The organism is Sphingomonas sp. BK235 (genome assembly GCF_004345855.1).
Classification (GTDB): domain Bacteria; phylum Pseudomonadota; class Alphaproteobacteria; order Sphingomonadales; family Sphingomonadaceae; genus Sphingomonas.
Genome location: NZ_SLXN01000001.1, coordinates 505,690 through 562,828 on the forward strand (window position 1 = coordinate 505,690; position 57,139 = coordinate 562,828).

The following is a 57,139-nucleotide window of genomic DNA, read 5'->3' on the forward strand; positions in this document are numbered from 1 at the left end:
CGTCAGCGTCGCCACGCCCGACGCCGCCATGACCACGATCATCGTCTCGCCGATCGCGCGACTCACCGCCAGCAGTACGCCGCCGACCACGCCGGGCAGCGCGGCGGGGACGAGCACCTTGCGGATCGTCTCCGAGCTGGTCGCGCCCATCGCCAGGCTGCCGTCGCGCATCGCCGCGGGCACCGCGGAGAGCGAGTCGTCCGCCATGGAGGAGACGAAGGGGATGATCATCACGCCCATCACCGTTCCCGCGGCGAGCGCGCTCTCCGACGAGGCCCAGCTCACCCCCAGCGCCACGCCGAGGTCGCGCACCGCCGGCGCGACGGTCAGCGCGGCGAAATAGCCGTAGACCACGGTCGGCACGCCGGCGAGGATCTCGAGCAGCGGCTTCATCCAGCGCCGCGTCACCGGCCGCGCATATTGGGTGAGGTAGATCGCGCTCATCAGCCCGAACGGGATCGCCACCGCCATCGCGATCACCGCCCCGATGAAGAAGGTGCCCCAGAACAGCGGCACGGCGCCGAGGCTCGCGCCCGGATCGCGCGGGTCGACCACCTGCGGGCTCCAGTGCGTGCCGAGCAGGAAGTCGCCGATCGGCACGAGGCGGAAGAAGCGCGCGCTCTCGACCAGCAGCGAGACGACGATCCCGACGGTCGTCACGATCGCGATCAGCGAGGCGGCGAGCAGCAGCGCCATGATCACGCGCTCGACATGGCCGCGCGCACCGAAGCCCGGACGCACGCGCAGGAAGGCGAGCGCGCCGCCGACGAACGCCAGCAACAGCGCCACCGCGGTGGCGATCCAGTCGTAGCGCGCCTGCGCCGCCGCATAAGCGGGGGCGAGCTGCTCGGACAGCGGGTGGAAGGCGCCGTAGGCGCGCCCGGCGGCGAGGTTGCGCGCCTCCGCCAGCACCGCGGCGCGATCGAGCCCCGGCGCGGGGAGCTGCGCCGCGGTGGGCGTGGCGAGCACCGCGTCGGTCACCAGCGCGGGTGAGCTGACGTGCCAGACGGCGAGGAAGAGCAGCGCGGGCAGCAGCGTGCCCATCGCGACGAACCAGCCGTGGTGTTGCGGCAGCGAGCTGAACCGCCGCGTCGTGCCGCGGCGGAAGCGCGCCGCGCGCGCGCGCGCCGTGATCCAGCCGATCAGCGCCAGCGCGGCGATCAGGAAGGCGAGCGCGAGCGGCGACATCAGCGCAACCCCGCCGGATCGAGCGGGGTCTCGTCGGCGATCACCGCGGCGGCGCGACGCTGCACCGCCTCGGGCGAAGCGATCAGCCCGCGGCGCACGAGCGGGCCGCTTCGACCCCAGAGCGCGGCGTAGCGGCGGAGAAACGGACGCAGCCCCGGGATCGCGCGCAGATGCGCTTTCTTGACGTAGAGATAGAGCGGGCGCGCGCCGGGGTAGCTGCCGTCCGCGATCGTGGCGTAGCTGGGCGCTACGCCGCCCAGCGGAACACCCCGCAGCGCGCCCGCATTCTCCTCGAGATAGGCATAGCCGAAGATGCCGATCGCCAGCGGGTTGGTGCCGAGCTTCTGGACGATCAGATTGTCGTTCTCGCCGGCGTCGACATAGGCGCCGTCCTCGCGCAGCCGCTGGCAGCGCGCGGCGAAGACCTCGGGCGCGCGCTCGCGCAGCCCTCGCGTGCCGGGCTCCACCGCCTCGCAGCCCGGCGCCATGATCAGCTCGGCGAACGAGTCGCGCGTCCCGCTCGTCGCGGGCGGGCCATAGACCTGGATCGGGGTGGCGGGCAGCGCGGGATTGACGTCGCGCCACAGTCGCGCGCGATTGGGGCGGCCACCCGGCGCGGCGGCGAGGGCGCGATAGAGATCGCTGCTGCTCAGTCGCAGCCCCGGACCGCGCAGCGACTCGGCGAGGGCGATGCCGTCGATCCCGATCGGCACCTCCAGCACCGCGTCGACGCCGTGGCGCACGCACGCCTCATATTCGGCGCGATGCATCCGCCGCGAGGCATCGGCGACGTCGGGTTGCGCCGCGCCGATCCCGCCGCAGAACAGCTTCATCCCCGCGCCCGTCCCCGTCGCCTCGATCACGGGGGGCTTGGCGCCGGAATCGTTGGCGAGGAACTGCTCGGCCACCAGCGTGGTGAAGGGATAGACGGTGGAGGAACCGACGATGCGGATCTGATCGCGCGATCCCGCACCGCCGCCCGCCGCCTCGTCGACGCAGCCGCCGAGCGCGACCAGCGCCGTCGCCGCCAGCATGGCGTGCGGCAGCGTGGCCGGCATCCTGGCCGCGAGCGCGTTGACGAAGCGCGACATCATACCCCCGAGCGGGCGGCCCGTGCGGCGGCCCCGGTGGCGCCGCCAATGTGACACAAGCGTTACGCCTTGATGACAGCAGCGTCCGGCCCGGCGGCGGGGAGGGTTACCGCCACGCGGGTGCCGACCCCGACCTGGCTGGTGATGTCGAGCCGCCCGCGATGGCGCTCGACGATATGCTTGACGATCGCGAGTCCCAGGCCGGTACCGCCGAGCGAGCGGCTGCGGCCGGGGTCGACGCGGTAGAAGCGCTCGGTGAGGCGCGGCAGATGCTCGGGCGCGATGCCCTCGCCCTGATCCGCGACGACGAGGCAGACGGTGCGGTCGACGCCGCTGAGCGACACCTCGACCGGCGTGCCCGCGCGGCCGTATTTCATCGCATTGCCGACGAGATTGTGGATCAGCTGCGACAATTGCGCCTGATCCCCCACCACGCGCGGCAGGTCCTCGGCCAGCGCCAGCCGGATGTCGTCGCCGCGGTTGCCGTGCGTGGTGGAGAGCGAGTCGCACGCGTCCTGCACCAGCCCGGCGAGATCGACCTCGGCGCGCGGCAGGCGGAACTTCTCCGCCTCGATCCGCGACAGGCTCATCAGGTCCTCGACCAGCCGCTCCATCCGCCGCGCCTCGTCGAAGACGATGCCGAGGAAGCGCTGGCGCAGCCCCGGATCCTCCCCAGCGGCATCGGCGAGCGTCTCGACATAGCCGAGGATCGAGGCGAGCGGGGTGCGCAGCTCGTGGCTGGCGTTGGCGACGAAATCGACGCGCATCCGCTCGGCGGCATATTGGTTGGTCTGGTCGACGAGATGGACCAGCCGCAGCGCGGGGCCGAGCGCGGCGGTGCGCATCTGCCAGCGCTGGTCGAGCGTGCCGATCCCGACCAGATCGACCGGGTGCTCCGCGCCATCGGCGAGATGGTCGGCCGCACCGGGGTGACGGATCGCGACGCGCGCGTCCTCGCCCAGGATATGCTGGCCCAGCAGGGCGCGCGCGGCGGCATTGGCGACCACGACGCGGCCGGCGCGCAGCACCAGCACCGGCTCGGCGATCGCCTCGAGCGCGGCCTCATAGGGTATTTCGGCGCGGGTCGGCTCGGGCGCGGCGTCGGCGGGAAGTTCCTCCGGGATGGTGGCGATGATGACGACCAGCGCGGCGCATCCCGCCAGCGCGGCGAGCGCGGTCTGGCCGTCGCCGCCGGAGAGCACGAGCACGACCGCGGCGGTCGCGACCGCGATCGCGACCGCGAGCCAGGTGCGGAGCGGGATCTCGTCGATCACGCGCGCGGGTGTAGCGCAGTTCGCCGCTCTTGGGCAGCCGCGCCGCCCGCGCCGGCGCGGCGCGCGACGGCGACCACCACCAGCACCGCGACGATGATGGTCGTGTCGGCGACCCAGTCCATGATGTCGCAGTCGCGGTGGAGCGAGGGGATCGACTGCAACACCTCGATCATCGCGCCCAGGAACGACAGCCGCTCGCCGATGCGCAGCAGCGAGCTGGCAGGGAAGGCGAGCACGGACAGCATCGTCAGCGTGCCGAAGGCGAACATATGCTGCCACTTGTCGCCGACGTTCGCGACCTGCGGCGGGTGCGGCAGCAGCGCGAGCGTCACCGCGCCGAGCGTGGCGGCGACCAGCGCGAGCAGGAAGAGCGGGCGGACCTGCGCCAGCGAGGTGGTACCGGTCATAGCCGCTCCAGCGTGAGGATGAGTTCGTCGAAGCCGTCGATGATCGCCTCCGCGCCGAGCTCCTCGACCGGCTGCATCAGGAAACCGAAACGACATGCCACCGCGGGGAGCCCGGCGGCGTGCGCGGCCTGTATGTCGTAGATCGAGTCGCCGACGAACGCCGCGCGCCCGCCGCCGCAGCGTTCCACCATGGCGTCGATCGGCAGCCGCGACGGCTTGCCGTTGCCCGGCCCCATCGTGTCCCCGCCGATGATCGTGACGAAGCGCCCGGTCAGATCGAGCTGGCCGAGCACCTGACGCGCGAGATGCTCGAGCTTGTTGGTCACCACCGCGAGCCGGACACCGCGCGCGGCGAGCGCGTCGAGCGCGTCGATGGCGTGCGGATAGGGCTGGGTGTGGACGGTGAGATGCGCCTCATAATAGTCGAGCAGCCGCCGGTGCAGCACTGCCAGCTCCTCCTCCGAGCAGCCGCCGGTCGCCGCCATGCCCTGCGCCAGCATGTGGCGCGCGCCGCCGCCGATCATCGGCTTGACCTGCTCGACGGTCAGCGTGGGACGCCCGGCCGAGGCGAATGCGTGGTTCACCGCGGCGGTGAGGTCACCCGAGGTGTCGAGCAGCGTGCCGTCGAGGTCGAACCCGACGATCGGAAAGGGGAAGTCGGTCATGCGCGCGCCGCGTTGCCGCCTCATACTGGAATTGGCAAGCAAAGGGTGGCAGGGCACGCCCATGTCGAGCCAGCCGCCCGTCGCCATCGTCGTCCTTGCCGCGGGCAAGGGCACGCGGATGAAGTCCGATCTGCACAAGGTGCTGCATCCCGTCGCGGGACGCCCGATGCTGCTCCACCTGCTCGCCAGCGCGGCCACGCTCGCGCCCGAGCGCACCGTCGTCGTCGTCGGCGCCGGGCGCGAGCAGGTCGAGGCGGCGGTCGCCCCGCTCGGCGCCGCGACCGCGCACCAGGCCGAGCAGCTCGGCACCGGTCACGCGGTGAGGCAGGCCGAGGCGGCGCTGGCGGGCTTCGCGGGCGACGTGCTGATCCTCTACGGTGATGTCCCGCTGGTCAGCGCGGCGACGATGCGCGCGATGCTCGACCGGCTCCACGCCGCCGACGCGCCCGAAGTGGTGGTGCTCGGCTTCCGCCCCGCCGACCCCGGCGCTTACGGCCGGCTGATCGTCGCGCCCGGCGGCGACCGGCTCGAGAAGATCGTCGAATATAAGGACGCCAGCGCCGCCGAGCGCGCGGTCGACCTGTGCAATACCGGGCTGATGGCGGTGCGCGGCGAGCGGCTGTTCGCGCTGCTGGCGCGGCTCGGCAACGCCAATGCGGCGGGCGAATATTATCTCACCGACGTGGTCGAGCTGTCGGGGCAGGCCGCGGTGATCGAGGCGGCGGCGGACGAGGTCGCGGGAGTCAACAGCCGCGCCGAGCTGGCCGCGGTGGAGGCGACGTGGCAGCAGGCGCGCCGCGCGCGTGCGATGGCGGAGGGCGCGACGCTGCTCGCGCCCGAGACGGTGTGGTTCGCGCACGACACGGTGATCGGCCGCGACGTGACGATCGCGCAGAACGTCGTCTTCGGACCCGGCGTCGAGGTGGCGGACGGCGCGACGATCCACGCCTTCAGCCATGTCGAGGGCGCCAACGTGGCGAGCGGCGTCGAGGTCGGCCCCTATGCGCGGCTGCGGCCGGGCGCGGTGCTGGAGCAAGGCGCCAAGGTCGGCAATTTCGTCGAGGTGAAGAACGCGGTGCTGCACGCCGGCGCCAAGGCCAACCACCTCAGCTACATCGGCGATGCCGAGGTCGGCGCCAAGGCGAACATCGGCGCCGGCACGATCACCTGCAACTATAACGGCTATCTCAAGAGCCGCACGGTGATCGGCGCGGGGGCCTTCGTCGGCTCCAACTCGGCGCTGGTCGCCCCGGTGACGATCGGGGACGGCGCCATCGTCGCGGCAGGTTCCGTGATCGTCCGGGACGTTACCGAGGATTCACTTGCCTTGGCGCGAGGCCGGCAGGAAGAGCGCGCGGGTTGGGCGGCGCGCTTTCGCGCGTCGATGAAGGCGAAGAAGGGCGGCCAATAAGATGTGCGGTATCGTCGGTATCCTCGGCCATGACGACGTGGCGGATCGCCTGCTCGACGGGCTCAAGCGGCTCGAATATCGCGGCTATGACTCGGCCGGCATCGCCACCGTGGTGGACGGCCAGATCGCGCGGCGTCGCGCCTCGGGCAAATTGATCAACCTCCAGCGCGAACTCGCCGCCGATCCGCTGCCGGGCCAGACCGGCATCGCGCACACGCGCTGGGCCACCCACGGCGGCCCCACCACCAACAACGCGCACCCGCACGCCACCGACGAGGTGGCGGTGGTGCACAACGGCATCATCGAGAATTTCAAGGCGCTGCGCGAGGAGCTGATCGCGCGCGGCCGCGTCTTCACCAGCGAGACCGACACCGAGGTGGTCGCGCACCTGATCAGCGAGAAGGTCGAGGCCGGCGCCGCGCCCGAGCAGGCGGTACGCGAGGTGCTGCCGCGGCTCCACGGCGCCTTCGCGCTGGCGATCCTGTTCCGCAGCCATCCCGGGCTGCTGATCGGCGCGCGGCTCGGCTCGCCGCTGGTGGTCGGTCACGGCGACGGCGAGACCTATCTCGGCTCGGACGCACTCGCGCTCGCCCCGCTGACCCAGCGGATCGCCTATCTCGAGGAAGGTGACTGGGTCGTCTGCACGCGCGACGGCACGCAGGTCTATGACCGCGACAACGCCCCGGTGGAGCGGCCAGTGACGATCTCGGGCGTGACCGGCGCGCTGATCGACAAGGGCAACCACCGCCATTTCATGCAGAAGGAGATCTACGAGCAGCCGATCGTGGTCGCCCAGACGCTGCGCAGCTATCTGCAGCGCTTCGAGGGGCGGATCGTGCTGCCAATCCCCGACTTCGATCTCTCGGGCATCCGCCGCGTCACGATCGTGGCGTGCGGCACCAGCTTCTACGCGGGAATGGTCGCCAAATATTGGTTCGAGCAGTTCGCGCGCGTGCCGGTCGACCTCGATGTCGCGAGCGAGTTCCGCTACCGCGCGCCGGTGATGGAGGAGGGCGGTCTCGCGCTCTTCATCAGCCAGTCGGGTGAGACCGCGGACACGCTCGCCGCGCTGCGCCACGCGCGCGCCGAGAAGCAGGTGATCGCGGTGGTGGTCAACGTGCCGACCAGCACGATGGCGCGCGAGGCCGACCTGCTGCTGCCGACCCATGCCGGGCCGGAGATCGGCGTCGCCTCGACCAAGGCGTTCACCTGCCAGCTCGCGGTGCTCGCCGCGCTCGCCGCCAACCTCGCCAAGGCCAAGGGCCGGCTGACCGAGGCCGAGGAGCGCAACATCGTCCGCCAGCTCGCCGAGGCGCCCGCCGCGATCAACGGCGCACTCGCCTATGACGAATCGATCGAGGCGATCGCGGGCACCGTCGCCGGCGCGCGTGACGTGCTCTATCTGGGGCGCGGCACCGACTATCCGCTGGCGCTGGAGGGTGCGCTCAAGCTCAAGGAGATCAGCTACATCCACGCCGAGGGCTATGCCGCGGGCGAGATGAAGCACGGGCCGATCGCGTTGATCGACGAGCATGTCCCGGTGGTGGTGATCGCGCCGACGGGGCCGCTGTTCGACAAGACCGTCAGCAACATGCAGGAGGTCCAGGCGCGCGGGGGCAAGGTGCTGCTGATCAGCGACTATGACGGAGTCGAGGCGGCGGGCGAGGGCTGCGTGGCGACCATCACCATGCCCAAGGTCCACCCGCTGATCGCGCCTTTGGTCTATGCGGTGCCGGTGCAGCTGCTCGCCTATCACGTCGCGGTGGCAAAGGGGACCGACGTCGACCAGCCGCGCAACCTGGCGAAGAGCGTCACGGTGGAGTGAGGGTTTCGGCGTGCGTAGGAGCGCGGGGCATCGGCACCTCGTCCTGTCCTCGCCTTCACCCCTGGCGTCATCCTGAGCTCGTCTCAGGATCCACCGTCCCGCGCACGCAGGTGCCGCGGCGCCTGCGGAACCGTGGATCCTGAGACGAGCTCAGGATGACGGCAGGGCGGGGGGCTGACCACCCCACCGCCTCACCGGTCGCCCACCACCTCACCCAGCACCACGCGCTCCAGCCCGAGCCACGCCGCCATCCGCTCCAGTTCCGCCAACAGCCGCGGCATCGCGTCGGCGGGCGCGTCCGGCTCGAGCGTCACGCGCCGCGCCGCCAGCACGCCCGCGGCACGGTCGGCCTTGAGGTCGACCCGCGCCACCAGCGCCTCGTCGAGCAGGAAGGGGAGAACGTAATAGCCGTGCTGCCGGCGCTCCTGCGGCACGTAGATCTCGATCCGGTAGCGGAAGCCGAACAGCCGCTCGGTCCGTCCGCGCTCCCACACCAAAGGGTCGAACGGCGCCAGCAACGCCGCGCCCCGCACCCGCCGTGGCGGCGCGGCGTCACGATGCAGCCACGCGCGCTGCGGCCAGCCCTCGACGCGCACCGGCAGCAGCACCCCCGCCTCGGCCAGCGTCGCGATCGCATGGTCGCCCTCGGCCGGACGCAGCCGATAATAATCGCGCAGGTCTGCCGCGGTCGCGACCCCGAGCGCGCGGGCGGCCCGCTCCACCAGCCCCGCCTGCGCCAGCTCGGGCGAGGGCGTCGGCAGCGCCAGCAATGCCGCGGGCAGCACGCGCTCGGGCAAATCGTACACGCGCGCGAAGCTGCCGCGCCGCGTCGCGGTGGTGATCCGGCCCGACCAGAACAGCCATTCGAGTGCGTGCTTGGTGTCGCTCCACTCCCACCAGCCGCTGCGGCTCGCGCCGTTCTCGAAATCGGCCGCGGTGAGCGGTCCCTCGGCGGCGATCCGCTCCAGCACCGCCATCGCGCGGGGGCGGTCCTCGCCGGCGAAGCGACGCAGCCGCAGATAGCCGGTCTCGCCGCGCTCGGCCCGCGCCATCCGCCAGCGCAGCAGCGGGTGGAGCTCGAGCGGCAGCAGCGACGCCTCGTGCGCCCAATATTCGAACAGCCGGCGGTGGCGGAGCGGCCCCCAGGCGTCGCGCTCCAGCAAGCCGCGGTCATAGCCGCCCAGCCGCGCGAAGGCGGGGAGATAATGCGCGCGCGTCAGCACGTTGACGCTGTCGATCTGGAACAGGCCGAGCCGCTCGGCGGTGGCGCGCACCATCGCCGCGCCGGGGCGGCTCGGCAAGCGGCGCCCGAAGCCTTGCGCCGCGAGCGCGATCCGGCGCGCCTCGGAGAGCGACAGCGTCTGCGTCATCCTCGTGACTTGGCGGTCGGCCCCTGCCGACGTCAACCGTCAGGCGGCGCGCGCCACCCGCGGCGTCGCGCCGGCGCGCACATGCTCGTCGATCGCGGCGACGATCGGGTCGATCAGTTCGGGCGGGAGCGTGTGCCCCATGCCCTCGATCTCGAGCAGCCGCGCGCCCGGGATCGCGCGCGCGGTCTCGCGCCCGCCCGCGGGGGGCACCAGCGGGTCGTCGCTGCCGTGGATCACGAGCGTCGGCGCCGCGATCGCGCGCAGCCGCTCGGTGCGGTCGCCGTCGGCCACGATCGCGGCCATCTGGCGCAGGAAGCCGGTGGGGCAGCGGTTGCGCAGCGTCTCGGCGCGGATCCGCTCCGCCATCATCGCGTCCTCCATCGGGAAACGCCCGCTCACCGCGCGCCCCGCCATCGTGCCGTGCGCCACGATCGCCTCGATGTCGTCGCTGCGCGGATGGCGCAGCAGCAGCGCGGTGGCGCGCATCGACGGGCGCGAGCAGCCGGGATGGCCCGTGGTCGACATGATCGAGGTGAGCGAGGCGGCGCGCTCGGGCCAGCGCGCCGCCATCAGCTGCGCGATCATCCCGCCCATCGAGGCGCCGACCAGATGCGCGCGCTCGACCCCGAGCGCGTCGAGCACGCCGACTGCGTCGGCCGCCATGTCGTCCAGCGTGTAGGGAACCGGCGGCACCCGCCCGAACTGCTTCTGCATCACCGTCCAGACGATGCTGGGCACGCCGGCATGGTCGAACTTGGTGGACAGGCCGACGTCGCGGTTGTCGAAGCGGATCACGCGATAGCCGAGCGAAGCGAGCGCCTCCACCATCGCGGTCGGCCAGCGCACCAGCTGCGCGCCCAGGCCCATGATCAGCAGGATCGCCGGCCCGTCGCGCGGGCCGCTCTCTTCCACGTCGATCTCAATCCCGTTCGCTCGTACCAGCGTCATCCTTCACTCCGTCCCGGGCGCGCCTCCCGCCGCACCCTCTGCCTGTATAATAGGCGTCATATCACCGTCACGTGAATGCAACATTTCCATCCTGGTTCCGCTGCGGGCGATCCCGTGTTAGCGCAGCAACTTCATGGCCGATCGCCTTCATCTCGACCGCTTCCTGCCCTATCTGCTGTCGGTCACCTCCAACCGGGTGAGCGACCGGATCGCGCGCGCCTATGACGCGCTGTTCGGGCTATCGATCCCGGAGTGGCGGCTCATCACGCTGATCGCGGAGCATGCGCCGATCACCCAGGTCGAGCTCGGCGAGCGCAGCCGGATGGACAAGGTGACGGTGAGCCGCGCCGCGATCGCGCTGACCGGGCGCGGCCTGCTCGAGCGCAGCCCCAACGACACCGACCGGCGCTCGCACCACCTGCGGCTGAGCACGGCGGGCGAGGCGCTGTACGCCCAGGTCGCGCCCGAGGCCAAGGCGTTGGAGCGGCGCATCTTCGGGCGCTTCACCGCGGCCGAGATCGCGCAGTTCACGGACATGCTGCGGCGGATCGACGCCGCGGTCGAGGAGGAAAGTTGAATGGCGCAATTGCCGCTGATCGCGGGCGTTGAACTCGGCGGGACGAAGTGCATCGCGGTGCTGTCGCGCGGTCCCGACGCGATCCTGGAGGAAGTGCGCGTTCCCACCACGCGGCCGGAGGAGACGCTGCCCGCGCTCGAGGCGGCGCTCGACCAGTGGCGCGGTGTCGAGGGGATCGGCGTGGCGAGTTTCGGCCCGGTGTCGATCGATCCGCACTCGGGCGATTACGGCAGGATCACCTCCACCCCCAAGCCGCACTGGGCGAACACCGACATCGCGCGGCGCCTCGGCGCGCGCTATGGCGTGCCGGTCGGCTTCCACAGCGACGTCGTCGGCGCGGCGCTGGCGGAGGCGCGCTGGGGCGCGGGGCAGGGGCTGCCCGACCTCGCTTATGTCACGGTCGGCACGGGCGTGGGCGCGGGCATGATCGCGCACGGCCGCCCGGTGGACGGACTGACCCATTCCGAGTTCGGCCATATCCGCCCACCGCGCCTCGCCGGGGACGACTGGACCGGCGCCTGCCCCTATCATGGCGCCTGTGTCGAGGGGCTCGCGTCGGGACCGGCGATCGCGGCGCGGACGGGGATCAAGGGCGAGGACCTCGCCGCCGATCACCCGGCATGGGAGACGGTGGTCGGCGCGCTGTCGACGCTGTTCGCGACGCTGACGCTCACCGGCGTGCCGCGCCGGATCGTGCTGGGCGGCGGGGTGATGGTGGGCAACCCCTGGCTGCTGCCGCGGCTGCGCGCGGCGACCGCGGCGAACCTCAACGGCTATGTCGCGCTGCCCGAGGTGACGGACATGGACACGTTCATCGTCCCCGCGGCGCTGGGCGGTAACGCCGGGCCGCTCGGCGCGGTGCTGCTGGGTGCGCTGGCGGTGGAGGACCGGCTTGGCGCTGCGGTAGCGGGGTGAAGCCGGCGCTCGCCTGATCCGTCCGCCGCCCCGGCGCGACGCCGGAACGGCGGCATCGCCCGCGGCCTCTGCTTAGGGGTGCGCAGGGCCGCGTGCCCCGTCACGCCGACAGCGCATAGGCCTCCGCCGCGGCCACCTGCGCGTCGCTCGGCCGTTGCCCGGTGTAGAGCACGAACTGCTCGAGCGCCTGGAGCGTGGCGATCTCCGCGCCCGTGACCACGCGCTTGCCGAGCGCGCGCGCGAGCCGCAGCAGCGGCGTCTCGACCGGCTTGGCGACGACGTCGATCACCACCTCGGCGGCTTCGACCTGCGCGCGGGTGAAGGCGAGCGCCTCCGCGTCCGCCCCTGTCATGCCCAGCGGGGTGACGTTGACCAGCACCGGCGCGCGGAGCGACGCGCCCTCGGCATGCCAGTCGCAGCCTAGTGCGGCGGCCAGCGCGCGTCCCTTGGCCTCGTTGCGCGCGACGATCACGCCCCCCGCGAAACCCGCGTCGACCAGGGCGGTCGCGGTCGCCTTGGCCATGCCGCCGCTGCCGCGCAGCACGAAGCGCGCGCGGGCGAGCGGCTCGACCAGCGCGCGGACCGCGCTGTAATCGGTGTTGTAGCCCAGCAACGTGCCGTGGTCGTTGACGATCGTGTTGACGCTGTCGATCGCCGCGGCCGAGTCGCGCAGCCCGTCGAGCAGCGGGATGACGTCCTCCTTGAACGGCATCGACACCGCGCAGCCGCGGATATCGAGCGCGCGGATGCCGCGCACCGCGCCCTCCAGGTCGGTGGTGGTGAAGGCCTTGTAGACATAATCGAGTCCGAGCGCGTCATAGAGGTGGTTCTGGAAACGCGAGCCGAAGGTGCCGGGCCGCGCGGCGAGCGACATGCACAGGCGGGTGGCGGGGCCGATCGGTGGCTTCATGGGTGATTCTCCTGGTCTGCGCGTGCCGATAGCCGATGCCTGGGGTGCTGGCCGAATCCTCGATCTGCGCGGGCGACCGCGGCGACGCAGACGATCCTGCGTTTTCTCCCGCGGCAGAGGGCGGCGAGCCGCACCGGTGCGATGACTCACGCGGCGCGATCGGCTAAGCGAGGCGGTATGACGACCGACCTGCAACGACCGATCCTCACGCCCCCGAACGGTGCCAAAAAGGTATTGCTCCATTCCTGCTGCGCGCCCTGTTCGGGCGAGGTGATGGAGGCGATGACCGCGAGCGGGATCGATTATACGATCTTCTTCTACAATCCCAACATCCACCCCAAGGAGGAATATGTCCTCCGCAAGGAAGAGAATATCCGCTTCGCCGAGGCGCATGGCGTGCCCTTCGTCGACGCCGATTACGACACCGCGCATTGGTTCAAGCGCGCGCGCGGGATGGAGTGGGAGCCCGAGCGCGGCATCCGCTGCACGATGTGCTTCGACATGCGTTTCGAGCGGACCGCTTTGTACGCGCACGAGAACGGCTTCCCAGTGATCACCTCGTCGCTGGGGATCTCGCGCTGGAAGAACATGGCGCAGATCAACGATTGCGGCGAGCGCGCGGCGGCGCATTATCCCGGGATCGATTACTGGACCTTCAACTGGCGCAAGGGCGGCGGCGGGGCGCGGATGATCGAGATCTCCAAGCGCGAGCATTTCTACCAGCAGGAATATTGCGGCTGCGTCTACTCGCTGCGCGACACCAACGCGCACCGCGTGTCGCAGGGGCGCGAGGAGATCCGCATCGGCGAACTCTATTACGGCGACGCGCCGAAGGAGTGATGGACCATTCTCCCCGCTCGCGGGGAGGGTCCAGGGCGCCGCCTCCGACTGGTTCGCGGTCATCATTAACGCTTCGTCCACCTCGCGCTGGCATGCCCTGCGTCGAAACAATGGGGGACGAAGCGGCGACATGCGCGTACTCGCGATGGCATCGCAGAAGGGCGGATCGGGCAAGACCACGCTCTCGGGGCATCTGGCGGTGCAGGCGCAGCGCGCCGGCGCCGGACCGGTGGTGCTGATCGACATCGATCCGCAGGGCTCGCTGGCGGATTGGTGGAACGAGCGGCAGGACGAATTTCCCGCCTTCGCCCAGACCATCGTGTCGCGCCTCGCCGCCGACCTGGAGGCGCTGCGCGCGCAGGGCTTCAAGCTGGCGGTGATCGACACGCCGCCCGCGATCACCATGGCGATTCAAAGCGTCGTCCAGGTCGCCGAGCTGATCGTGATCCCGACGCGTCCGAGCCCGCACGACCTGCGCGCGGTCGGCGCCACCGTCGATCTCTGCGAGCGCTCGGGCAAGCCGCTGCTGTTCGTCGTCAACGCCGCCACGCCCAAAGCGCGGATCACCTCGGACGCGGCGATCGCGCTGTCGCAGCACGGCACGGTCGCGCCGATCACGATCCATCAGCGCACCGACTTCGCCGCGTCGATGATCGACGGACGCACCGTGATGGAGGTCGACCCGAAGGGCCGCTCCGCCGCCGAGATCGCCGAATTGTGGAGCTATGTCTCCGATCGGTTGGAGAAGAACTTCCGCCGCACCGTCTTCGCCGCGCCCAAGCCGGGCGCGACGCCGGCGCGGCCGCAGGGGGCGGGCTTCGGCCGCCGCGTGGTGGCCTGATGTTCGGGACCAAGCCGATGGCCGCGCTCAGCGCCGGGCTGCTCGCGCGCAAGGGCCAGGCGCGTCCGGCGATGCGCCGCGCCGACACCTTCACCGCGCTGGCGACGGCGGGCGATGATCTCGGCTGGAACGACATGGGCGAGACGACGCCCGCCACGCTGCCCCCGGTGCTCGCCGCGCGCGAGCGGCTCGCCGCCGCGGTGGTGACGCCGGCCGCTCACGCGGTGACGCTCGCGCCGGGCAAGCGCGTCGCCTTCACGCTGCGGCTCGACAGCGAGCGCCACCTCCGCCTCAGGCTCGCCGCCGCCGCGCGCGGGATGTCGGCGCAGGCGCTGCTGACCGAGGCACTCGACCGGATCGCTCCCGTACCGGCCGACGCGGCGTGAGACGCGTCGCGCTGATCGCCGCGCTGGCGGTGACGTTGCTCGGTGCGGGACTGGCCGAGCTGGTCGTCCCCGCTGCGGCGTCGAACGACTCGGCCGCGCGTGACGCCGACGCGGCGCGTCACGCCGACCGCGCGCGGCGTGCCATCGCCAAGCGGCGCTGGGTCCAGGCGGTGCGCGAGGCCGAGGTCGCGGTCGCCGACGCGCCGACCGACGCGGCGCATCGCCGCCTGCTCGGAATCGCCTATCTGCGTGCGGGCCGGTTCGGCTCGGCGGCACAGGCGTTCGACGACGCGCTGTCGCTGCGCCCCGACGATCCCGCCGCGGCGCTCCACCTCGCGCTCGCGCAGATTGCGACGGGGGCGTGGGAACGCGCGCGCGCGACGCTCGCCGCCCATGCGGAGGGGATCGCCGCGTCCGATCGCGGGCTCGCGCTCGCGCTCGCCGGCGATCTGCCCGGCGCGCTCCAGCTCCTGATGCCCGCGGTGCGCGCGCCCGAGGCCGACGCCAAGACGCGGCAGAACCTCGCTTTCACCCTCGCGCTCGCGGGACAATGGCCGCAGGCGCGGGCGCTCGCGGGCTATGACCTCGCCCCCGACGTCGCCGAGAAGCGGCTCGCCAGCTGGGCCGCGCTCGCCCAGCCGCGTGCCGCCTCGGATCAGGTCGCCGCTTTGCTGGGGATCACGCCGGCGGACGATCCCGGCCAGCCGCTGACGCTCGCGCTGGTCGCGCCGGTGTCGGTCACGCCCGCCTTGGGCCTCATGACGGCGGTGACCCAGATCGTCCCGCCGGTCGCGCCGATCATCTCCCAGATCGTCCCGCCGCCCGCGCCCACGCTCGTGCCGCCCGAGGCGGCGGCGGCGCCCATCTCGCCGGTGGCGGTGCCGCGCCGCGCCGCGCCGGCCGGACCGCGCCCGCTGACGCCGGGTATCTATTACGTCCAGCTCGGCGCCTATGAGAATGCGGCGGTCGCGCACGACGGGTGGCGCGGCGCGCTGCGCCGCTGGCCGGTGCTGGGGCGGTGGCGGCCGACCGGTATTCCGGCCGGGGGCGGCGTCTCGCTCTACCGGCTCTCGGTCGGCGCGATCGCGCGCGCCGACGCGATCCTGCTGTGCCGGGGTTATCGCGCACGCGGCGGGCGCTGCTTCGTCCGCACCGCGGCGGGTGACCGGCCGGCACCGTGGCGCGGGGTGCGACTGGCCGCGCGCTAAACAGCTATGTAGATGGAACACCGACACTTTTTGTTCGTTGGCGTAACGAACCGAGGGTGAAGGGGAACGGATGCCATCTGCCGGGGAGGGGCTGCGCGAGCGGGTCGACGCGCTCGCGCCATGGTTTCACAACATCGATCTCGGCGGCGGGCTGACCACCGCGCCCGATCACTTCCTCGGCGACTATCCGCGCGAGAAGTTCGCCGCCTTCGCCAGCTGCGTGCCCGACGATCTCACCGGCAAGTCGGTGCTCGACATCGGCTGCAACGCGGGTTTCTACTCGGTCGAGATGAAGCGGCGCGGTGCGGCGCGCGTCGTCGGGATCGACTGGGACGAGCGCTATCTCGCCCAGGCGCGGCTCGCCACCGAGACGCTCGGCTACGGTGACAGCGTCGAGTTCCGCCAGCTCTCCGTCTATGACGTGGCGACGCTGGGCGAGCGCTTCGACCTCGTGATCTTCATGGGGGTGCTCTACCACCTGCGCCACCCGTTGCTCGCGCTCGACCTGATCCGCGAGCATGTCGCGCGCGACCTGATGCTGTTCCAGACGATGCAACAGGGCTCGACCGGGCTCAGCGACGTGCCGGAGGATCATCCCTTCTTCCTGCCCGGCACCTATACGCCGCCAGCCTATTTCGATGATCCGGCCTATCCGAAGATGCACTTCATCGAGCGCCGTTTCGCGGGTGACTGGACCAATTGGTGGGCGCCCAACCGCGCCTGCTCGGAGGCGATGCTGCGCGCCGCGGGCTTCACCGTGGTGGCGCACCCGCAGGACGACGTCTATCTCTGCCGCGTCGCCGACGTGCCCTATGCGCAGCATGGGCCCGCCGCCGTCTATCCGGCCCAGCCGCGTGCATAAAGCAGCCACGAGCGTGAGGGGAATGAGCGCGTGATCGAAGCCGCGATGATCTGGAACGAGCCTAACAACAAGTCGCACTGGGACCCGGAGGTCGATCCCGACTGGAGCCTCTTCGCCGACACCGTCTCGCGCGCCGGCGCGGCGATCGCGTCGGTCAACCCCGATGTCACCCGCGTGCTCGGCGGCATGTCGCCGATCGATCCCCTGTGGGTGAAGCGGCTCGAGGCGCATGGCTGCCTCGACGCGGTCGACGTGCTCGCCGTCCACGGTTTCCCGCTCGACTGGAACCTGTGGTCGATCCACGACTGGCCCGCCAAGGTGGCCGAGATCGAGGCGGTCACCGACAAGCCGGTGTGGGTCACCGAGGTGGGCGTCGGCTCCTTCGGCGCGGAAGAGGTGCAGGTGTTCGGCGTCGAGAAGACCGCCGAGCTGCTGATCGGGCGCGTGCCGCGGATCTATTGGTACTCGCTGTTCGACCTGCCGCAGGAATGGGGCGCCACCACGCGCCACCGCGAGGCCGAGGGGTCGAGCTACTACCGCCACTTCTACATGGGGCTGATCCGCGCCGACGGCACGCCCAAGCCCTCGCTCGACAGCTACGCCAAGGTGGCGGGCGAGATGGGGCTGATGCAATGGTTCCATTTCGAGGACCCGCGGCTGGATGATGCCGTCGAGTGGATGAAGCGGCTGGGGACGAAGAAGCTGCGCACCGGGCTGAGCTGGGCCGACAGTTTCCGCCCCAACGCGGTCGACTGGTTCGACCGCCAGATGGAGGCGCTCGCCGACTTCGACACGACGGTCACCTTCTGCTTCACGCCCGAGCATCTCGGCATCCAGCCGCATCACACCAGCGCGGCGCGCGACCCGCAGGCGTTCGCGGACTTCTGCGCGTGGATGATCGACCGCTACGCGCCCGCCGACGTCACGCGCCAGGCGGCGCTGGCGTAACCCGGTCGAGCGTGTCGAGCACGTCCTCGGCGCGCACGTCGCGCTCGATCTCGGCGGTATCCTCCGGCGGCTCGACCCCGACCCGCTCGGCGATCCGCCGGACCAGCGCGGTGAGCCGCGACAGTTCGTGCTCGGCGAGCAGGTTGATGTGGAGGTCGAGGTCGGCGCGCGCCTGCGCCTGCGCGGCCATGCGGTTCTGGCTGATGAGGACGAAGGTGGACAGGAAGATCGCCTCTACCGACGCGATCATCGCCAGCACGACGAAGGTCGGGTCGAATTTGGGCGACAGCCACAGGTTCCACACGATCCAGCCGCCGAAGAAGGTCAGGTGCAGCGCGACGAAGGTCATCGATCCGGTGAAGGCGGTGATCCGCCCCGCCAGCCGGTCCGACCATGGCGCCGCGGCCTCCACCCGGCGCTGGCGCTCGGCGAGGCGGTGGATGTTGTCGGCGAGCGCGCCGTTGAGATCACGCGGTTCATTCATGGAAAGTCCAACGATTGTCGTATGATAATGGAAGCATGATGCCCGCCGCGGTGCTGGTGGCGCCGCGGCGGTTCGAGCTGCGCGATGCACCGCTGCCGCAGCCGGGCGCGGGCGAGGTGCGCGTGCGGCTCGAAGGCTGCGGCGTGTGCGCGTCGAACGTCGAGCCGTGGGAGGGGCAGCCGTGGTCGACCTATCCCAGCGAGCCCGGTGGCATGGGACATGAGGGCTGGGGCGTCGTCGACGCGCTGGGCGAGGGCGTCGGCGATGTCGCGCTCGGCGAGCGGGTGACGATGCTGTCCGCGCACAGCTTCGCGCGGTATGACGTGGCGGCGGTCGACCAACTGGTGCGGCTCCCGGCCGCGCTCGACGGGCGCGCCTTCCCGGGCGAGCCGCTGGCCTGCGCGATGAACATCTTTCGTCGCAGCGCGATCGAGCCCGGCCAGACGGTGGCGATCGTCGGGATCGGCTTCCTCGGCGCGGTGCTGACGAAGCTGGCGAGCGACGCGGGCGCGCGGGTGATCGCGATCTCGCGCCGGCCTGAGTCGCTCGCGCTGGCGACCCGCTACGGCGCCGCCGAGACGATCGCCATGGACGATCACTGGGCGATCATCGAGCAGGTGAAGCAGCTCACCGGCGAGGCGCTGTGCGCGCGCGTGATCGAGGCGGTGGGCAAGCAATGGCCGCTCGACCTTGCCTCGGCGATCACCGGCTTCGGCGGGCGGCTGATCGTGGCCGGCTATCACCAGGACGGGCCGCGCCAGGTCAACATGCAGGACTGGAACTGGAAAGGGATCGACGTGATCAACGCGCACGAGCGCGACCCGCGCGTCAACCGGCGCGGGCTGGAGGAGGCGGTCGAGGCGGTCGCGAGCGGGCGGATCGATCTCGCGCCGCTGCTGACGCACCATTACCCGCTCGGCGACCTCGATGCCGCGATCGCGGCGACGCGCGACAAGCCGCATGGCTTCGTCAAGGCGGTGATCGACCTTGGGTAGGGCGGCCAAGCCCCGCGTCGGCTTCCTCGGGACCGGCTGGATCGGGCGCCACCGCATGGCGGCGATGATCGCGAGCGGCTGCATCGAGCCGGTCGCCGTGTGCGAGCCCGGCGCGGACAATCTGCGCGAGGCGCTGGCGCTCGCGCCGGGTATGCGCGCGGTGGCGTCGCTGGACGAGCTGCTCGCGCTCGATCTCGACGGTGTGGTGATCGCGACGCCGAGCGCGCTCCACGCCGCCCAGTCGATCGCGGCGCTCGGGGCGGGCGCGGCGGTGTTCTGCCAGAAGCCGCTCGGGCGCGACGCGGGCGAGGCGGCGGCGGTGGTCGCGGCGGCGCGCGCGGCCGACCGGCTGCTCGGGCTCGATTTGTCGTACCGCTACACCGAGGGCGTGCGCCAGATCGGCGAGCTGCTGTCGCGCGACGCGCTCGGCCGGCTGTTCGCGATCGATCTCGTCTTCCACAACGCGTACGGCCCGGACAAGCCGTGGTTCTATGACAAGGCCCAGGCGGGCGGCGGCTGCGTGATGGACCTCGGCATCCATCTCGCCGATTTGGCAATGTGGCTCACCGGCTTCCCGGAGGCCGAGGTGACCGATGCCGCGCTCTACGCCGGCGGCGCGCCATTGGGCGACGGCGCGGTGGAAGACTATGCGGTCGCGACGGTGCGGCTCGGCGACGGCGTGACGCTGCGGCTGGCCTGTTCGTGGCGGCTCCACGCCGGGCAGGACGCCGTGATCGAGGCGGCCTTCTACGGGGCGGAGGGCGGCGCGGCGCTGCGCAACGTCGGCGGTTCCTTCTATGACTTCACCGCCGAGCATTTCCGCGGCACCGCGCGCGAGACGCTCGCGCTGCCGCCCGACGACTGGGGCGGGCGCGCCGCGGTCGACTGGGCCGAGCGGCTCGCGGCGGGCGCACGCTTCGACGAGGCTGCGGAGCGTTTCGTGCGCACCGCCGCGCTGCTCGACTCGATCTACGCGCGGGCGCGGGGCGCGTAGAGGCTGATCCACCCCGGTCGGACCGTGCTCCTGCGGAAGCAGGAGCCCAGTGCCGCAGACGTGACGCTCGTGGCTCTGGGCTCCTGCGTCCGCAGGAGCACGCCGCTAGTTCACATAAGCGGGATCGGCGGACCACACCGCCCCAACCCTCTCAGCTCTCCGCGCTGCCCTCGACGTCGAATAGCGAGCGATACTGGCGCGGCTGCGAGCGCAGATATTGGTCGGGCGCCTTCACGCGCCCGCCGAGATGCGCCGCGGCATGCCACGGCCAGCGCGGGTCGTAGAGGATCGTCCGCGCCAGCGCGATCAGGTCGGCGTCGCCGGTGCCGACGATCGCCTCGGCCTGCTCATAGTCGGTGATCAGCCCGACCGCGACGACCGGGATCGACACCGCCTGCTTCACCGCGCGCGCCAGCGGCACCTGATAGCTCGGGCCGACCGGGATCGTCTGGCGCGGGTCGAGCCCGCCGCTCGAGACGTGGATCGCCGCGCAGCCACGTGCCTCCAGCGCCTGGGCGAAGGCGATCGTCTGCTCGGCGTCCCAGCCGCCCTCGACCCAGTCGCTACCCGAGACGCGCATCGTCACCGGGCGATCGGCGGGGAAGGCGGCGCGCACCGCGTCGAACACTTCGAGCGGGAAGCGCAGCCGGTTCTCGAGGCTGCCGCCATAGTCGTCGTCGCGCCGGTTCGACAGCGGCGAGAGGAACTGGTGGAGCAGATAGCCGTGCGCGCCGTGCAGCTGCACCGCGTCGATCCCGAGCCGCGCCGCGCGCACCGCCGCCGCGGCGAAGGCGTCGCGCACGCGTGCCAGCCCGTCGCGATCGAGCGCGCGCGGCGGGGCGTCGTCGCGCCCGAAGGCGAGCGGGGAGGGGGCCATGGTCTGCCAGCCGTTCGCCCGATCGGGTGCGATCTGCGCGCCGCCCTTCCAGGGCAGATCGGTCGACGCCTTGCGCCCGGCATGCGCGAGCTGGATCGCGACCGGCATGTCGGAGTGGCGCCGCACCGAGTCGAGCACGCGGGCCAGCGCGGCCTCGGTGCGGTCATCCCACAGCCCGACATCGGCGTAGCTGATCCGCCCCTCGGGCACGACCGCGGTCGCCTCGATCGTCAGCAGCGCCGCGCCCGACATTGCGAGCTGGCCGAGATGGATCACATGCCAGTCGGTCATGCACCCGTCCTCGGCCGAATATTGGCACATGGGCGCGATGACGATGCGATTGGCCAGCGACAGGCCGCCGACGTTGAGGCTCTGGAATAATCTGGGCTCGCTCACGCGACACTCCTCGGTGATGAGCCGGGAATACGCATCAGCGCGATGTTGGTGCCGGGCCGGTGCGAGAGAGAATATTTACCCTGACGTGCGATTAACTACGCCTCACACGCTGGAGGACGAACCATGATCATCGCGGCAGGCTATGCGATCGGTGCCGGCTTCACGCTCGCGGCGGTGGCGCGCACCTGCTTGCGGCTGCGCCGCCAGCCCGTCCGCGCGATCGCCTGAGGCATGAGAACCGCGTCGTAACGTGACGCGGTCCGGGATTTGATATGGTGACGTCGCCGCTCAGGCGCGCGCGCTGGCAGCGCGATCGAACATCGCCGCCTCGACCGGGGTCAGGCCGGCACGCGGATCGTCGTTGACCCGCTTGGGCTGGGGAGCGGCAGTCTTGCTGCGGAACAGGCTCAAGGTCGTGCTCTTCATGGCTTCCTCGACAAGGGACGGGACATCCGTCGCTCGTTGTGCGGTGCAAAACCGGGCCGCTCGCGCTTGGTTCCCGTCCTCGCCACAGGAACATGGCCGACGTCGATCCGACTAGCTCGGATGCGCCTCGGATTCGGCGACCGCCCGCGACGATTCGGTCGGGATCGAGATGGAGGATTCGTCGCGCGCGGGCGCCGTCTCGGCGGGAAGCGGATCGTTCTCGGGCTGATCGGCCATCGTCATTCTCCTGCGGGACGGGGAGAACGCGCGAGCCGCGCTGACGGCCCCCGGAAGCAAGCGACGGCCTTGCCGGATCAGGGCGCGAGGTCCGGGATGAACCTGCGCCGCCTGTCTGATTGTCGCTTCGAAGAGGATCTCCGCGAGGGAGATGATTGGTCGGGGAAAGAGGATTCGAACCTCCGGCCCCTGCGTCCCGAACACAGTGCTCTACCAGGCTGAGCTATTCCCCGACCAGGGTGCCGTCCAGCCAGAGGCCGGCGACAGGGCGCGGCTTATATCAGCGGTTCGTCGGCGCGCAAGCGGCTATTCGCAGGGCGGCGACGATTGCCGGACGCGCCCGGTCAGCAAGCCTCTTGGCGACACCCGCCGGGGGTGAGTAGACCGTCGCCATGTCGCTGATCGAATGGGTCGCCACGCTGCTGGGAATCGCCTGCGTCGCGCTCGCGGCACGGCGCAGCCTATGGACCTTCCCCACCGCGATCGGCTCGGTGACATTGCTCGGCGCGGTGGTGTTCGAGCAGCGCCTCTACTCGGACGCGCTGCTCCAGCTCTTCTTCGTCGGCGCCAACCTCTATGGCTGGGCGACGTGGCGGCGCGCGCGGCGGCACGACGGGGACGTGGCGGTGGAGCGGCTCGCCGCGCCGGCGCGGCTCGGCTGGCTCGGCGCGATCGCGGGCGCCGCGATCCTGTGGGGCGCGGCGATGCATCGTCTCACCGACGCCGCTTACCCGTGGTGGGACGCGGGGATCGCCGCCGCCAGCGTGGCGGCGCAGCTGCTGATGGCGCGGCGCAAGCTGGAGAATTGGTGGCTGTGGATCGCGGTCGATCTCGCCTCGGTGCCGCTCTATCTCGCCAAGCAGCTCTATCTCTTCGCCGCTCTGTATCTCGTCTATCTCGCGCTCGCCACGATCGGGCTGATCGAGTGGCGGCGCGCGTTGTGCGGCACCGGCGCGCGCGTGGTGGCGGCATGACGCTGCGCACCATCTGCCTGCACGGGCCGGAGAGCACCGGCAAGTCGACGATGGCGCCGCGACTGGCGCGCCACTTCGATACGGTGTCCGTCGCCGAGTTCGGTCGCACCTATTGCGAGCGCTATGGCACCGATCTGACCATGGCGGACCTGGTCGTGATCGCGCACACCCAGGACATCAAGGCGCGCAAGGCGGTCGATGCGGGGGCGCATCCGGTGATCCTCGACACCGATCCGCTGATGAGCGCGGTGTGGGCGGACATGATGTTCGGCCGCCGCGATCCGTGGTTCGCGCGCTGGAACAATCTGGCCGATCTGTACCTGCTGTTCGACATCGACCTGCCGTGGCAGCCGGACGGCACCCGGCTGTTCGGCAATCGCACGGCGCGGCAGCGCTTCTTCGACCTGTCGCGGCGCGAGCTGGAGCGCCGCGGGGTGCGCTGGGCGCTGGTGAGCGGGCAGGGCAGCCGCCGCTACCTCAACGCGCTCGACGCGATCCACCGCGCGGGCTGACCCGCGCGGGGGCCGACCGGGGCGTCAGCGCGACGGCGCCAGCTTGGTGTTGAGCACCCAGCCGACATTGTCGTTCTCGTCCGCCACTTCCCACCACAGGTCGTTCTTCTTGCCGGTGGGATAGACGATCGCGCCGGCGGGAAGCGTGCGGATCACCTTGCCGCTCGCCTCGGCGGCGGCGCGCAGCGCCACCGGCGCCTGCGCGGTGAAGCTCTTCGCCGGGGCGGCCTCCGCGGTGCCCGTCGCGCCGGGGGTGACGAGCCCGAGCCCGGTCACCAGCTTGGAATAGGCCTGGATGAACGACAAAGTGATGACCCGGCCGATGTCGGTGCTGTCATAGCCGCCGCCGATCCCGCCGACCAACCCGGCCGCCCCGCCGCCGCCGAACGAGACGTCCTTCTTGGCGGCATAGCCTTCCTCGGTGGCCATCGTCTCGGTGGTGCGGACGTTGGTGAGCGAGAGCACGGTATTCGCCTCCAGCTTCTTGCTCTTGATGCCGCCGAGCAGCCCGCCGAGCGCCCCGCCCAGCGCCGCGCCGACCCCGCCCGCCACCGCATTGCCGCTGACATTCTCGTTGGCGCCCTGCACCTCGGCGACGAGCACGTAATCCGCCGCCTTGATCTGGCCCTGGCCGGTGTTCGACCCGCGCTGCAACCCCAGGTTGGCGCCGATCGCCCGCTCGCGCTCGGCCGCGCTCAGCCCGCTGCCGCGATCGACCAGGCTGAAGCAGCCCGAGCGCTGCACCAGCACCTTCAGCAGCTTGGAGGGCGGGGCCAGGCTCCACTTGGTCCAATAGGGATCGTCACCGTCGACGATCGACAGGCTGCCGAGCTTGCGCGTGCAATGCGGTACGTCCGCGGCGGTCTGTTCCTGCAGCCGTTGCCCGCTCGACGCCTTGGCCAGCTTGTCGGCTCCCGCCGCCGACGCCCCCAAAGGCGCGCCGGTGAGCATGAGAGCTGCCGCCGTACCGGCCAGAGCCGCCGACAGGTTGCGCGATATCATCGTCCCCGATCCTCCGTTGCTCCCCTCATTGTAGGACGACGGCGGCAGCGGCGACGCGACGGAACGGGCGCGAACTCCGGCGAATGGCTGGCGCGCCGCGCCGCGCTGCGCTAGGCACCCGCGGATCATGGCCACCCCGCTCGACACGATCCGCAATTTCTCGATCATCGCCCATATCGACCACGGCAAGTCGACGCTCGCCGACCGGCTGATCCAGGCCACCGGCGGGCTCACCGATCGCGAGATGAGCGAGCAGGTGCTCGACAATATGGAGATCGAGAAGGAGCGCGGGATCACGATCAAGGCGCAGACCGTGCGCCTGTCGTACAAGGCGCAGGACGGCCAGACCTACACGCTCAACCTGATGGACACGCCGGGCCACGTCGACTTCGCCTATGAGGTCAGCCGCAGCCTCGCCGCCTGCGAGGGCGCGCTGCTGGTGGTCGACGCGGCGCAGGGGGTCGAGGCGCAGACGCTCGCCAACGTCTATCAGTCGATCGAGCACGACCATGAGATCGTGCCCGTGATCAACAAGATCGATCTGCCCGCCGCCGAGCCCGAGAAGGTGCGCGCCGAGATCGAGGACGTGATCGGCCTCGACGCTTCCGAGGCAGTGCTCGCCAGCGCCAAGTCGGGGATCGGCATCGCCGACATCCTCGAGGCGATCGTGCGCAAGATCCCGCCGCCCAAGGGTGACGCCGACGCGCCGCTCAAGGCGATGCTGGTCGACAGCTGGTATGATCCGTATCTCGGCGTCGTCATCCTGGTGCGCGTGATCGACGGCACGCTGCGCAAGGGCCAGCAGGTCACCTTCATGCAGGCGGGGACGCAGCATCTGGTCGACCGCGTCGGCTGCTTCCGCCCGAAGATCGAGCAGCTTACCGATCTCGGTCCGGGCGAGATCGGCTTCATCACCGCGCAGATCAAGGACGTGGCGATGGCGCGCGTCGGTGACACGCTGACCGACGCCAAGCGGCCCGCGGCGGAGGCGCTGCCGGGCTTCAAGGAGGTCCAGCCGGTCGTGTTCTGCGGGCTGTTCCCGGTCGACGCCAACGACTTCGAGAAACTGCGCGAGAGCATCTCCAAGCTGCGGCTCAACGACGCCTCGTTCAGCTTCGAGATGGAGACCAGCGCCGCGCTCGGCTTCGGCTTCCGCTGCGGCTTCCTCGGGCTGCTCCATCTCGAGATCATCCAGGAGCGGCTGACCCGCGAGTACGACCTCGACCTGATCACCACCGCGCCCTCGGTGGTCTATCAGATCGAGCTGACCCATGGCGGCGGGCATGTCGAGCTGCACAATCCGGCGGACATGCCCGATCCCAACAAGATCGAGAGCATCAGCGAGCCGTGGATCGAGGCGGTGATCTACGTGCCCGACGAATATCTCGGCTCAATCCTGAAATTGTGCCAGGACCGCCGCGGTATCCAGAAGAACCTCACCTATGTCGGCGGGCGCGCGCAGGCGACCTACGAGCTGCCGCTCAACGAGGTGGTGTTCGACTTCTACGATCGGCTCAAGTCGCTGTCGAAGGGCTATGCCAGCTTCGACTATCACCAGATCGGGTACCGCGAGGGCGACCTCGTCAAGATGTCGATCCTGGTCAACGAGGAGCCGGTCGACGCGCTCAGCATGATCGTCCACCGCGGCACCGCCGAGGTGCGCGGGCGCGGCATGTGCGAGCGGCTCAAGGAGCTGATCCCACGCCATCTGTTCAAGATCCCGATCCAGGCGGCGATCGGCGGCAAGGTGATCGCGCGCGAGACGATCAGCGCGATGCGCAAGGACGTCACCGCCAAATGCTACGGCGGCGACGCGACACGTAAGCGCAAGCTGCTGGAGAAGCAGAAGAAGGGTAAGCTGAAGATGCGCGAATACGGCAGCGTCAGCATCCCGCAGGAAGCCTTTATCGCGGCGCTCCGCATGGGCGACGAGGGCTGAGGCGAGGGCGTCGCCGACCGATGAGGTAGCGACGCCGCCGTCATCGCCGGGGTAGCGGGAGCATCACCTCGTCCGATTTACCTCATTCTCCCGTCATCCCGGACTTGGTCCGGGATCCACTGTGCCGCTTACTCCACACGCGTTGCTCTCGCGTGAGGGTGGATCCCGGACCAAGTCCGGGATGACGGCGGTGGGTGAGCGTGCGCGCGGACCAACCCAGCGCGCGGCTCTTCCATAGCGCTCGGCAACGACAGCCTACCACGCCGCGTCGCCCGCAGATCTCCGCGCCCCATCCGCCGTCACCGATCGAGCCCGCTTATTGTATCCGCACGGATACGGTGCGATGGCATCCTCATGCGTGTCCTCCTCTCGCTGTTCCTGCTGCTGTTGGCCGGCCCCGCGCTGGCGCAGGAGCGCGCCGCGCCGCTGGTGCTCGCCGCCGCCAGCCTGCAGGAGGCGCTGAGCGACGCCGCCGACGCCTGGTCCGCCCAGGGACACCCGCGCCCGGTGCTCTCCTTCGCCGCCTCCTCGGCACTGGCGCGGCAGATCACCGCGGGCGGCCACGCCGACCTGTTCGCCTCGGCCGACACCGACTGGATGGACGAGGTCGAGCGCCGCGGCCGGGTCGTCGCCGGCACGCGCGCGGTGCTCGCGCGCAACCGGCTCGTGGTGGTGGCGCGCCCCGGCACGCCCGACGTGAGCGCGACCCGCGGCGCCGCGCTGGCGCGTCGGCTCGGTGCCGCGCCGCTGGCGATGGCCGACCCGGCGGCAGTGCCCGCGGGCAAGTACGGCGAGGCCGCGCTGCGGACGCTCGGCGCCTGGGACGCGGTGAGCGGCCGCATCGTTCGTGCCGAGAACGTCCGCGCCGCGCTGGCGCTGGTAGAGCGCAGCGCTGCGCCTTACGGCATCGTCTACGCCACCGACGCGCGCGCCTCGACCGCGGTGCGCATCGCGGGCGTCTTCCCCGCGGCGAGCCACGCGGCGATCGTCTACCCCGTGGCGCGGCTCGCCGACGGCCCGGCGCCGCGCGAGGCCGAGGCGTTCCGCCGATTCCTGCTGTCGCGCGCCGGGCAGGCGATCCTCGCGCGTCGCGGCTTCGCGCCGCGGTGAGCGACCTCGCCGCGATCGTGCGGCTGACCGTGTTGGTCGGGGGCACCGCGACGCTGGCGACGCTGCCGCTCGCCTTCGCGCTCGCCTGGGTGCTGGCACGCTGGCATTTCCCGGGCAAGGTGCTGCTCGACGGGCTGATCCACCTGCCGCTGGTGGTGCCGCCGGTGGTGACCGGCTGGCTCCTGCTGCTCGCCTTCGCGCCCAGCGGACCGATCGGCGGCGCGCTCGAACGCTGGTTCGGTGTCTCGGTGCTGTTTCGCTGGAGCGGCGCCGCGATCGCCGCGGGGGTGATGGCGTTGCCGCTGATGGTGCGCGCGATACGTCTGTCGCTCGAGGCGGTCGACCGGCGGCTCGAGCAGGCCGCGCGCACGCTCGGCGCGGGGCGGTGGCGCAGCTATGCGACGGTGACGCTGCCGCTCGCCGCGCCGGGGATCGCGGCAGGGGCGGTGCTCGGCTTCGCGCGCTCGATCGGCGAGTTCGGCGCGACCATCACCTTCGTCTCCAACGTGCCGGGTGAGACGCAGACACTGCCGCTCGCGATCTACGCGGCGCTGCAGACGCCGGGCGGTGAGGCGGCGGTGTGGCGGCTCGCCGCCGCGTCGGTCGCGCTGTCGCTCGCGGCGCTGGTGACGGCGGAATGGCTGGTGCGGCGCACGGGGCGGGGCGTTCGTGTCCTTTGACGTCGATGTCACCGCGGCGCGGGGTGGCGCCGTCGTCGGCGCGCGCTTCGCGGTGGAGGAGGGGCTCACGGTGCTCGTCGGCCCGTCGGGCGTGGGCAAGACCAGCGTGCTGGACATGATCGCCGGGCTGCTGCGGCCGCTGCGCGGGCATGTTCGCGTCGGCGGGCGGACGCTGTATGACTCCGCCGCCGGGATCGATCTGCCGCCGGAGCGGCGTCGCGTCGGCTATGTCTTTCAGGACATGCGGCTGTTCCCGCACCGTCGGGTGCGCGCCAACCTGCTGTACGGCGCGCGCGACGCGGCTCGGCTGGCCGAGGTGGCGGCGATGCTCGACGTGGGTCACCTGCTCGACCGCTGGCCGCGCACGTTATCGGGCGGGGAGGCACGCCGGGTGGCGATCGGACGCGCGCTGCTGAGCGACGCGTCATTCCTGCTGCTCGACGAGCCGCTGTCCTCGCTCGACCCGGCGCGGCGCGAGGAGGCTGCGCGCGCGATCGAGCGGGTGCGCGACGCGCGCGCGGTGCCGATCCTGATGGTCACGCACGACCGCGGCGAGGCCGAGCGGCTCGGCGACCGCGTGATCGCGATCGGCTAGGATCCGACCCTCGCCGCGCCCGTCAGGCCGCGGCCGATGGCTGCTCGAGCGTGGCCAGGGTCGCGCGGAGACGGTCGACCATGTCCTGCAACGTCACCACGCCGAGGTCGGTGTCCGACGCACCGTCGACGCGCAGCAGCGTGGCGACCGCGAGCTGGATCTGCGTGACATAATCGATCCGCTGGATGCTCGCCATGTGGCGGCGCAACGTCTCGCCGTTGCTGCCGAGATCGTAGGCGAGCTCGTTGAGTTCGTTCGAGGCGAACACCAGCTCCTCGGCCAGCGCCAGCGCGAGCGGTCGCGCGATCGCCCCCCCGCTCATTTCGAGCACATCTTGAGCACGCCCGTGACCAGCGCGTCGCTCGCGACCGGCTGCGACACCATCCCGCGCGCCAGCGTGTAGCCGCCCTCGTCCGACGGCGAGAAGGCGTAGCCGCCCGCCGCGTTGAGCGCCTTGAGCCCGCCGGCGCCGTCCTCGTTGGAGTCGAGCAGCAGCACGCCCACCGCGTTGCTCGCCGCCGCCTTGGCGGCCGAGGCGAACAGCAGCGAGATCGAGGGGCGCTCGCCCGCGACCGGGTCACGCGGCAGCAGCCGCAGCGTGCCGTTGGGCCAGCTGTCGATCACCAGATGCGCGTCGCCGTGCGGGGCGAGATAGATCGTGCCCTGCTCGGGCTTCATCCCGTCCGCCGCGACCACGACCTTGGGCGCGACCTGCTCGGCGAGCTTCTCCGCCATGCTCTCCACCAGCCCCGGGCCGAGATGCTGCACCACCACCGTGGGCGGGCAATTGGCGGGGAAGGTCGAGAAGAGGTCGAAGATCGACTTGGTGCTCGACGCGTCGCCGCCGACCAGCAGCAGGCGGCCGTTCCAGTCGATCGGGGGCGCCTTGGCGGTCTTGGGCGGTGCCTTGGGCTTGATGTCGGCCTTCTTCGCGGCCTTGAGCCGCTTGGCGAGCTTGGCGATGATCGCGTCCAGCTCGGCGGGGGCGGCGACGCGCGGCTTGGGGAAACAGTCGATCGCGCCGAGGCGCAGCGCCTCGATCGACTCCGCGGCGCCGTCCTGGGTGCGCGTTGAGAACATGATCACCGGCATCGGCTTGGTGTCCATGATCTCGGCGAGATATTCGAGGCCGCTCATGCCCGGCATCTCGACGTCGAGCGTCATCACGTCGGGCCAGGTCGAGGCGACCAGCTCGCGCGCCTCGGCCGCGCCGTCGGCCATGCCGACCACCTCCACGCCCGGGATCCGCTCCAGCGCGCCCGAGATCAGCGCGCGCATGGTCAACGAGTCGTCGACCACCAATACTTTCGTTCCAGCCATGACCCCGTCCTAGGCGCTAATCGTAAACGTAACTTTTATCACACCGATCAGGCGGCATCCGCCATCACGCTGCGCTCGACCAGCCGCTCGAGCGCGAGCACCAGGATCAGCCGCTGATCGATCGTCGCCAGGCCGTCGAGGAACTGCGCCGCGGCCGCGTCGCCCATGTCGGGCAGCGGCTGCATGTCCTCGGTCTGCACCGTGACGATGTCGTTCACCGCGTCGACGATGATGCCCTGGAGCTGCTCGCCGATGCGCACGACGATGATGACGTGGCGCGCGGTCGGGTCGGTCACGCCCCAGCCGAGGCGGTGGCGCAGGTCGAGCACCGGCAGCACCACGCCGCGCAGGTTGACGACGCCGCGCACGTGGCTGGGTACGTTGGGCAGCGGCGTCGCGGGCGACCAGGCGCGGATCTCGCGGATTGCCATGATGTCGACGCCCAGATGCTGGTCGCCGAGCTGGAAGGTGATGAGCTGACGGGACATGGGTGGCTCCTCGGTTACGCTGGAGATCAGTGCAGCACGCGCCGGATCGCGGCGGCGAGCTTCTCGGGGTGGAACGGCTTGACGATCCAGCCGGTGGCACCGGCGTCGCGCGCGCGCTGCTTCTTCTCCTCCGAGCTCTCGGTGGTGAGCACCAGGATCGGCAGCGAGCGGCGACCGTCGGCGCGGACCTGCTCGATCAGCCCGAAACCGTCCATGCGCGGCATGTTGATGTCGGTGATGAGCAGGTCGGGCTCCTCGTCGGGGTCGAAATTCTGCAGCGTTTCCAGCGCATGCACCCCGTCCTCGGCCTCGACGACATTGTAGCCGAGATCGGTCAGCGCCGCGCGCAGCAGCATCCGCATGCTGGGCGAATCGTCCACGGTCATGATCGTCTTGGTCACTGGAAGCGGCTCCTGGGAGAATCGGGGGTCATCAGAAGAATTCGACATTGCCGACGTCGCCGGCGAGGGCGGGGACCTGGGTCGGCATCGGGCGGGTCACCGCGGGCGGCGCGCCCTCGGTCACGACACGGCACCGCGCCAGTCCGAGCGCGGCACGAAATTCGACGCGGCGCGCGCCATTGCCGCCGACGTCCTCACCCACCAGCGGGATCTTCTCGTCGCGCAGGAAGCGGCGCGCGAAGGCGATATTGTCGCCGCCGATGTCGCGAAAGCCCGAGCGCATCGTCGCGCCGCCGAAGATGCGCGCCTTCATCCGCGACCGCACCGCGCCCATCGAGAGCATGGCGTTGATCAGCACTTCCATGGCGTAGACACCGTAGCGCTGCATCGAGGCGGGATCGGACACATTGCCCTCGGCTAGCAGGTAATGGTTAATACCTCCCACCCGTGCGAGCGGATCGTAGAAGCAGGCGGCGACGCAGCTACCCAGAACGGTGGTCAGCACCACGTCCTCCTGGTCGCTGACGCGCGTCTCGCCCTGCGCCACCGTCACGCGGCGGAACCCGTCGCGAAAGGTCAGGCTGTTCATGCGCGACATTCCTGTAACAGGCGGGCGGCGATGCGACGCAGCGGCAGTTGCTGGACCACCGCGCCGATGCGCTGCGCGACCGCGGGCATGCCGTAGACCACGCTGGTCGCCTCGTCCTGGCCGATCGTCACCGCGCCGGTGTCGCGCAGCGCCAGCATGCCCTCGGCGCCGTCCGCGCCCATGCCGGTCAGCAGCGCCGCGACCGCGTCGGCCCCGGCGCAGCGCGCCACCGATCGGAACAATGTGTCGACCGAGGGCTGGTGCCCGCTGACCTTGGGCCCCTGGATCAGCCGGCAATGACGCTTGCCGTTGCTCCCGGCGATCTCCAGGTGGCGGTCGCCGCCGGGGGCGAGATAGACCTTCCCCGGCACCAGCGGCGCGCCCGCGCGCGCTTCCTCGACGCTCGGCTTGCACAATCGGTCGAGCCGCGCGGCGAAGCTGGCGGTGAAGCTCGCCGGCATGTGCTGCACGATCACGGTCGGCGGGCAATGCGCCGGGAAACCGGAGAGCAATTCGATCAGCGCCTCGACGCCGCCGGTCGACGCGCCCACCGCGATCATCGCCTGGTCGCGCGGGCGATAGTCCGCCTCGACATGCTCGCTCCGCACGGGCGCGGGGACCGCCGGCGCCAGGCGGCGGCGCGTGCCCGATGCCGCGCGCACCAGAGCGGGGAGGCGGATCGCCTCGCCCTCGCGGCGCAGCGCGAGCTTGTCGAAACATTCGAACGCGCCCAGCTCGAGCGCGGCGATGCTCGCCTCCGCCCCCTCGGACGTCAGCGTCGACAGCATCACCACCGGGGTGGGGCGCAGCCGCATCAGCCGCTCGAGGAAATCGAGCCCGTTCATCCCCGGCATCTCGATGTCGAGCGTGACGACGTCGGGATCGAGCTCCTTGATCTTGGTGCGCGCCTCCTCGGCGCTCGCGGCGGTGCCGACCACCTCGATCGCTGGGTCGGCCGACAGCGTGCGCCGGATCAGCGCCTGCATGGTCAGCGAGTCGTCGACCACCAAGGTGCGGACGGTCATGCCGCCACCTTCAGATAAGCGGTGCGCCCAACGCTCTCGAACCGGTGCGCGACATCGTCGGCGAGCCGCTCCGAATGACCGATATAGAGCATTCCGCCCGTCTCCAGATGGTCGGCGAGCCGCGACTGCAGCCGTGCCTTGGTGGGTTCGTCGAAATAGATCATCACGTTGCGACAGCAGATCGCGTCGAAGCGACCGCGCATCGGCCAGGCACCGAGCAGGTTGAGCGGGCGAAAGGCGATCGCGTCGCGCAGCAGCGGATCGACCGTCTGGCGCTCGCTCGGCCCGCTCAGCCAGGCGTTGCGCAGCGCCGGGGGCACCGTGCGCAGCGTCGCCGCGGGGTAGATCCCCGCGCGCGCGGTCGCCAGCACGCTCGGCGAGACATCGGTCGCGAGCAATTTGAGGTCCGCGCGGAGCAGCCGCTGCGCCGCCGTGCGGTCGGGACCCAGCGCCGCCATCAGCCAGCTATAGGGTTCCTCGCCGCTGGAGCAGGCGGCCGACCACAGCCGGACGCGCCCGCCGCTCTGCAACCGCTGCGACAGCCGCGGCCACATGCGCTCGACGAAATCGTCGAAATGGTGGCTCTCGCGGAAGAAGGCGGTGTGATTGGTGGTGATCGCGTCGAACATGCGGAGGCGCTCGTCCTCGTCCTGTTCGATCAGCCGGACATAGGCGCCGACGCTGTCCAGCCCGCAGGCGCGCACCCGCGGGGCGACGCGGCCATAGACCAGCTGCGCCTTGCCCTCGGGCAGCAGGATGCCGAGCTCGTCATAGACGAGGCGCGCGATCGCCTGATGGTCGGCGGGCACGAAGTGGAACTCGCGCTTCAGTGCCGACTCGGGCGGGAGGACCGCTGCCGCGGTCATGCCGCATGCGCCAGCGCGGGCGGTCGCGCCGCGCGCACGCGATGCGCGGTGAGCGCGTCGACGTCGATGATGAGCGCGACGCGCCCGTCGCCCAGGATCGTCGCCCCGGCGAGGCCGTCGATCGCCTGATAATTGGCCTCCAGGCTCTTCACCACGACCTGGCGCTGGTCCTGGATCGAGTCGACCAGCAGCGCGGCCTGGCCGTGATCGGCCTCGACCACGATCAGCACCGCATTGGCGGGGTCACGCTCGCCGCCGCCCAGACCGAGCTGCTCGGCCACCGGATAGATCGGCACATAGGCACCGCGTACATCGAGCACCGCGCCGTCGACGCCGATCGCGGTGACCGCGCCGTCGGTCGGGCGCAGGCTCTCGACGATATGGCTGAGCGGGATCACGAAGGTCTGGTCGCCGACGGTGACGATCATGCCGTCCACCACCGCGAGCGTCAGCGGCAGGCTGAGCGAGAAGCTCGACCCCGAACCGAACTTCGACTGGATGCCGATGCGGCCGCCCAGCGCCTGGACGTTCTTGCGGACCACGTCCATGCCGACGCCGCGGCCCGAGATGTTCGACACCGTCGCCGCGGTCGAGAAACCGGGCGCGAAGATGAGGTTGTCGATCTCCTCGTCGCTCAGCACCGCGTCGGGCAGGATGATGCCGCGCTCCACCGCCTTGGCGCGGACGCGCGCGCGATCGATGCCGCGCCCGTCGTCGCTGACGGTGATGACGATCCGCCCGGAATGATGCGCCGCGGACAGCGTGACCACGCCCTCGGCGGGCTTGCCCGCGGCGAGCCGCTCCTCGGGCGTCTCCAGCCCATGATCGACCGCGTTGCGGATCAGATGGGTGAGCGGCTCGCCGATGCGCTCGACCACGGTCTTGTCGACCTCGGTCATCTCGCCCTCGATGTCGAGGCGGACGCGCTTGCCGGTCTCCCCTTCCAGCTCGCGGATGATGCGGGGCACGCGGCTGAACACCGTCTTCATCGGCTGCGCGCGGATCGCCATGGTCGACTCCTGCAGCTCGCGCGTCAGATGGTCGAGGTCGGTCAGTTCCGAGATGCCCGCCATGTTGTTCTCGCTCAGCCGTTGCGCCAGCATCGCCTGGGTGATCACCAGCTCGCCGACCAGATTGACCAGACGATCGAGCTTGTCGAGGTCCACGCGGATCGTCTGACCCACGGCGGCGGGCGGCGCGGGCACTGGCTTGGCGGCGGCGGCGATCGGGGCGGGCGCGGGCGCCTTGGCGGGTGCCTTGGCCGCGGCGGGTGCGGCAGCGACCGGCGTCGGTGCGGCGACCGGAACCGGAGCGGCGACGCGCTCGGGCGCGGGGGCCGGCGGCGAGGCGAGCGACGGCGCCGCGCCGCGCGACAGCGACACCGCGCAACCGTCGGTGAACTCGAACACCGAGCGGATGTCGTCCTCGTCGACGCTCGCCGGCACCGCGATCTCCCAGGCGAGATAGGCGACCTCGGGATCGATCGAGGCGAGGGGAGGAAGGCTCGACGTGTCGCACGCCACCACCCGGCCGCCCATGCGCGCCAGCTCGCGCAGCAGCAGCAGCGGCTCGCCGCCATTGTCGAGCGCGTTGGGCGTCGGACGGAAGTGAACCAGCCAGTCGCGCGGGGCGTCGGCCACCGGCTCGTCCGCCGCGACCGCGAGATCCGCCTCGGCCGGCGCGGCCGGCGCGGCGGCGGGCGTGACGTCGTCGAGCAGCGCCATCAGGTCGTCGAAGTCGTTGGCGAGGTCGACCGGCGCGACCGCGAAGGCGATCTCGTCGCCGGCGCTCGCCGCCTCGGCCGCGGGGGCCGCGGGAGCGGCGGCGGGCGCCTCGTCGTCGCCGTTGGCGGCGGCGATCAACCGCGCGAGCATCACCGCGTCGTCGGGCGCCTCGCCCGAATCGCGCGCCGCCGCGACATGGTCGGCGAGCATGTCGAAGGCGGCGACGATCAGGTTCGTCAGCGCCGGGGTGAGCGTCAGCGCGCCGCTGCGCAGCAGGTCGAGCAGCGTCTCATATTGGTGAGTATAGGCCTGGAGCCGCTCATGACCGAACGCGCCCGCGCCACCCTTGATCGAGTGAACCGCGCGGAAGATGCCGTTGATCGTCTCGGCGTCATATTGGTCGGACCGGAGCGCCGCGAAGGCGCCCTCCATCCCGGCCAGTCCTTCCTCGCACTCCTGGAAGAAGATCTGCTGGATAGCGTCGAGATCCAAGGCTTCTGCTCCTGTGAACCGGGGCCGCGCGCGCTCAGGCGGCGTCGCTGAGGTCGAGTGCGGCGAGCGCGGCGGTGTCGGCGAGCGGGCCGCGCGCCGCGACGAGCGTGAAGGACAGACCCTCCGCGATCGCCGCACCGCGCGCCGCCACCAGTACCTGGAGGCACGCCTGGCCGACCTGATCGACCGCGGACGCGTCGATCACGATCGCCTGCGCCTGCTCCACCAGCTTCTTCAACGCGAGTCGCAGCGGCGGCGCCGCGCTGGTGTCGAGACGGGAAGGAAGCACGTACGGCATCGCAGATCCTGATCGTTCGGTCGGACGAAGCGACGACGATCACGCGATCCGCTCGCGTCTCCCCGCCACATCTCGTCCACCCCCTCATATAGGCGCTGCGCACACCGGAGTCCGTTCCGGCGCAGCTCGCCGCGCAGCGTTTCTCTTGGACAGACCCGTCCTAAAATGGCGTTAATCACGGACCGTTCGAGAAAGATTGCGTCGGCCCCGATGAGATGGCAACGCGGTCGCAGGAGAGGGGCTCGACCTCACCGGTTAATCGGATGGAAAGCACTTTACATCACTGCGCTCGGCGGTGCGTATCGCCGACGCTCGAGCGGATAGACTTACGAGTGACTGATCAACATCTTGCGTCCGACGCCGGCGTCGCGGACCTGCTGTGGCAGGCGGATCAGGCGCGCGCGCTCGGGTCGCCGCTGGTCGGCGCGGTGCTCGCGGCGAGCGCGCGGCAGCTGCATCGCGCACCCCACACCGCCGCGCTGCTCGCGCGCTGGCCGGGCGATCGCGCCGCCGCGGCGGTGGCGATGCGCTTCAACGCGGCGCTGCACGCGCTGGCGCGGCGCGACACGCCGCCGCGTCTGGGCGCGCTGTACCGCGGCGAGCATGACGACGTCGACGGCGCGATCGGCGAGGCGCTCGCGCAGCACGACGCCGAGATCGCCGAATGGGTGCGGCAGACCCCGCAGACCAACGAGGTGGGGCGCGCCGCCGCCATCGTCGCCGCGCTGATGGTGGCGCGGACGCGCTTCGATCTGCCCGTCGAACTCCATGAGATCGGATCGAGCGCTGGGCTCAACCTCAACCTGGATCGCTACGGCTACCGGCTGGGCGCGCTGACGGCGGGCGTGGCGGACTCCCCGGTCCAGGTCGCGCCGGACTGGGAAGGCGCGCCGCCGCCGGCGGCCCCGATCGCGCTGGCGGCGGCGTGCGGGGTCGATCTCGCGCCGCTCGACGTCGCCGACCCCGCGACGCGCGACCGTCTGATGGCCTTCGTCTTCGCCGACCAGCCCGCGCGGGCGCTGCGGCTCGAGCGCGCGATCGACCTCGCGCTGCGCCATCCGCCGCGGGTCGCGCGCGGCGACGCGCTCGACTGGGTGGAAGCGCATCTGCGCGCGCCCGCGCCGGCGGGGCGTTGCCGCGCGGTGGTGCATTCGATGGTGGCGCAATATCTCGGTGCTGCCGGGCGCGCGCGTCTCGACGCGCTCGTCGCCGCGGCGGGGGCGCGCGCGACGGTTGAGCGCCCGCTGGTGCGGATCGGCTTCGAATGGACCGAGGATCGCGCGGAGGTGCAGCTGCGGCTGACCTGTTACCCGGGGGGCGACACGCGCGTGCTGGCGACCTGTCACCCCTATGGCACCTGGATCCGCTGGCGCGACGATACCGCGTGATCACCGGCTCGCAATAGGCGCTCGCGACGCAAGTGGAAGGCGTGCGGAGCTGAATATTTAAATCGTAGCAATTGATGATGTTGCCATCATCACCGTGACAATTGCGCAACAATGCGCCGCGAAAGCCAGTGAAGCGCGCCCGCGGCGTGACATCCTCCGACTAGAATTACGCCATGAGGGCGTGAGGATCTTGTTCGTTCGCGCCCGAAGTTTCGGAGGATTTGCGTGAACGTCTTCAGGATTTTACTTACAAGCTCCGCTTTGTCCGCGACCGTTCTGCTCGCCGCGGCGGCGACGGCCGATCCCGCCGGCACGCCGACGGGCGGCGCGGAATCGGTCAGCACCGGCGTCGCGGTGAAGCGCGACCCGCTGGACAGCGCTACCTCGACCAGCGTGCTCCACGTGACCGAGATCGAGCGCTTCGGCGCGCGCTCGATCGACGATCTGCTCCGCATCGTGCCGGGGCTCCGCGCCGACGCGTCGAGCGGCGAAGGCAATGGCACGTTGACCGTGCGCGGCCTGCCCGCTGCCTCCAGCGGCGCCAAGTTCATCCAGGTGCAGGAAGACGGTCTGCCCGTCCTCGAGTTCAGCGACATCTTCGGCGTCGGGGGTGCTGATCTGGTGCGCACCGACCTCACGCTTTCCCAGGTGGAGGTGATCCGCGGCGGGTCGGCGTCCACCTTCGCGTCGAACTCACCGGGCGGCGTGATCAACTTCATCTCGAAGACGGGCGAGGTGCAGGGTGGTGCGGTCGCGCTCAGCAGCGGGCTCGACTATCACTCGACGCGCGCCGATGTCACCTATGGCGGGCCGATCGGCGCGGGGCTGCGGTTCCAGGCGGGCGGCTTCTTCCGCCAGGGGCAGGGGCCGCGGCGCACCGCCTATGACGCGCAGAAGGGCGGCCAAGTCCGCTTCAACCTGACGCGCGAGCTGAGCGGCGGCTATGTGCGGCTGTACGGCAAATATCTGAACGACCGCACGCCCTTCTACGATGTCGTGCCGTTCTTCTATGGCGGCACCGACGCGCGACCCCGGCTCGGCCAGATCAGGGGGTTCGACGTGCTCCACGACGCGCTGGCGTCGCGCTACCTGCGCGACGTGCGGCTGCTGGACCGGCGCAACGCGATCATCGCGGCCGATCTCGCCGACGGCCAGCATCTTCGCCAGCGCACGATCGGGGTCGAGGCGCAGTTCGACGTGGCGGGTTGGACCGTGCAGGAGCGGCTGCGCTATTCCGGCCTGTCGGGCTCGCTCACCGTGCCGTTCGACAGCGCGTACAGCGAGGTCAACGACGGCGTCGACCAGATCACCGGCATCTTCGCCGGCTCGCTCGGGGGCAGGGGCGTCTATGCGGCCGGGCCGCGCGCCGGCCAGACGGTGCTGTCGAGCCGAAGCCAGCCCGTCAACGGCAACGGTCTGAGCGCGGCGGTCGTCATGCTCCACCTGCCGATCCACAGCTATGACGATGTCACCAACGAGCTGCGCGTCAGCCGGGTGTTCGGGCTCGGCGGCGGCGAGCTGACGGTGACCGGCGGCGTCTATGCCGCGCGTCAGACGATCGACCGCGACACGTTCTGGGTGACGATCATCACCGATCTCAACGGGCACGGCCGGACCGTCCCGCTGGACGTGGTCGCGGCGAACGGGACGCCGGTGACCGAAGGGGGCGTGCTCTCGTACACCAACGGCTTCGATCCGGGGCTGCGCCGCTCGGTCCAGATCGACAATGCCGTCAACGCGCCGTTCGCGTCGCTCAACTATCATCTCGGCAGGGTGTCGGTCGGCGGCAGCCTCCGCTACGACGACGGCAGCGCGCGCGGCCGGACCTGGGGGGTCGACGGCGCGGGCTGGGTGCCGCAGGCGACGGTGGACGTCGACCGCGACGGCTCCCTCTCCTCGCCCGAGACGCGGGTGGGGACGACCGACCTGCAGGCCTCGCGACCGGTCGACTATCATTATCATTACCTGTCCTATTCGACCGGGGTGACCTATCGCGTCGCCGAACCGCTCGCGCTGTTCGCGCGCTACAGCCGCGGGGCGCGCACCCCCGCCGACCGCCTGCTGTTCCACCGCGAGCTGGCAGCGGACGGCGGCCTTCGCGACCGCAGGGCCGCGGTCAACGCGGTGCGCCAGGCGGAGGCCGGCGCGAAATACCGGGCCGAGTCGGTGTCGCTCAACGTCACCGGCTTCTGGGCGGCGACGTCCGACGACAATTACGATCCGATCCGCGACCGCCCGATCCGCCGCGACTATTCGGCCAAGGGGATCGAGTTCGAGGGGCTGGTGCGTCTCGGCATCGCCGCGCTGCGCGGCGGCGCTACCTATACCGACGCGACGATCAAGCGGGACTATCTCCAGCCCGGCTTCGACGGCCATGCGCCGCGTGCGCAGCCCCGGCTGATCTTCCAGGCCGCGCCCGAGATCGACCTGACCCACGTCGCCTTCGGCGCGACCTTCGTCGGCGCCACCAAGAGCTTCGCGCAGGACGAGAACAAGCTGGTGATCCCGGCGGCGGTGACCACCAACGCGTTCGTCGAGTTCCGTCCGACCGAGCATCTGCGGATGATCGTGAACGCGAACAACCTCTTCGACACGGTCGCGCTGAGCGGGCTCGATACACCGTCCGAGCCGGGGAAGGACAGCCAGGGCGTGGAAGGTACGCCGCTGATCGGCGCGCGCCCGCTCACGGGGCGGACGATCTCGGCGACGCTGCGCCTGGATTTCTGAGGACTTTGTCCCGCCGGTGCGGCGGGGCGGCCGCGGTCGATCGGCCGCGGCAGGTCCCGCCGCTACGACGCGTCGACCCGACACGATCCGCAGTATCCATTATCAAACCAATTGGTTGGATTATGGTAAATCAGTGTTTCACCAGCATTGGTGAGCGATAACGGGCAAAGCGGGTAAGGCAATTTACCGCTTCGTGGTTGCTTCGATTATCCGGCGTTCCGGTTTGCTCATGCTGTGAACGGCAAATCACTGTCGTTCCTGCTCATTGATCGGAGGCCCGAGTGACTATCATCAGGAATATGCTTGCCACGACGGCCCTGTCCGCGGCCATGCTGCTCGCCGGTGCGGCGGCGGCAGATCCTGGTGACGACCGGACCAGCGCCGCGGAATCGGTCAGCACCGGCGTCGCGGTGAAGCGCGACCCGCTCGACAGCGCCACCTCGACCAGCGTGCTGCACGAGGCCGAGATCGAGCGCCTGGGTGCGCGCTCGGTCGGCGATCTGCTGCGCAACGTGCCCGGCCTGCGCTCGGAATCCGCCTCGGGCGAGGGCAACAACAATCTCACGGTGCGCGGGCTGCCGATCTCCGCCAGCGGGGCGAAGTTCATCCAGCTCCAGGAAGACGGCCTGCCCGTGATGGAATATTCGGACATCATCGGCACGAGCGGCGACAGCCTGATCCGCACCGATCTGATGCTGTCGCAGGTCGAGGTGATCCGCGGCGGCTCGGCCTCCACCTTCGCGTCCAACTCACCCGGCGGCGTCATCAACTTCCGCACCAAGACGGGCGAGCAGGACGGTGGTGCCGTCGCGCTCGGCGCCGGTCTCGATTATAATTCGTACCGCGCCGACTTCACCTATGGCGGGCATCTGTCCGACACGCTGCGCTTCCAGGCGGGCGGCTTCTACCGTCAGGGCGACGGTCCGCGCCGGATCGGTTATGACGCGCAGAAGGGCGGGCAGGCACGCCTCAACGTGACCAAGGAGTTCTCCGGCGGCTACGTCCGGCTGTACGGCAAATATCTCGACGATCGTACGCCCTATTACGACGCGGTGCCGTTCCTCCTGCACGGGAGCGAGCGGCGCCCGCGGTTCGAGGGGGTCAAGGGGTTCGATGCCCTGCATGACTCGCTCGGATCGAGCAGCCTGCGCGATTTCCGCGTGCTGGATCGCACCAACCGGCCGATCGTCGCGGATCTGGGCGAGGGTCAGCGCATCGTCGAGCATTCGGTCGGGGTCGAGGCGCAGTTCGACATCGCCGGGTGGACCGTCACCGAACGGCTTCGCTACGCCGGCATCTCGGGCGAGCTGACCGCGCCGTTCAACACCGTCTACGGCTATCTCGACCGCGGGAAGAAGGATCTGGGCGGCGAGGGGGCGGTGCTGACCTTCGTCGGCGGCGCGCGCGCCGGGCAGGCGATATCCTTCGACGCCCCGTCGCCACTGAACGGCAACGGGCTGATCCGTGCCATGGCGTCGCTGCACATGCCCATCCACGATTATGACGACGTCACCAATGAGCTCCGCGTCACCCGCGTCTTCGACACCGGACCGGGCGAGCTGACCACGACCGCTGGCTTCTACGCCGCGCGCCAGACGATCGATCGCGACACGCTCTGGGCGACGCAGCTCGCCGACGTGCGCGGTCACGGCGAGTCGGCGCTGATCAACATCACCACGGCAACCGGTTATCCGCTCACCGACGATGGCACGATCGTGTACGGCAATTACGCACGGCTGGGCGGGTTGCGTCGCTCGGTGCAGACCGACAATGCCATCAACGCGCCGTTCGGCTCGCTCAACTATCACCTCGGCCGCTTCTCGGTCGGCGGCAGCCTCCGCTACGATTACGGCAGCGTGCGCGGGCGGAGCTGGCGGAGCGGTGGGCCGCAGCTGCCGGCGGGCTTCGGGCCGTTCGACGTCAACCAGGACGGCAAGATCAGCTTCCCGGAGACGCTCGCCGAGCAGACCAACGTCGCTCACCCCTCGCCCGTGGGGTATCATTACCATTATCTCTCTTACTCGACCGGCCTGACCTACCGCCTGTTCGAGCCGCTGGCCTTCTTCGCCCGCTACAGCAAGGGCGCGCGCACCGGAGCCGACCGGCTGCTGTTCACCGCGGCGATCGACGATCGGACCGGCGGCCTGACGAGCCCGAGCGTGGGCATCAACACGGTCCGCCAGGCCGAGGGCGGGTTCAAGTTCCGCCAGGGCGACGTGACGCTGAACCTCACCGGCTTCTGGGCGAAGACCTTCGACTCCAACTATGATCCGATCCGCGCGCGACCGCTCCAGCGCGACTATCGTGCCTCCGGCCTGGAGTTCGAGGGCAATCTGCGCTTCGGGGTGCTGGGGTTGAGCGGCGGCGCCACCTACACCGACGCCAAGATCGTCCACGATTACATCGTCGACGTGGTGTCGGGCTCGCCTGACGTCGCCGGGCATCGACCGCGTCACCAGCCGCGCTGGATCTTCCAGGCTACCCCCGAGATCGTGACGGATCGCGTCGCGATCGGCGCGACCTTCCTCGGCGCCACCCGGAGCTTCGCGCAGGATGAGAATGCGCTGACGATCCCCGGCTACGTCACCACCAATGGTTTCGTGCAGCTACGCGCGACCGAAAAATTACGGCTGACGATCAATGCTAACAATTTGTTCAACAACTTGGCGTTGATGGGGGTCGACAATGCGGTGCTGCCGAACGGTGTGGCCCTGCCGTTCGTCCGCGGCCGTCCGCTGACCGGGCGGACGGTCTCGGCGACACTGCGACTGGATTTCTGACGGCGGAACGGCGCCGCACCGCTGCTGCGGTGCGGCGCGGCGATATGATAGCGTGAGGAGCTCTTTGTGATCCACCACCGCCGACAGGCCGAAGGAAGCGAATGATGATCGCCGGAATGAGCATCCCCCGCAAATTGGGCCTGTCGTTCCTGCTCATCAGCGGGTCGGTCGCGGTCATGCTAACCGTGTTCTTCGTCAACGTCTGGATGATCCGCGACGCCACCGAGCGCAACAATCACAGCCAGGCGATCTATGCCAAGGCGCTGACGCTCGAGACGTCGCTGCTGCGCGAGAACAGCCAACTGCGCGGCTATCTCGTCACCGGCGACAAGAGTTACCTCAAATCCTATGATGAATCGCGCACCGAATATCGCACCGCGGCCGACGAGTTGGGCGCGCTGCTCGAGGACGCGGAGGAGCGTCGGCTGTTCCAGACTGCGCGCGCCGAGGCGGTGAAGTGGCGGCGCGCCTGGAGCGACCCGCTGGTCGCGATGGTGAGCGCGGGGCGGCGCGCCGAGGCCGAGCAGATGGTGCGCGAGGCGGGCAAGAAGGTGCTGACCAGCGCCGCGATCCTGCCGCTGCGCGCGGTGCGCGACACCGAGACCGAGGCGATGAAGCGCAACGCCGAGCGGCAGGAGCGCGCGCTGGCCAGCGCGGTGACCGCGCTGGTGATCGGCAGCATCGTACTGATAGCGGTGCTGATGGTGCTGCAGCGCCTGCTCAGCCGCAGCATCGCGCGGCCGATCACCGCGCTGACGCGGCGGATGGCCGACCTGGCGCGCGGCAACCTCGACGTCGCGGTGACGGCGGATCGGGGCGACGAGCTGGGTGACATGGCGCGCGCGGTGATCGTCTTCCGCGACGCCGCCCAGGCGAAGCTGACCGCCGACAAGGAACGCGAGCTGGCGATGGCGGCGATCGGCGAGAGCCTGCGGCGGCTCGCCGACGCCGATCTGACGGTGCGGCTCACCGACGTACCGCGCTCGTTCGAGCAGCTCGCGCTCGACTTCAACGACGCGGTGGGCAAGCTCTCCGACCTGACGCGCAACGTCCGCGGCAGCGTGCATCTGATCAAGCGCAACGCCGACGAGATCAGCCATTCGGCGCGCGCGCTGTCCGACCGCAGCGAGCAGCAGGCCGCGAGCCTGCGCGAGACCGCGGCCGCGATGGACGAGATCACCGCGACGGTGCGCACCGGCGCGAGCAATGCCGCCAGCGCGAACAGCGCGATGGCCGACGCGCGGCTCGAGGCCGAGCAGGGCGGGGCGGTGGTGCAGAAATCGGTGCGCGCGATGAACGGCATCGATCAGGCGAGCCGCGAGATCGCCGACATCATCAGCGTGATCGACGGCATCGCCTTCCAGACCAACCTGCTGGCGCTCAACGCCGGGGTCGAGGCGGCGCGTGCGGGCGACGCGGGCCGGGGCTTCGCGGTGGTGGCGAGTGAGGTGCGCGCGCTGGCGCAGCGCTCGGCCGAGGCGGCGTCGGACGTCAAGACGCGGATCCTGTCCGCGATCGAGCACGTCCAGTCGGGGGTCGAACTGGTCGACGCCACGGGCAAGGCGCTCGACCGGATCATCGAGCGCGTGGTCAGCGTGAGCACGATCATGGAGACGATCGCGCGCACCGCGGACGATCAGGCGCAGAGCCTCGGCCACGTCAATATCGCGATCGGCGAGATGGACTCGGTGACGCAGCAGAATGCGGCGATGGTCGAGGAATCGACCGCGGCGGCGCAGATGCTCGCGCATGAGGCGGAGCAACTGGCCGGCGCGGTGGCGATCTTCACCGTCGAACAGGCTGCGGCGCCGGTGCCGGCCGCGCGTGCGCCGACGCGTAGCGCGAGCCCGGCCCCGCGCGCCCGGCCAGCGCGCGGACCGATCCGGCTGGTCGGCAAGAGCGCGGTGGTGACGAAAGAGGATGACTGGTCCTCGTTCTAAAGAGCCGGTGGCGCGTGCGGCGCACGCGAAGACCGCCCGCGCCGCCGCACCGCCGTGGAGAGGCTCACGGCAACGGCAATGCCCCGCAGGTTGAGCAGCTCTCCGGCGCTGCTGCGCTCGCCGCCCGTCGGGTGGGCGGCGCGCTCATGGGACAGGCAACGGCTTCACGCACGATCGGCGCGGGCTCGGCGGCAGCGCGGCGATCGGGCCGGGCGCGCCGCCGCGCCGCGGCGCCATGGCGAGCGAGCCGAGCCGGGGGCGTGGCTTGCGCGCGTGTCGCGCCTCACCCGCTAAGGACGCTGCTGGCAGCCGGAAGGATCAAACGCATGCGAGCCGTCGGCGTGCGCCTGCGTGGGACGCCAGAGGCGCGGGCTTCGGCGCTGGCAGCGGCGGAGCATGGTTCGGCATCGACGCGCCTGGCTTCAGACGCGTGGGAAGTTGGGCCGGTACCGCCTCGTGCGGTAATCGGTCGCGCTCTGTCGCGCCGCGCGCAGGTCGTGATCGGACAACGGAGGCTGTCACCCCGGCGGGTAGTCGGCGCGTCTAAAGTCGCTCGGATAGTATAGCGCGCGGTCGCGCCCTCTTCTCCCCAGCCCAGCGCGAACGATGGCCGCATCGGCGCGACACGCTGATGCTGCGCCGGCGACTGTTTCCGCGCGCGAGGCACCAGCGGGCTCCTGCGCTTGGGGGTGCCAGCGCCCACCATCCGCGCGATCGCGCGACATTGGCGCACCGGGTCAGCGGCGATCCGTCGCCATCAAGGCCGTTTAAGCCGGCCGATCACTTCTGCCCGACCGTCAGCACGGGCTTCCGCTCACGCCGCGTCGCGCAGCGGTGCGGGCAGGGCAGCCGGCGCGGCCTGCGCCAGCCGGAAGGCGCCGACACGCTGCGTCAGCGCTTCCGCCTCTTCGGCGAGGCTGCGCGCCGCGGCGGTGGCCTGCTCGACCATCGCCGCATTCTGCTGGGTCACCCCGTCCATCTCGGCGACCGCGGTGTTCACCTGCTGCAAGCCCGTCGCCTGATGCTCGGCCGAATCCGCGATCGTCGTCACCAGCGTGCTGATCTCGCCGATGCGCGCGATGATGCGCTCGAGCGCCTTGCCCGTCTCGCTGACCAGCCCGACCCCGGCATCGACCTGGTCGGTCGAGGCGGTGATCTTGCTCTTCACGTCGCGCGCCGCGTCGGCGGAGCGCTGCGCGAGCGCGCGCACCTCGCTCGCCACCACCGCGAAGCCACGGCCCGCGTCGCCCGCACGCGCCGCCTCGACCCCGGCATTGAGCGCCAGCAGGTTGGTCTGAAAGGCGATCCCGTCGATCACGCTGATGATCTCGCTGATCTCGCCCGACGAGCGCTCGATCCCGCCCATCGCCTCGACCGCGCGGCGGACCACGTCGCCGGACTGCTCCGCCTCGGCGCGGGTCTCGCCCACCACCGCGCGCGCACGCGCCGCACCCTGTGCGGTCTCGCGCACGGTGGCGGTGATCTCCTCCATCGCCGCGGCGGTTTCTTCCAGGCTCGCCGCCTGCTGTTCGGTGCGGCGCGACAGGTCGTCCGACGCCGTGTTGATCTCGCCCGAACCGGTCGAGATGCGACCGGCCGCACCGGTGACCTCCGCCAGCGTCGCGCAGACGCGCCGCCGCATCTCCTCGAAATTGGCCGCCAGCGCCTGATAATCGGTCGGCAGCGGCTCGAGCGGGGTGGCGAAGTCTCCGCGCGCGAGCCGATCGAGCGCGCGGCCGAGCCGGTCGGTGACGTCGCGCCGCGCGGCCTGCTCGGCGTCGAAATAGGCGGCCAGCGCCATGTCCATGTCGAGCAACGCGGTGCGGACGAGCAGCGCGGCGGCGGCATGTCGGCGCGCGAACGGGCGGAACAATGAGACGCGGAGCACGCGCGGGATCAGATGATCGAGCACGCGCGCGTAGCTGCTGATGTACCAGGTCGGCGACAGGCCGATCCGCGCGTGAACCTGGCCGATCTGGGTGGAGCGCGCTGCCGAGCGGTCGTCGGGCTCGCCCGAGAAGAGCGCCTGCCAATGCTGGAGCTGCTTCGCGCGCGCGTGATCCATCATCGCGGGGGAGTCGAACATCGCCGCGGCGGCAGGCTCGGCGCGGATCCGTTGGTAGAGCTGGTCGAGCGCGGTGGGGCCGTGCCGGTCGATCGCGCGCCGCAGCGTCGGGAAGAGGCGGTAATGCGCGCTGGAGAAGCCGAAACGCGTGAGCTTATCGGCGATCGAGACGGCGACGGACATGGGCCAACTATCCCCTGATAAATTGGCTTTCCCCCTACGGACGAAAGGTAAATAAAGGCCTAGGCCGAATTGTTAAGAACCGTGAAGAGCTGGCGCAAGCGAGGGTGCCGACCCCGCTCGGGTGAGGGCCGGCACGATCGTTCCGCGTGCTCAGAACTCCGACCAATCCTCCTGCGACACCGCCAGCGCGGTGCCGCTGGTCGAGGTCACCGCGCGGCGGGCGGGCGGGCGCGCCGCGGTGCGCGCGATCTCGCGCCCGAGGTCGGCGGCGCGCGACTGAAGTTCGTGGACGGGTGAGGCGGACTTCTTCGCGGGCGCGGCGCTGGCGTTCAGCGTGAAGCGCGACACCTGCGCGGCCAGTTCGGTGGCCTCGTCGGCGAGGCTGCGCGCCGCCGCGGTGGCTTCCTCGACCATCGCCGCATTCTGCTGGGTCACCCCGTCCATCTCGGACACGGCGGTGTTGATCTGCTGCAGGCCCGTCGCCTGATGCTTGGCGGAATCGGCCATGTTGGCGACCAGCGTGCTGATCTCGCCGATGCGCGCGATGATTCGCTCGAGCGCCTTGCCCGTCTCGCTCACCAGCCCGACCCCCGCGTCGACCTGGTCGGTCGAGGCGTTGATCTTGGTCTTGACGTCGCGCGCGGCGTCGGCGGAGCGCTGGGCGAGTGCGCGCACCTCGCTCGCCACCACCGCGAAGCCGCGGCCGGCATCGCCCGCGCGCGCCGCCTCCACGCCCGCGTTGAGCGCGAGCAGGTTGGTCTGAAAGGCGATCCCGTCGATGACGCTGATGATCTCGCTGATCTCGTTCGAGGAGCGCTCGATGCCGCTCATCGCCTCGACCGCGCGGCGCACCACCTGGCCGGAATGTTCGGCCTCGTCGCGCGCACCCGACACCACGCGATGCGCGCGGTCGGCGCCCTCGGCGGTCTCCTTCACCGTCGCGGTGATCTGCTCCATCGCGGCGGCGGTCTCTTCGAGGCTGGCGGCCTGCTGCTCGGTGCGCTGCGACAGTTCGTCGGAGGCGCTGCGGATGTCGTTGGCACCATTGTCGATGTTCATGGTCGCCGCGGTCACCGCACCGAGCACCGAGGACATCGCGTCCATCGCCCGATTATAGTCGAGCCGCAGCCGGTCATAATCGGAGTCGAACCGCGTCTCGATGCGATAGCTCAGGTCGTTGGCCGCGAGCCGTTCCAGCCCGGTGCCGAGCGAATTCACCACCACCTGCTGCGCCGCCGCCGAGCGCTCGAGCGCGACCCCGTTGCGGCGGAACACGTCCATCGCCTTGGTCATGCGACCGACGCAGTCGGAATGGTCAGTATAGCGGATCGGCGTGGCGAAGTCGCCCTGCGCGAGCTGCTCCATCCGCTCGACGGTATGGACATAGGGGTCGCAGATGAGCTTGCGCGCGACCAAAGTGACGAGGACGATCGCGCCCAGCGCGGCGAGGGCGACGCCGTCGAGCATCACCCCGTTCGCCGCGCCGGAGGTCGCGAGCAGCGTCGTTGCGGCGAGCACGCTTCCCAGCATCGAATAGCCGACCAGCAGCGCCACGAACTTCGTTCGGATCGGCGCCTGCGTCTTGAACCAACGCAACATCCCCTGCTTCCTTCCCCAACGCGGCAACAGCGCCGTGGCGCAGTCAGCCCGGCGTCTGGGGATCTGTATGCGTCATGCGCTAAACTTAGGTAAAAGCCGACGCGGGTCACGGAGAAGTAGAAGTGACTGGCTCAAAATGGTGTGGCAAAGTGTAAAAGTGGGAGAAATCCTAGACTTCGCTTGTGATGGCGGATATCGTGCGCATTGATTGCGATCAAGCTGTTGTCAAAATGCAAAGAACAGACGCCTTGGATCTTCGATCCGGGTTAGTAAATACTGGATTAACCAAGCGACATGTGCAGCAACCATGGCGATTCGCGTCGCGGTAGGCGCACGCCGCACGGCTCGGGGTCACGCGGGGCGGCATGCCTCTTCTCGCATCGAGACGTCCGGTCATGTCGCGAGCTCTGCCCTGTGCGTCGGTACCGCCCGCCCGGCCACCGTCGCTTGTATGCCCGCCGCGATCGGCGCATGGGCGCGGGATGGCCCCGCCCGGATCACCGTTCGACGAGACCGGCACCTTGGTGCGCGAGGGCGGCGCGTTCGTCCTCCAGCGTGACCGCGGCGGTACCGTCCTGCTCGAGCTCCAGCGCGTGCCTGTCGATGTCGTCGCCAAGCGCGTCCGCGTCCGCGGGGTGGTGATCGGCGAGGATCGCGTCAGCGTCGACGGCGTCGCGGCCGCGTGAGCGCAGCACCGTGACGGCCCGGCACTGCCGCGGGTCGCGACGGTGGATCATGGCGCGACGGCGGCTTGTCACGCGGCGTCGAAGCGACGACACTCGGGTCCGTGGCCAGCGTCGACATCCAGGGGTTAGCGAAGCGCTTCGGCGCCAGCGAGGTGCTCCGACCCACCGATCTCCGGATCGCCGACGGCGAGTTCGTGGTGATCGTCGGCCCCTCGGGCTGCGGCAAGTCGACGCTGCTGCGCCTCATCGCCGGGCTGGAGGAGCCGAGCGCGGGCCGCGTGCTGATCGACGGCCGCGACGTCACCGACGCCGCCCCCGCCGACCGCGAGCTGGCGATGGTGTTCCAGTCCTACGCGCTCTACCCGCATCTGACCGTCTATGAGAATATCGCCTTCCCGCTGAAGGTCGCGCGGGTGGAGACGTCGGAGGTGCGCCGCCGCGTCGAGGAGGTGGCCGAGGCGCTCGACCTGCTGCCGCTGCTCGCGCGCCGGCCCAAGGCGCTGTCGGGCGGGCAGCGCCAGCGCGTCTCGATCGCGCGCGCGATCGTGCGCCGTCCCAAGGTGCTGCTGCTCGACGAGCCGCTGTCCAACCTCGACACCGCCTTGCGGGTGAAGATGCGGCACGAGTTCGCGCGGCTGCACCAGCAGCTCGGCAGCACGATGATCTATGTCACCCACGACCAGCTCGAGGCGATGACGCTCGCCAACCGCATCGTCGTGATGAGCGCGGGTCGGGTCGAGCAGGTCGCCCCGCCGCTCGAACTCTACGCCGCCCCCGCGACGCTGGAGGTGGCCGCCGCGATCGGCTCGCCGGGGATGAACCTGCTCGCGGTGACGATCGCCGCGGCCGACCAGGACGGCGCGACGGTGCAGTTGGCGGACGGCGCCGAGCTGCGTGTCGCGGTCGCGGTGCCCCCTGCCGCGGTCGGCACGGCGGCGACGCTCGGCGTGCGCCCCGAGAACCTGCATCCGGCGGACGACGGCGCCTTCGCCGGCGCGGTCGAATTGTTCGAGCGGCTCGGCCCGCTCTCCTTCGCGCATCTCGGCACGGTCGGCGATCACCCCTCGGTGGTGGCGCAACTCCCCGGCGATCGCGCGGTGACGCTGGGCGAGCGGCTGCGCTTCGCGGTCGCGCCCGAGGCGGCGCATCTGTTCGACCGCGACGGCCGCGCCTATCCGAGCCCCGCCTCAGCCCTTGACGCTGCCGCCGAGTAGACCGCTGATATAATAGCGCTGGAGCGGCACGAAGAGGATCAGCACCGGCAGCGTCGTCACCACCGCCGCCGCCATCATCAGCTCGCCGTCGGCGGCATGTTCGCGCGAGATCGCCGCGACCGCGACCGGCAAAGTGTAGAGATGCTGGTCCGCCAGCACGATCAGCGGCCAGAGGAAGTCGTTCCAGCTGCCCAGGAACATGAACAGCGCGAGCGTCACGGTGATCGGGGCGAGCAGCGGCAGCACGATCTGAACGAAGATGCGGCGCTCGCTGGCGCCGTCGAGCCGCGCCGCGTCGAGCATCTCGTCGGGGATCGACAACGCCGCCTGCCGCACGAACAGGATCGCGAAGATACCCGCGAGCGACGGCAGGATCACCCCGGCATAGCTGTTCACCAGCCCGAGCTCCTTGAAGATCAGGAACAGCGGCAGCATCGCCACTTGGCCGGGCACGACCAGCGCGCCGACGAGCAACTGGAGCAGCCGCTCGCGCCCACGGAAGCGCAATTTGGCGAAGGCATAGCCTGCCGGCACGGTCAGCAGCAGCCCCAGCAAGGTCGACAGCGCCGCCACGGCGAGGCTGTTCCACAGCGCCGGCACGATGCGATAGTCGAACCACGCGCCGTCGATCAGCCGGCGCGCGAGCAGCTCGTGGTAATTCTCCCAAGAGAAGCGCGACGGCCACAGCCGCGGCGGGAAGCGGCTCGACTCGCCGCGCGGCATGAACGAGACGAGCACCATCCACACCAGCGGCGCGGCGGTGAGCAGCGTCGCCGCCGCCACCGCGGCGTTGGTCACGATCGCGCGCCAGCGGCGACGGGTCACAGCCACTCGTAGCGCCGCCCGATCCGCGCCTGCACCACGGTGAGCGCGAGGATCATCAGGAAGAGGATGAACGCCACCGCCGACGCCTGGCCGAGGTTCCACCATTTGAACCCCTCGTCGAACATGAAGTACAGCACCGTCGTCGTGCTCTGCGCCGGCCCGCCGAGCGTCATGACATAGGGCTCGGCGAAGATCTGGAGGAAGCCGGCGACGCTCATCACCGCGGCGAGCAGCAAGGTCGGCCCGATCGCGGGCAGGGTGACGTGGCGGAAGCGGGTCCAGCGCGAGGCGCCGTCGAGCCGCGCCGCCTCCATCAGGTCGTGCGGCACCGCTGACAGCGCCGCGGTGAAGACGATCATGTTGTAGCCGAAGATCTTCCACGTGACGAACAGCAGGATGGCGGGGATCGAGGCGTGCGGGTCGCCGAGCCAGTCGACCGCCGGCACGCCGATCCAACCGAGCGCCCGGTTGAGCAGCCCGAAGCGCGTGTTGAGCAGGAAGCGCCACACCACCGCGGTCGCCACCACGCTGGTGACATAAGGCGCGAACAGCAGCACGCGCCACAGCGGCTTCCAGCGCACGCTGGCGTCGTGGAGCAGCAGCGCCGCCGCCAGCGAGGTGCCGATCGCCATCGGCACGCCGAGCAGGGCGAACAGCGCGGTGTTGCCGAGCGCGCGCCAGAACAAGGGCGTGGTCAGCAGGTCGGTGAAGTTGCCGAGCCCGACGAAGCGCAAGGCGTGCCAGTCGGCCAGCGCGTAGATCGAGTAATCGGTGACGCTCAGCGCCAGCGCGAGCACGGTCGGCAGCGCGAAGACGAACAGGATGATCGCGAGCACCGGCAGCACGAAGCTCCAGGCGGTGCGCTCCTGTCGCGTCATGTCAGCTGCCCCGCCTCGACCAGCGCGCGGCGCTTGGCGAGCAGCCGGTCGACGCGCCCGTCCATCGCGACGAGCGCGGCGTCGATGCTGAGCTGGCCGCGGACCACGCGCTCGGCGATCAGCTGGACCTCGATGCGGATCCGCTCCCACTCGACGATCATCGGCTCCCGCGTCGGATGGCGCATCTGCTCGGCGAAGGCGGCGAGCGCGGGCTGGCGCAGCTGCGGCGTGTCCCAGGCGGCGGCGCGCGCGGGCAGGGTGCCGATCAGTCGCTGATAGGTCAGCTCGCTCGCGGGCGAGGTGAGGTGGCGCACCAGCGCCCAGGCGGCCTCGGGGCGGCGGGAGCGCGCCGACACGCACAGGCTCGCCGCGATCCCCGACACGCGACCGGGGCCGCCGGGGCCGGGCATGCGCGCGGTGCTCCACAGCGCAACCGGGATCTCGGCGGCGCGGCGGTGCAGGTCGAGCGTCAGCGTCGGGCCGTTGGGATAGACCGCGAAATAGCCCTGCGCGAAGGCGGCGACCGGGTCCTGCATCTCGGTCGACAGCGCCGGCGGGGCGAGCCGCTCGCGGAACAGCGAGACGTAGAAGGCGAGTGCGTCGCGGAAGCGCGGATCGCGGAAGTTGCCGCGCGTGTCGCGTTCGCGCAGCGGCCGCGCGCCGGTCTGGCCGGCGAAGGTGAAGAGCGTGTCCCACCAGTTGAGCAGCATCAAGAAGGCATAGTCGTCGGGGGCGCGCGCCTTGAGCCGCTGCCCCATGCGGCGCCACGAGTCCCAGTCCTCGGGCGGCGCCGCATAGCCGGCGCGCTCGAGCAGGTCGCGGCGGTAATATTGCACCTGCGGCGCGACCGACCAGGGCACCGCATGGGGCCGCCCGTCCGGTCCGGTGGCCGCGCTCACGCCGGGGAACAAGCCGGTGAGCAGCGCGCTATCGGTCACCGGCGCGATCGCCCCGACCATCGCGAACTCGCCGACCCAGCCGTCCGGCAGCATGAACACGTCGGGCAGCGAGTCGCCGGCGTGCGCGGTGAGCAGCTTCTCGTGCGCGGCGGTCCAGGGCAACGTCTGCACGTCGACCGCGATCCCGGTCGCGCGCGTGAAGCCGGGCATGAGCATCGGCGAGTAATCGCCCTCGTAGCTCATCGCCCAGAGGCTCAGCGCCTCGGTGCGCCGCCGCGACGAGCAGGCAGGGAGCGCGGTGGCGATCAGGCCCGCCACGACCGAGCGCCGCGGCCAACCCGCGGCACGCGCGAGATCCCCCCCGTATGTCACGCTACATCAACGTCTTGCCTCGAGAACAGTTGCCGAACGTTCGTAACATTCCGCAACTTTTCAGCACAATCGGCGTTGTCGCACCAAACAGAAAGCCGGTGGAGCCAACCGGCGCGATCGAGGGGGAAAGAGGATGTCGTCTCCGATGACGTCGCGCGCGATGATGCTCGCGGGCGTGTTCGCCACCGTCGGCGCGATGCCCGCGCGCGGCCAGGCGCAGACCGCGCCGCCGCCCGAGGCCGCGCCCGTCACGCCCACCGGCCCCGACACCGCTGCCGCCGGATCGAGCGAGGACGTCATCGTCACCGGCTCGCGGATCGCCCGGCCGGACTATGAGGCGCCCAACCCGATCGTCTCGCTTGACAGCGATCGCATCCAGCAATCCGGCAACACCAACGTCACCAGCTTCCTCCAGCGCGTGCCCGCGCTGAGCCGCTCGCTCGACAATGCCGACAGCGCGGGGCCGAACCGCCCCGACAACCAGCTCTTCGGCGCGGCGGGGCTCAACCTGCTCGATCTGCGCGGGCTCGGCGCGGCGCGAACGTTGGTGCTGGTCAACGGCCGCCGCCACGTCGCCGGCCAGATCGACACCGCCGCGGTCGATATCAACGCGATCCCGACCGACCTGATCGAGCGGGTCGACGTGCTCACCGGCGGCGCCTCGGCGGTGTACGGCGCCGACGGCGTGTCGGGCGTGGTCAATTTCATCCTCAAGCGCGACTTCGACGGCGTCGCGGGCCGCACCCAGTTCGGCATCTCCGAGCAGGGTGATGCGGGCAACCGCTTCGCCTCGCTGATCGCGGGCAAGAATTTCGCGGGTGGGCACGGCAACGTCACCGCTTATTACGAGTATAACGCCGACGACCCGCTCCAGAACGACGACCGTTCCTTCCTGCGGCGCCAGAACCGGCTCTACACCGTGTCGAACCCCGCTTATGCCGGGCCGGGCTCGGGGACTTACCAGCAGGTGTTGGCGGGCGACCTGCGCTACCCCGGCGGCTCGCCCGCGGGCGTGATCGACATCGGCGGCACGCTCTACAACGGCGACGGCTCGCTCTATGACCCCGGTACCGACGCGGGGGGCGGCTTCGCCAGCGGCGGCAGCGCCACCCCGGTCGCGGGCTATGTCGGCGACCTGCTGCCCAAGACCGAGCGCCACGCGGTCAACCTGCTGACCCACTATGATGTCTCGGACGCGTTCCAGCTCAGCCTGGAGGGCAAGTTCGTCCAGTCGACCGCCACCACCTTCGGTGGCTTCACCGGCAATTACACCGGCGACTTCACGCTCGATAATCCCTATCTGCCGACCAACCTGCGCGACGCCGCGCTGGCCAACGCGCAGCGCGTGATCTCGTCCAACCGCAACAACACCGATTTCCCGCGCACCGGCGAGAGCGACCGCCGCCGCACGTGGCGCGGTGTGATCGCGGCCACCGGCGCGGTGAGCGACCATGCGCGCTACGACGTCTCCTACACCTACGGCCAGACCGACGTGCGGATCACCAAGCTCAACGATCGCTGGGAGGACCGCTATTACGCCGCGCTCGACGTGGTGACCGATCCCTCCACCGGTCGCCCGACGTGCCGCTCCAACCTCGACCCCGCCGCGGTGCAGGTGCCGACGGTCAGCTTCACGCCGGGGCCGAACAGCGGCTGTCTCCCGATCAACACCTTCGGGGTCAACGTCACCGATCCGGCGGCGCTGGCCTGGGCCACCAACAACAATGTCAGCAGCGCGCGCGTCACCCAGTCGGTCGCGAGCGCGGCGCTGACGGGCGACTTCGGCGCGCTGTTCGCGCTGCCGGGCGGGCCGGTGAAGTTCGCGCTCGGGGGCGAATATCGTCGCGAGACTAGCCGGTTCGAGCCCAACAGCTTCCTCACCGGGGAGCAATGGTACCAATATGACGAGGGCAACAAGTTCGATCCCACCTTCGTGATCGCGCCGTCGCGCGGCGCCTTCCATGTCTGGGAGGTGTTCGGCGAGGTCGACGTGCCGCTGCTGCGCGACCGGCCGTTCTTCGAGACGCTGTCGGTCGGGGCGGCGGGCCGCTATTCCGACTATTCGACGATCGGCAGCACCAAGGCCTATCAGTTCAACGGCGTCTGGGCGCCGGTGCGCGACATCAGCTTCCGCGGCAGCTACAGCCAGGCGGTGCGCGCGCCCAATATCGGCGAGCTGTTCGCGCCGGTTGGGCCGACCACCAACTTCTTCTCCGACCCGTGCTATGTCGAGAACCGCAACGCCGGCACCTCGACCCGCGCCGCCAATTGCGTGGCGCTGGTGAGCGGGCTGGGCGCCGACCCGGCGAGCTTCACCGCCGCCAACAACCCCGACGCGGCGGTGCTGATCAACGGCTCGCGCAGCGGCAACCCGGGGCTGAAGGAGGAGACCGCGCGCACCTGGACCGCGGGCACGGTGCTGCGCCCGCGCTTCCTTCCCGGGCTGACCGTCTCGGCCGACTGGTACGACATCCGCCTGCGCGACGCGATCAGCGTCGCCGACGCCAACACGATCGCGAATCTGTGCGTCGACCAGCCGACGACCGACAACGTCTATTGCGCCGCGATCCGGCGGCGCCAGGGGACGGGCTATATCAACGGCTATACGGTGCAGCCGCAGAACGTCGCGCAGTTCGCGACCGCGGGGCTCGACGTCAACGTCAGCTACACGCTGCGCACCGCGTCCGCGGGCGTGTTCGATATCCGCCTCGTCGGTGGCTATCTCCACAAGCTCCAGCAGATCGCCACGCCGGGCGCGCAGGTGGAGGATCAGGTGGATCAGCCCAATCGGCCCAAGTTCAACTTCATCTTCTCGCCGACCTGGACGATCAGCGCGGTGACTCTGAGCTACAATCTGCGCTGGTTCGACGCGACCCGCCGCTTCGCCAAGCTGACCACCGACACCAACCCCGATTACGCACCGGCCTCGCTGCTCCGCTACAAGGAGCTGTGGCAGCATGACGTCCAGGTGCAATTGGCGGTCGAGGACGGCGTCGGCTTCTACGTCGGCGTCAACAATCTCGCGAACCAGCGGCCGTCAGTGGATTCGGTCGATCAGCCGATCTCGCCGCTCGGCCGCTATGTCTATGCCGGTGCCAGGGTGCGGTTCGGCGCCTGACCGGGGCGCGTCGTGACCCGCGATGGCGGCGCGCGCCACGGACCGCTTGTCTGACCGACAGCCCGATGCTCCGCTCCGACCGCACGCACCGATAGCGGGCGGGCGGCGGGAGAGCGATGATGGGGCGAGGGTGGATCGGCTTGGGTGCGCTGGCGATGGCGGCCGTCGCACGGGCGCAGGCACCGGCGGGGCCGATCAACAACGGCTCGCCGTTCACGACGGTCACGGGGGAGGTCGTGCAGGCGCATGGCGCCGGCGTCATCAAGGTCGGCGCTTATTACTATCTGCTCGGTGAGAACCGCGACGGCTATCGCTTCAAGGCCGTGTCGATGTACCGCTCGACCGACCTGCGGCGCTGGGAGTTCCGCCGCGACA

At 70.5% G+C, this 57,139-nt stretch carries 52 protein-coding genes, 1 tRNA gene and 1 pseudogene (2 of these 54 running past the window's edge); 26 read left to right on the forward strand and 28 right to left on the reverse strand.

Going from position 1 to position 57,139, the window contains the following annotated elements:
• The 5 genes from pstC to EV292_RS02375 form a co-directional block, all read right to left on the reverse strand.
• Positions 1-1,188, reverse strand: the 5' portion of a protein-coding gene (gene pstC, locus EV292_RS02355; RefSeq protein ID WP_132907566.1) for a phosphate ABC transporter permease subunit PstC. Its footprint begins 189 nt before the window's first position; 1,188 of the gene's 1,377 nt are visible here — the first part of the coding sequence; it begins with the start codon at positions 1,186-1,188; its stop codon lies beyond the left edge, outside the window.
• A complete protein-coding gene (locus EV292_RS02360) occupies positions 1,188-2,279 on the reverse strand; it encodes a substrate-binding domain-containing protein (protein ID WP_243693562.1) in 1,092 nt (363 codons plus the stop codon). The genes pstC and EV292_RS02360 overlap by 1 nt, the downstream gene beginning before the upstream one ends.
• Before the next feature lie 62 nt (positions 2,280-2,341).
• Entirely contained in the window at positions 2,342-3,553 is a 1,212-nt protein-coding gene (locus EV292_RS02365; protein ID WP_132907567.1) for an ATP-binding protein, read from the reverse strand.
• A complete protein-coding gene (locus tag EV292_RS02370) occupies positions 3,550-3,960 on the reverse strand; it encodes a hypothetical protein (protein WP_132907568.1) in 411 nt (136 codons plus the stop codon). The genes EV292_RS02365 and EV292_RS02370 overlap by 4 nt, the downstream gene beginning before the upstream one ends.
• The gene (locus EV292_RS02375; protein WP_132907569.1) at positions 3,957-4,625 is read right to left on the reverse strand and encodes an HAD-IA family hydrolase; all 669 of its coding nucleotides are present in this window, start codon (positions 4,623-4,625) and stop codon (positions 3,957-3,959) included. The genes EV292_RS02370 and EV292_RS02375 overlap by 4 nt, the downstream gene beginning before the upstream one ends.
• 61 nt (positions 4,626-4,686) lie before the next feature.
• Here EV292_RS02375 and glmU point away from each other — a divergent pair, with 61 nt between their 5' ends.
• Entirely contained in the window at positions 4,687-6,036 is a 1,350-nt protein-coding gene (gene glmU / locus EV292_RS02380) for a bifunctional UDP-N-acetylglucosamine diphosphorylase/glucosamine-1-phosphate N-acetyltransferase GlmU (protein WP_132907570.1), read from the forward strand.
• A 1-nt stretch (position 6,037) separates the two neighbouring features.
• Positions 6,038-7,861, forward strand: a complete 1,824-nt coding sequence (gene glmS, locus EV292_RS02385) for a glutamine--fructose-6-phosphate transaminase (isomerizing) (RefSeq protein WP_132907571.1) — start codon at positions 6,038-6,040, stop codon at positions 7,859-7,861.
• Between the two features lie 191 nt (positions 7,862-8,052).
• On the opposite strand, the gene EV292_RS02390 is transcribed toward glmS, so the two are convergent.
• Positions 8,053-9,231: a crosslink repair DNA glycosylase YcaQ family protein gene (locus EV292_RS02390; RefSeq protein WP_132907572.1), complete on the reverse strand. Its 1,179-nt coding sequence runs from the start codon at positions 9,229-9,231 to the stop codon at positions 8,053-8,055.
• A gap of 39 nt (positions 9,232-9,270) precedes the next feature.
• Positions 9,271-10,179, reverse strand: coding sequence for an alpha/beta fold hydrolase (locus EV292_RS02395; RefSeq protein WP_132907573.1), 909 nt, complete (start codon positions 10,177-10,179; stop codon positions 9,271-9,273).
• A 133-nt stretch (positions 10,180-10,312) separates the two neighbouring features.
• Here EV292_RS02395 and EV292_RS02400 point away from each other — a divergent pair, with 133 nt between their 5' ends.
• Both EV292_RS02400 and EV292_RS02405 read left to right on the forward strand, forming a co-directional pair.
• Positions 10,313-10,756: a MarR family transcriptional regulator gene (locus tag EV292_RS02400; RefSeq protein ID WP_132907574.1), complete on the forward strand. Its 444-nt coding sequence runs from the start codon at positions 10,313-10,315 to the stop codon at positions 10,754-10,756.
• Positions 10,757-11,671: an ROK family protein gene (locus EV292_RS02405; RefSeq protein WP_132907575.1), complete on the forward strand. Its 915-nt coding sequence runs from the start codon at positions 10,757-10,759 to the stop codon at positions 11,669-11,671.
• Positions 11,672-11,771: 100 nt separating this feature from the next.
• Here the strand turns inward: EV292_RS02405 and EV292_RS02410 are convergent, their stop codons facing one another.
• A complete protein-coding gene (locus EV292_RS02410; protein ID WP_132907576.1) occupies positions 11,772-12,581 on the reverse strand; it encodes a shikimate 5-dehydrogenase in 810 nt (269 codons plus the stop codon).
• Between the two features lie 177 nt (positions 12,582-12,758).
• Between EV292_RS02410 and EV292_RS02415 the strand changes: the two genes are divergently transcribed.
• The 6 genes from EV292_RS02415 to EV292_RS02440 all read left to right on the forward strand — a co-directional run bounded on the left by EV292_RS02415 (position 12,759) and on the right by EV292_RS02440 (position 17,666).
• Positions 12,759-13,421, forward strand: coding sequence for an epoxyqueuosine reductase QueH (locus EV292_RS02415; RefSeq protein WP_132907577.1), 663 nt, complete (start codon positions 12,759-12,761; stop codon positions 13,419-13,421).
• A 130-nt stretch (positions 13,422-13,551) separates the two neighbouring features.
• Entirely contained in the window at positions 13,552-14,262 is a 711-nt protein-coding gene (locus tag EV292_RS02420; RefSeq protein ID WP_132907578.1) for a ParA family protein, read from the forward strand.
• Positions 14,263-14,279: 17 nt separating this feature from the next.
• Positions 14,280-14,648, forward strand: coding sequence for a hypothetical protein (locus EV292_RS02425; RefSeq protein WP_243693563.1), 369 nt, complete (start codon positions 14,280-14,282; stop codon positions 14,646-14,648).
• On the forward strand, positions 14,645-15,856 hold the full coding sequence (locus EV292_RS02430) for a tetratricopeptide repeat protein (protein ID WP_132907580.1): 1,212 nt from the start codon (positions 14,645-14,647) through the stop codon (positions 15,854-15,856). The genes EV292_RS02425 and EV292_RS02430 overlap by 4 nt, the downstream gene beginning before the upstream one ends.
• 70 nt (positions 15,857-15,926) lie before the next feature.
• Entirely contained in the window at positions 15,927-16,718 is a 792-nt protein-coding gene (locus EV292_RS02435; RefSeq protein ID WP_132907581.1) for a TIGR04290 family methyltransferase, read from the forward strand.
• A gap of 30 nt (positions 16,719-16,748) precedes the next feature.
• Positions 16,749-17,666: a glycosyl hydrolase gene (locus tag EV292_RS02440; RefSeq protein ID WP_132907582.1), complete on the forward strand. Its 918-nt coding sequence runs from the start codon at positions 16,749-16,751 to the stop codon at positions 17,664-17,666.
• On the opposite strand, the gene EV292_RS02445 is transcribed toward EV292_RS02440, so the two are convergent.
• Positions 17,641-18,150, reverse strand: a complete 510-nt coding sequence (locus EV292_RS02445; RefSeq protein ID WP_132907583.1) for a DUF1003 domain-containing protein — start codon at positions 18,148-18,150, stop codon at positions 17,641-17,643. The two genes, EV292_RS02440 and EV292_RS02445, sit on opposite strands and share 26 nt — an antisense overlap.
• A 38-nt stretch (positions 18,151-18,188) precedes the next feature.
• Here EV292_RS02445 and EV292_RS02450 point away from each other — a divergent pair, with 38 nt between their 5' ends.
• On the forward strand, positions 18,189-19,145 hold the full coding sequence (locus EV292_RS02450) for a zinc-binding dehydrogenase (protein ID WP_132908146.1): 957 nt from the start codon (positions 18,189-18,191) through the stop codon (positions 19,143-19,145).
• Positions 19,138-20,139: a Gfo/Idh/MocA family oxidoreductase gene (locus EV292_RS02455; RefSeq protein WP_243693564.1), complete on the forward strand. Its 1,002-nt coding sequence runs from the start codon at positions 19,138-19,140 to the stop codon at positions 20,137-20,139. The genes EV292_RS02450 and EV292_RS02455 overlap by 8 nt, the downstream gene beginning before the upstream one ends.
• 151 nt (positions 20,140-20,290) lie before the next feature.
• On the opposite strand, the gene EV292_RS02460 is transcribed toward EV292_RS02455, so the two are convergent.
• The 4 genes from EV292_RS02460 to EV292_RS02465 all read right to left on the reverse strand — a co-directional run bounded on the left by EV292_RS02460 (position 20,291) and on the right by EV292_RS02465 (position 22,308).
• The gene (locus tag EV292_RS02460) at positions 20,291-21,412 is read right to left on the reverse strand and encodes an NADH:flavin oxidoreductase/NADH oxidase (RefSeq protein ID WP_132907584.1); all 1,122 of its coding nucleotides are present in this window, start codon (positions 21,410-21,412) and stop codon (positions 20,291-20,293) included.
• A 288-nt stretch (positions 21,413-21,700) separates the two neighbouring features.
• Positions 21,701-21,838: a hypothetical protein gene (locus tag EV292_RS22485; RefSeq protein WP_165926998.1), complete on the reverse strand. Its 138-nt coding sequence runs from the start codon at positions 21,836-21,838 to the stop codon at positions 21,701-21,703.
• Between the two features lie 111 nt (positions 21,839-21,949).
• Complete coding sequence (locus EV292_RS23310; protein WP_279432390.1) at positions 21,950-22,075, reverse strand: hypothetical protein; 126 nt, start codon at positions 22,073-22,075, stop codon at positions 21,950-21,952.
• A 156-nt stretch (positions 22,076-22,231) separates the two neighbouring features.
• A tRNA-Pro gene (locus EV292_RS02465) sits at positions 22,232-22,308 on the reverse strand.
• A 159-nt stretch (positions 22,309-22,467) separates the two neighbouring features.
• On the opposite strand from EV292_RS02465, the gene pnuC reads away from it, so the two are divergent.
• Positions 22,468-23,049: a nicotinamide riboside transporter PnuC gene (gene pnuC / locus EV292_RS02470; RefSeq protein ID WP_132907585.1), complete on the forward strand. Its 582-nt coding sequence runs from the start codon at positions 22,468-22,470 to the stop codon at positions 23,047-23,049.
• Positions 23,046-23,561: an AAA family ATPase gene (locus EV292_RS02475; protein ID WP_132907586.1), complete on the forward strand. Its 516-nt coding sequence runs from the start codon at positions 23,046-23,048 to the stop codon at positions 23,559-23,561. Before pnuC ends, EV292_RS02475 begins: the two co-directional genes overlap by 4 nt.
• Positions 23,562-23,585: 24 nt before the next feature.
• Here EV292_RS02475 and EV292_RS02480 read toward each other — a convergent pair whose 3' ends face one another.
• The gene (locus EV292_RS02480; protein WP_347812570.1) at positions 23,586-24,563 is read right to left on the reverse strand and encodes an SH3 domain-containing protein; all 978 of its coding nucleotides are present in this window, start codon (positions 24,561-24,563) and stop codon (positions 23,586-23,588) included.
• Between the two features lie 127 nt (positions 24,564-24,690).
• Between EV292_RS02480 and lepA the strand changes: the two genes are divergently transcribed.
• The 4 genes from lepA to EV292_RS02500 all read left to right on the forward strand — a co-directional run bounded on the left by lepA (position 24,691) and on the right by EV292_RS02500 (position 28,887).
• The gene (lepA, locus tag EV292_RS02485; RefSeq protein WP_132907587.1) at positions 24,691-26,502 is read left to right on the forward strand and encodes a translation elongation factor 4; all 1,812 of its coding nucleotides are present in this window, start codon (positions 24,691-24,693) and stop codon (positions 26,500-26,502) included.
• Between the two features lie 354 nt (positions 26,503-26,856).
• Positions 26,857-27,612, forward strand: a complete 756-nt coding sequence (modA, locus tag EV292_RS02490; protein ID WP_132907588.1) for a molybdate ABC transporter substrate-binding protein — start codon at positions 26,857-26,859, stop codon at positions 27,610-27,612.
• Positions 27,609-28,292, forward strand: a complete 684-nt coding sequence (gene modB, locus EV292_RS02495; RefSeq protein WP_132907589.1) for a molybdate ABC transporter permease subunit — start codon at positions 27,609-27,611, stop codon at positions 28,290-28,292. The genes modA and modB overlap by 4 nt, the downstream gene beginning before the upstream one ends.
• Positions 28,282-28,887 carry an ATP-binding cassette domain-containing protein gene (locus tag EV292_RS02500; RefSeq protein ID WP_132907590.1) on the forward strand — a complete coding sequence of 202 codons (606 nt, stop codon included), beginning with the start codon at positions 28,282-28,284 and terminating at the stop codon, positions 28,885-28,887. Before modB ends, EV292_RS02500 begins: the two co-directional genes overlap by 11 nt.
• Before the next feature lie 22 nt (positions 28,888-28,909).
• Here the strand turns inward: EV292_RS02500 and EV292_RS02505 are convergent, their stop codons facing one another.
• From EV292_RS02505 to EV292_RS02545, 9 genes and pseudogenes are all read right to left on the reverse strand, one after another.
• A complete protein-coding gene (locus EV292_RS02505; RefSeq protein ID WP_132907591.1) occupies positions 28,910-29,209 on the reverse strand; it encodes a hypothetical protein in 300 nt (99 codons plus the stop codon).
• Complete coding sequence (locus EV292_RS02510; protein WP_132907592.1) at positions 29,206-30,207, reverse strand: chemotaxis protein CheB; 1,002 nt, start codon at positions 30,205-30,207, stop codon at positions 29,206-29,208. The genes EV292_RS02505 and EV292_RS02510 overlap by 4 nt, the downstream gene beginning before the upstream one ends.
• A gap of 47 nt (positions 30,208-30,254) precedes the next feature.
• On the reverse strand, positions 30,255-30,695 hold the full coding sequence (locus tag EV292_RS02515; RefSeq protein ID WP_132907593.1) for a chemotaxis protein CheW: 441 nt from the start codon (positions 30,693-30,695) through the stop codon (positions 30,255-30,257).
• A 26-nt stretch (positions 30,696-30,721) separates the two neighbouring features.
• Positions 30,722-31,096, reverse strand: a complete 375-nt coding sequence (locus EV292_RS02520; protein WP_132907594.1) for a response regulator — start codon at positions 31,094-31,096, stop codon at positions 30,722-30,724.
• 31 nt (positions 31,097-31,127) lie between these two features.
• Positions 31,128-31,685: a chemotaxis protein CheD gene (locus tag EV292_RS02525; protein WP_132907595.1), complete on the reverse strand. Its 558-nt coding sequence runs from the start codon at positions 31,683-31,685 to the stop codon at positions 31,128-31,130.
• On the reverse strand, positions 31,682-32,710 hold the full coding sequence (locus EV292_RS02530; RefSeq protein WP_132907596.1) for a chemotaxis response regulator protein-glutamate methylesterase: 1,029 nt from the start codon (positions 32,708-32,710) through the stop codon (positions 31,682-31,684). Before EV292_RS02530 ends, EV292_RS02525 begins: the two co-directional genes overlap by 4 nt.
• Positions 32,707-33,576: a CheR family methyltransferase gene (locus EV292_RS02535; RefSeq protein WP_132907597.1), complete on the reverse strand. Its 870-nt coding sequence runs from the start codon at positions 33,574-33,576 to the stop codon at positions 32,707-32,709. Before EV292_RS02535 ends, EV292_RS02530 begins: the two co-directional genes overlap by 4 nt.
• Positions 33,573-35,792, reverse strand: a complete 2,220-nt coding sequence (locus EV292_RS02540; protein WP_132907598.1) for a chemotaxis protein CheA — start codon at positions 35,790-35,792, stop codon at positions 33,573-33,575. Before EV292_RS02540 ends, EV292_RS02535 begins: the two co-directional genes overlap by 4 nt.
• 34 nt (positions 35,793-35,826) lie before the next feature.
• Positions 35,827-36,096 (reverse strand): annotated as a pseudogene (locus EV292_RS02545) (STAS domain-containing protein); the annotation flags it as partial.
• 326 nt (positions 36,097-36,422) lie between these two features.
• On the opposite strand from EV292_RS02545, the gene EV292_RS02550 reads away from it, so the two are divergent.
• The 4 genes from EV292_RS02550 (at position 36,423) to EV292_RS02565 (ending at position 44,925) form a co-directional block, all read left to right on the forward strand.
• Complete coding sequence (locus tag EV292_RS02550; protein WP_243693565.1) at positions 36,423-37,478, forward strand: DUF2332 family protein; 1,056 nt, start codon at positions 36,423-36,425, stop codon at positions 37,476-37,478.
• A gap of 261 nt (positions 37,479-37,739) precedes the next feature.
• Complete coding sequence (locus EV292_RS02555; RefSeq protein WP_132907601.1) at positions 37,740-40,205, forward strand: TonB-dependent receptor; 2,466 nt, start codon at positions 37,740-37,742, stop codon at positions 40,203-40,205.
• 299 nt (positions 40,206-40,504) lie between these two features.
• Positions 40,505-42,985: a TonB-dependent receptor gene (locus EV292_RS02560; RefSeq protein WP_243693566.1), complete on the forward strand. Its 2,481-nt coding sequence runs from the start codon at positions 40,505-40,507 to the stop codon at positions 42,983-42,985.
• 116 nt (positions 42,986-43,101) lie between these two features.
• On the forward strand, positions 43,102-44,925 hold the full coding sequence (locus EV292_RS02565; protein ID WP_132907602.1) for a methyl-accepting chemotaxis protein: 1,824 nt from the start codon (positions 43,102-43,104) through the stop codon (positions 44,923-44,925).
• Between the two features lie 814 nt (positions 44,926-45,739).
• Here the strand turns inward: EV292_RS02565 and EV292_RS02570 are convergent.
• Both EV292_RS02570 and EV292_RS02575 read right to left on the reverse strand, forming a co-directional pair.
• Entirely contained in the window at positions 45,740-47,173 is a 1,434-nt protein-coding gene (locus EV292_RS02570; RefSeq protein ID WP_132907603.1) for a globin-coupled sensor protein, read from the reverse strand.
• 150 nt (positions 47,174-47,323) lie between these two features.
• Positions 47,324-48,772, reverse strand: coding sequence for a methyl-accepting chemotaxis protein (locus tag EV292_RS02575; RefSeq protein WP_132907604.1), 1,449 nt, complete (start codon positions 48,770-48,772; stop codon positions 47,324-47,326).
• A gap of 482 nt (positions 48,773-49,254) precedes the next feature.
• Between EV292_RS02575 and EV292_RS02580 the strand changes: the two genes are divergently transcribed.
• Together EV292_RS02580 and EV292_RS23315 are read left to right on the forward strand one after the other, a co-directional pair.
• Positions 49,255-49,458, forward strand: a complete 204-nt coding sequence (locus EV292_RS02580) for a DUF5818 domain-containing protein (RefSeq protein WP_132907605.1) — start codon at positions 49,255-49,257, stop codon at positions 49,456-49,458.
• A gap of 101 nt (positions 49,459-49,559) precedes the next feature.
• Positions 49,560-50,672, forward strand: coding sequence for an ABC transporter ATP-binding protein (locus EV292_RS23315; protein WP_132907606.1), 1,113 nt, complete (start codon positions 49,560-49,562; stop codon positions 50,670-50,672).
• On the opposite strand, the gene EV292_RS02590 is transcribed toward EV292_RS23315, so the two are convergent.
• Genes EV292_RS02590 through EV292_RS02600 form a run of 3 tightly spaced genes read right to left on the reverse strand, consistent with a single transcriptional unit; the run spans position 50,646 to position 53,592 of the window.
• On the reverse strand, positions 50,646-51,497 hold the full coding sequence (locus EV292_RS02590) for a carbohydrate ABC transporter permease (protein WP_243693567.1): 852 nt from the start codon (positions 51,495-51,497) through the stop codon (positions 50,646-50,648). The two genes, EV292_RS23315 and EV292_RS02590, sit on opposite strands and share 27 nt — an antisense overlap.
• Positions 51,494-52,375, reverse strand: coding sequence for a sugar ABC transporter permease (locus tag EV292_RS02595; RefSeq protein ID WP_132907607.1), 882 nt, complete (start codon positions 52,373-52,375; stop codon positions 51,494-51,496). Before EV292_RS02595 ends, EV292_RS02590 begins: the two co-directional genes overlap by 4 nt.
• Positions 52,372-53,592, reverse strand: coding sequence for an extracellular solute-binding protein (locus EV292_RS02600; protein ID WP_132907608.1), 1,221 nt, complete (start codon positions 53,590-53,592; stop codon positions 52,372-52,374). The genes EV292_RS02595 and EV292_RS02600 overlap by 4 nt, the downstream gene beginning before the upstream one ends.
• 199 nt (positions 53,593-53,791) lie before the next feature.
• Here EV292_RS02600 and EV292_RS02605 point away from each other — a divergent pair, with 199 nt between their 5' ends.
• Positions 53,792-56,764, forward strand: a complete 2,973-nt coding sequence (locus EV292_RS02605) for a TonB-dependent receptor (RefSeq protein WP_243693568.1) — start codon at positions 53,792-53,794, stop codon at positions 56,762-56,764.
• Positions 56,765-56,883: 119 nt separating this feature from the next.
• Positions 56,884-57,139: the start of a family 43 glycosylhydrolase gene (locus tag EV292_RS02610; RefSeq protein ID WP_243693569.1), read on the forward strand. Its footprint extends 1,124 nt past the window's final position; 256 of the gene's 1,380 nt are visible here — the first part of the coding sequence; the start codon lies at positions 56,884-56,886; its stop codon lies beyond the right edge, outside the window.

Coding starts and splice junctions, on each gene's coding strand:
- EV292_RS02360 (WP_243693562.1), bottom strand. CDS start 2,279: ATGTCGCGCTTCGTCAACGCGCTCGCGGCCAGGATGCCGGCCACGCTG.
- EV292_RS02370 (WP_132907568.1), bottom strand. CDS start 3,960: ATGACCGGTACCACCTCGCTGGCGCAGGTCCGCCCGCTCTTCCTGCTC.
- EV292_RS02375 (WP_132907569.1), bottom strand. CDS start 4,625: ATGACCGACTTCCCCTTTCCGATCGTCGGGTTCGACCTCGACGGCACG.
- glmU (WP_132907570.1), top strand. CDS start 4,687: ATGTCGAGCCAGCCGCCCGTCGCCATCGTCGTCCTTGCCGCGGGCAAG.
- glmS (WP_132907571.1), top strand. CDS start 6,038: ATGTGCGGTATCGTCGGTATCCTCGGCCATGACGACGTGGCGGATCGC.
- EV292_RS02390 (WP_132907572.1), bottom strand. CDS start 9,231: ATGACGCAGACGCTGTCGCTCTCCGAGGCGCGCCGGATCGCGCTCGCG.
- EV292_RS02395 (WP_132907573.1), bottom strand. CDS start 10,179: ATGACGCTGGTACGAGCGAACGGGATTGAGATCGACGTGGAAGAGAGC.
- EV292_RS02400 (WP_132907574.1), top strand. CDS start 10,313: ATGGCCGATCGCCTTCATCTCGACCGCTTCCTGCCCTATCTGCTGTCG.
- EV292_RS02405 (WP_132907575.1), top strand. CDS start 10,757: ATGGCGCAATTGCCGCTGATCGCGGGCGTTGAACTCGGCGGGACGAAG.
- EV292_RS02410 (WP_132907576.1), bottom strand. CDS start 12,581: ATGAAGCCACCGATCGGCCCCGCCACCCGCCTGTGCATGTCGCTCGCC.
- EV292_RS02415 (WP_132907577.1), top strand. CDS start 12,759: ATGACGACCGACCTGCAACGACCGATCCTCACGCCCCCGAACGGTGCC.
- EV292_RS02420 (WP_132907578.1), top strand. CDS start 13,552: ATGCGCGTACTCGCGATGGCATCGCAGAAGGGCGGATCGGGCAAGACC.
- EV292_RS02425 (WP_243693563.1), top strand. CDS start 14,280: ATGGCCGCGCTCAGCGCCGGGCTGCTCGCGCGCAAGGGCCAGGCGCGT.
- EV292_RS02435 (WP_132907581.1), top strand. CDS start 15,927: ATGCCATCTGCCGGGGAGGGGCTGCGCGAGCGGGTCGACGCGCTCGCG.
- EV292_RS02445 (WP_132907583.1), bottom strand. CDS start 18,150: ATGAATGAACCGCGTGATCTCAACGGCGCGCTCGCCGACAACATCCAC.
- EV292_RS02450 (WP_132908146.1), top strand. CDS start 18,189: ATGCCCGCCGCGGTGCTGGTGGCGCCGCGGCGGTTCGAGCTGCGCGAT.
- EV292_RS22485 (WP_165926998.1), bottom strand. CDS start 21,838: ATGAAGAGCACGACCTTGAGCCTGTTCCGCAGCAAGACTGCCGCTCCC.
- EV292_RS23310 (WP_279432390.1), bottom strand. CDS start 22,075: ATGGCCGATCAGCCCGAGAACGATCCGCTTCCCGCCGAGACGGCGCCC.
- pnuC (WP_132907585.1), top strand. CDS start 22,468: ATGTCGCTGATCGAATGGGTCGCCACGCTGCTGGGAATCGCCTGCGTC.
- EV292_RS02475 (WP_132907586.1), top strand. CDS start 23,046: ATGACGCTGCGCACCATCTGCCTGCACGGGCCGGAGAGCACCGGCAAG.
- EV292_RS02480 (WP_347812570.1), bottom strand. CDS start 24,563: ATGATATCGCGCAACCTGTCGGCGGCTCTGGCCGGTACGGCGGCAGCT.
- lepA (WP_132907587.1), top strand. CDS start 24,691: ATGGCCACCCCGCTCGACACGATCCGCAATTTCTCGATCATCGCCCAT.
- modA (WP_132907588.1), top strand. CDS start 26,857: ATGCGTGTCCTCCTCTCGCTGTTCCTGCTGCTGTTGGCCGGCCCCGCG.
- EV292_RS02505 (WP_132907591.1), bottom strand. CDS start 29,209: ATGAGCGGGGGGGCGATCGCGCGACCGCTCGCGCTGGCGCTGGCCGAG.
- EV292_RS02510 (WP_132907592.1), bottom strand. CDS start 30,207: ATGGCTGGAACGAAAGTATTGGTGGTCGACGACTCGTTGACCATGCGC.
- EV292_RS02515 (WP_132907593.1), bottom strand. CDS start 30,695: ATGTCCCGTCAGCTCATCACCTTCCAGCTCGGCGACCAGCATCTGGGC.
- EV292_RS02525 (WP_132907595.1), bottom strand. CDS start 31,685: ATGAACAGCCTGACCTTTCGCGACGGGTTCCGCCGCGTGACGGTGGCG.
- EV292_RS02530 (WP_132907596.1), bottom strand. CDS start 32,710: ATGACCGTCCGCACCTTGGTGGTCGACGACTCGCTGACCATGCAGGCG.
- EV292_RS02535 (WP_132907597.1), bottom strand. CDS start 33,576: ATGACCGCGGCAGCGGTCCTCCCGCCCGAGTCGGCACTGAAGCGCGAG.
- EV292_RS02560 (WP_243693566.1), top strand. CDS start 40,505: ATGCTTGCCACGACGGCCCTGTCCGCGGCCATGCTGCTCGCCGGTGCG.
- EV292_RS02565 (WP_132907602.1), top strand. CDS start 43,102: ATGAGCATCCCCCGCAAATTGGGCCTGTCGTTCCTGCTCATCAGCGGG.
- EV292_RS02570 (WP_132907603.1), bottom strand. CDS start 47,173: ATGTCCGTCGCCGTCTCGATCGCCGATAAGCTCACGCGTTTCGGCTTC.
- EV292_RS02575 (WP_132907604.1), bottom strand. CDS start 48,772: ATGTTGCGTTGGTTCAAGACGCAGGCGCCGATCCGAACGAAGTTCGTG.
- EV292_RS02580 (WP_132907605.1), top strand. CDS start 49,255: ATGGCCCCGCCCGGATCACCGTTCGACGAGACCGGCACCTTGGTGCGC.
- EV292_RS02595 (WP_132907607.1), bottom strand. CDS start 52,375: ATGACGCGACAGGAGCGCACCGCCTGGAGCTTCGTGCTGCCGGTGCTC.
- EV292_RS02605 (WP_243693568.1), top strand. CDS start 53,792: ATGACGTCGCGCGCGATGATGCTCGCGGGCGTGTTCGCCACCGTCGGC.